Below are 57671 nucleotides of genomic sequence, written 5' to 3' on the forward strand. Positions count from 1 at the left end.
TTGCCCGTAAGCTTTAATTTTATTTTTTGTAATGAACTATTACGACTTTCCCAATATGTATCTTATTGCAAGTCTGGAGTCAGATCAATCGCTGAAATAGTGCTGACTCGAAAAGACGAAGATCATTCTAACATAGTAAAGATCTTATGGTGGTTATGCCGAGGGTGTTCACCTCTTCCCATTCCGAACAGAGAAGTTAAGCCCCTCATGGCCGATGGTACTGCACTATCATGCGGGAGAGTAGGTAGCTGCCATATTTATTTAAAAAAGCTCCGGACAAACGTCTCGGAGCTTTTTTATTTTATACACGTATTGACTTTGTTGACTGTTATCTTTTCTTTCTGAAATCATCATACCAGTGTGCAATATTGACAGACACCCCCATGTTCAATGCCACTGGCTGAAAGTAATCATCGATATCATATCCTCCATACGTCTCATCATTGATCAACAGGGAGAACAATAACTGCATCTGGAATTTTACATACTTATATCCCACACGGAACGTAAAGGCGGGTTCATATAAAGGCAGTACTTTATTGCCAATATTCATGTAATTCACTCTTCTTTGTGAATCAGCTTCAAAAGCTTTGGGCCCTGCATAAAGACTATAAAACTTTAAGAGGGAAACGCGGGATGTGAAAGCCGCTTCAATGACAGGATGCGAGAGGCCAATACCTGGCTGAATGAAGAACTTGTTGAAATGTGTTCTTAACAGATAGTCATTCACAACTCTGTCAGGGCTACTTCCATAGGCATCAGCGAGCGTTTTAAAGCTGCCATTCCCATAACCCGCATAGACGTCAAAGACCATTCTTTTCTTTGGATCCAGGGGCTTAAAAAAGCCAACAGCGCCCTCTATTACACCTCCTCTGGTATCGCTGTCTACAATAACGTCTGATCCTCCTTCGTCGCTGGCATCAAGGAAGTCATATACATACTGGCCATTGGCCATGATCGCAATGTTATTGGTCAGCGCAAAGGCAGTCTGAAAGTTGCTGGGAGAGATACTGCCCTTGAATTCATGTTTCTCCTTTAAAAGTGGTTCATTGACGGTGTTAGGGACATAGATATGCTGATTGCACGCGGAGAAGGTAACGACACCGCAGCAGACAAGCATCGTCAGGTTGAGATAATTTCGCATAAAATATAAGGTTTAGGCAATTTTGCTTTACTGGCTGGATTCCCGTTCTATCAATTCAACAGGAAATACAAAGTGTTTAGTGATTTTCATAGTATCGCCGTAGTTGATCAGCTTTACGATAGTATCTACAGCTTTTTGTCCCATCTCATACCCTGACTGTTCTATAGTCGTAAGTGCAGGCGTGATGATCCTTGATGACTGGTCATTGGAATATCCCACTACTTTAATGTCCCCCGGAATAGCTACGCGTTGCCGTTTTGCTTCCTGAATAAATGCTACAGCGGAAGTATCATTGGCGGCAAATAGGCCATCAGGATATTTGTCTTCAGACAGGAGTTCTTTAGATGCTGTAGTAGCCGCTTCGGATGTCAGGTTGTGCACATACAGTAAGCTTTCATCAAAGGGAATGTCATATTTCTCAAGTGCAGCTTTGTAACCACGCAGGCGTTGCTGATACAGGTTACAAGTCAGGGTACCTGAGAAATGTGCAATCCGTTTACATCCTTGTTTGATCAGATGCTCGGTAGCGAGAAAGCCCCCTTTGAAGTCATCTCCTGTGATGGTGTATCCTGGAAAGTCTGCAGGGACACGGTCATAGAAGACAAGCGGAATATTATTCTTGATAAAAGGGGTGAAGTGTTCATAGGCAGTGGTAAACATAGACGATACAGCCAATAGTCCATCCACACGTAAGGAAAAGAAGGTGTTTACCAGTTCCTTTTCCATTTCGAGCGTATCATCCGACTGGCCTATTACAATGCTGAAGCCATACCTGTGTGCTTCATGCTGGATGCCACTGATCGCTGTACTTTGAAAATACATGGAAGTACGCGGGACGATTAGTCCTATGATATTGGAACGGTTCCTTCGCAGACTGGATGCGATCCAGTTCGGAACATAGCCCATTTCAGTGGCGGTTTGCCGTACTTTATCCCTGGTTTCCTGGTTAATCAGTTTGTTGTTCTGCAATGCTCTCGACACCGTGGAAGCAGATAAATTAAGCACTCTGGCAATGTCGTAAATGGTGATTTTGGTACTTCGTTCTTTCACATTCTTGAGGTTCAGTATATAAATATAGCGATATATTGAGCAACTTTAATAGGGAGCAACATCATTATTTTCACCGAGTTAAATATTATTACATAAAAAGGAGGAAGGCCCGGTATTAGCGGGCCTTCCTCCTTTATGATTTAAGCAGCATTATTTAGGTTCAAGTGCCTGTGAGATTCTCTCGGCGAGGTCTGTAAGATGATAACGGCTTAATGGGTCCTGAACAGCAGCAGCGGCGGCACGGATATCGGTGCGGAGTGATACCAGGTGGGCACGTGCAATACTGCTGACATCAGACTTTGTAGGATCTGTTGGTTGTACACCATACATGATCATCATCGGATTACTCAGCTGGGAATCGCCGGGAGACAGTAATTGTATGATATGCTGAACATATGATTTCTGCAGGTTACGGCGGAAAACGTCAATATTCTTCCGTGTATATATTTCACTGAAGATACCTTTCTTCACATCATTGAGGAAGGCACTGGCCTGATAACTATCAGGACCATCATTGGCTTCGTTGTTGATTAACTTAGTCAATGTAGTAGCACTCAGGATTCTGTCCAATACCGGGGTTTGACGGGCACTGATGATAGCTGTGGCATTGTTTCCGGTGCGGGAGAGGATGTCTTTGTTCAGCAGCCATTTGGGCGTTGTAAATATCTGCTCGTTGAGGAACTGCACAGCATCCAGCTGAATACTCTTCGGAACGGCTTCATAAACGCCGCCTTCCTGTTCCACCGTCTTAGGTGTCTCGTAAATGCCTCCGATGTTTTTAGCAACATGTCCGAGGTATCGGCCGAACTGGGTATTCACCTCACGGTAGAGTTCTGTCAGATTTGTATATCCTTCATTCTCTTCTTTAGTCCAGGTAAGGAGATTAGGAATGATGCGCTGCAGGTTCTTAATGCCATAGCTGCCTGCTTTCATCGCATTATCGCCAAGGTCTTCGTTCTGTGATCTTGGATCATCCGGATTGATCTCAGTTCCGAACCAATATCTCTTATCCTTTAATTTTTCAATGGTCCATTTGTTAAGGGCTGCTTTCTCTTCTTCCGGAGTATTAACACCGGGGATGAGGCGATAACCCCATTCAATGGCCCATTTGTCGTAGAAATTGATGCGGGGATAGAGATCGCTTCCTGTAATACCATCTTCGGGTTGTGCAATATAGTTAAAGCGCGCATAGTCCATAATGGAGGGCGCGTGTCCATTTTCTTTCACCCATGCTTTATCCCTCAGTTTCTCAACAGGGTAGGCGGAGCTGGAGCCAAAGTTATGGCGCAGGCCCAATGTATGTCCTACCTCATGAGAAGAAACAAACCGGATCAGTTCTCCCATCAGCTGATCGTCAAACTGCATTTTGCGGGCCCGGGCATCAGTAGGCGCACATTGTACAAAGTACCAGTTGCGCAACAGGCGCATAACATTGTGATACCAGTTGATATGGCTTTCCATGATTTCTCCGGAACGGGGGTCATGAATATGGGGACCACTTGCATTAGGAATGTCTGAAGGCTTATATACGATGGCGGAAAAGCGGGCGTCTTCAAGGCTCCAGGTAGAATCCTGCTCACGGGTAGGAGCTACTTTTGCCATGATAGCATTCTTAAACCCGGCTTTTTCGAAGGCAGCCTGCCAGTCATTAACCCCTTGAATAAGGTAGGGAACCCATTTCTTTGGAGTAGCAGGATCGATATAGAAGATAATCGGTTTAACTGGCTCGACGAGTTCTCCGCGTTTATATTTCTCAATGTCTTCTGGTTTGGGTTCGAGACGCCAGCGGGTAACCATGGAAAGGCGTTTGACGCCTTGCGGATCCAGGTCAAAATTTGTTACGGAGGTGGTAAAGAAACCCACCCGAGGATCAAAATAGCGGGACTGCATGGGAACTGCCGGAAGCAGGATCATGGAGGAGTTGAGTTCCAGTGTGGCATTCCCTCCTGATACAGGCGCTCCGGGACCAGGCTGTCCGCCTGATTTTGAATAGGTTTTAACAGTTTTAATCTCGGTATTGATAGGATAAGATTTAACATCCACTATATAGGATTTATCCTGTTGAACAGCACCGAGTTTCAGACCAGTTTTGACGCGGGTGTCAAAAAAGAAGATCTCATTATCACCCTGTATGTAATCAGTCAAATCAATAACCGAGGTATTACCCTTATCAGATAATGCTTTAATGTCAAACGCTGCGGCAATCGGTTGTATGTTGGAATTCATTACAGCGTTAAACATTGGCTGACTGGAATCTTTTGAGATCTCAGTGTAGGAGATATTTTTCAGGAAGATCCTGTTGTTAGGGCCTTTTTCGAAGCGGATGACATTTTCTCCTATTTCGTCACCGCTATATCCCATCATTGACGACCGCAGGCCTGCAGCGGATTTGGAGATACGGTTCACGACCAGTACATCTCTACCCAGCAGGGAATCAGCAATTTCGAAGAATACCCTGTCGTCTTGTTTATAAATATTGAACAGGCCGGAATCTGCTATGGCGGCGGAAGTGATCACCTCTCCGAATTTTTTCGGTGCGGTTTTAGGACTGCTTTTGGCAGGCATAGGCGGACGGACGGTAGAATCTTTAGCTGCGATGGGTTGTTGCTCTGTCTTCTTTCTCTTTTGTGCGGAAAGAGGATTGATAGTCAGCATTAATAATAGCGTACCTGCACTTGTGATGGCCATGGTACGGATAAAGTGTTTGTTCATTTGCTTCTAATAACCAGATTTTAGGCAGGTAGGTGTTGAAAATACACATATTAAGCAGTAACTTATCGGGGAATTCCATGAGCGCTAAAAATGTTACAGGAATGGAGTTGGGGGAAATGAAGGATATATAGGGGTAGGGAGCAGTGTTTGCCGTCTATGAATAAATTTGTTGATATGGTATCTTTTATGCTTATATTACAGGGTGAATGAAATGCAGCAGTAGGGCCATTACAAACGGTTTTCACCAATTTACGACGTTTATGTTCCACGTTAGACCGGGTGAAACGGATATGTAAATAACTGTAATTGTGTGGCGTTATAATGACTATAAAGGGAGCCGAAAACGACTCAAAGTGCGGATGGTAGCGGGATAGGAGAAAAACAGACACCGGAAAATTTCTGTTGGAACATTTAAAAAATTTCTTAAATTGTGCGTCCAACTTTGAAAAAAATCAATAAATTTCAGGTTCTAAGGATAGTAATCATAAGGGGCGTAACCCAACATTTGACATCGGTTGTATTTGAAAATTAAAGTGTATGCTCAACAAAACAGGAGGTGGTAAGGCCGGCTGCTGGCGGCCTTCGGCGCGAGCGTTAAATTTTGTGAGATTTTGAGAGCTGCACTTGTTTTTTTGGGTCAACCGTATAACTTTGCGAATCACGTATTTATATTGCAGAAATAACAAAAAACAATAGTTTAATCTTTAACACTAAAATTCAATCAACATGGCTGAGACTAAAACAACTGTGACTGCAGGTTCTGCCAAAGCAACTTCTCATCAAGCTAAAAAGTCATCCAATGTATTTGCATTGCTGGCCGTACCTATCTGTATAGTTATAGGTGTTCTCTTTTATCTGTTCGTACTTGGTAATCCAAATAACTTCCAGGGTGGTATCGTAGGCGCGCATCCAGTTGAAGAAGGTATCGGAAAATGGTTCGCAACAATCTATCAGGGTGGTGCTATTGTACCTATTCTTATTTCTGTATTATTGATCTGTATTACTTTCGTAATTGAGCGTTTCCTTTATATCAACAAAGCTAAAGGTAAGTTCAGCGGTGCTGACCTGGTAAGAAGAGTTCAGTTCCACCTGGCTAACAAAAACGTAGATGCAGCGCTGGCTGAGTGCGACAAACAGAAAGGTTCTGTAGGTAACGTAATGAAAGCTGGTCTGAAGAAGTACAAAGAAATGATCACTAACACTGAACTGGATACTGAGCAGAAGATCCTGACTATCAAGAACGAGATCGAAGAAACAACTGCACTGGAACTGCCTATGATGGAAAAGAACCTGGTGTTCCTGTCCACTATCGCTTCAGTAGCAACCCTGTTAGGTCTGTTCGGTACAGTATTGGGTATGATCAAATCCTTCTCTGCGATGTCTGCTTCTGGTGCTCCGGATTCATCTAAACTGGCGTTGGGTATCTCTGAAGCGTTGATCAACACCGCTCTGGGTATCGGTACTTCCGCTATCGCAATCATCATGTATAACTTCTTTACTACCAATATCGATAGCATCACTTATGCAATCGACGAGTCTGGTTTTACTTTAACTCAGAGCTTCGCTGCAAACCACAAATAATTTTTTAATTATTTGTATGGAAAACTAGCAGTTTTGAATCTATATAAAGTAAACCAATAAAAGGAGTAAAGATGCCTAAAGTTAAAATGCCCAGGAAGAGCACGCTGGTTGATATGACCGCGATGTGTGACGTGGCTTTCTTGCTGCTCACCTTCTTCATGCTGGCAACTAAATTCAAACCGGACGAGCCGGTGACTGTGGTAACTCCGTCTTCTATCAATACTAAACTGCTGCCGGATTCTGACGTGATCATGCTGACAGTGGATAAAGACGGTAGGGTATTCTTCAGTATGGACGGTCAGCCTAAAAGGCAGAAACTGATTCAGGATCTGAATGAGCAGTACAAGCTTGGACTGAGCGACAAAGAGATGAACAACTTTATCATTGGCGCCAGCGTAGGAACCGAAATCAAAAACCTGAAGTCTTATCTCGCCATGAAACCGGAAGAGCGTAAGAAGGCAGGTCTGGAAGTAGGTATCCCAACCGACTCAGCCAATAACGAAGTTGCAGTATGGATCGAGTACGCAAGATCTGCACAGGGTGGAAACCCAAGATTGCAGTACTGCGTAAAGGCCGATAACCAAACTCCTTATCCTAAGATCAAGGATATTCTGGACACCTTCAAAGAAAAGAAGATCCAGAAGCTGAACCTGGTTACCAATCTGGAGGCACCTCCGGCAGGAACAGCGGCAGCTGAAGCTCGTGATGAGGAATAAGCAATTTAAAAGTAAACAGCAGGCAGCGCTGCGGCGCTGAGTTGCTATTGAAAACTTAAAAAAAGAGCTACTATGGCAGAAATGGATACCAGTAGTAGTGGTGGTAAAGGCAAACACCAGGGTACGAAATCAAAGAAGCAGTCTACACGCGTAGACATGACTCCGATGGTGGATCTTGGCTTTCTGCTGATTACTTTCTTCATGTTGACTACGACCATGAGCAAGCCCAAGACGATGGACCTGATCATGCCGAAGGATACTAAGGATGAAAAAGAGCAGAACAAAGTAAAAGAAAGTACTGCCCTCACTATACTGCTTGGAAAAAAAGACCGGGTATATTATTACGAAGGTTTGGCGCAAGACCCGAATGCATCAGCCAATCCTGATTTCTTCAAGGCGACCACCTTTGCTAATAAAGGGGGCATCAGAGACGTAATTATTAAAAAGCGGGATGAGGTTGCTAAAGCGAGAAATGCAAAAGGGGAACCTGAAGATGTGGTTGTGATCATTAAAGCTGATGATGACGCTACGTACAAGGATTTCGTTGACATTCTGGACGAAATGGCTATTAACCGTATCCAACGTTATGCAACAGTTGATATCAGTGATCAGGATAAAACCTGGATCCGTCAGACTGAAGCTGCTAACGCTGGAGGCTCCAAGTAATTGACACTTAACTTTTGCATCCATCCTTAAAATTTAAACAATGGATACCGCTAAAATCTTAAAGTCCGATTTTCTGGATATCCTGTTTGAGAACAGGAATAAAGAATATGGGGCTTATGATCTCAGACGACAGTACGACAAAAGGGTACGCAACGCCGTAATAGGTAGTGCTGCGCTGATGTTGGTTGTTATCGGAGGTTATGCAATTAATAACTACATACTCAAGATTGAAAGGGAGAACCCTAACAAGGCTCCCGTGATAGAGCAGATCAAGATGGAGGACGTGAAGTTGCCGGAAGATCCGAAAACTCCACCTCCGCCTCCACCTCCACCTGCTCCGCCACCTCCGGTAAAACCTTCCGTACAGTTCACTCCTCCTGTGATTAAGAAGGATGAAGAAGTACCAGAAGATGAAGTACCGCCAAAAATCAAGGAAATTGAAAATAAGGCGATCAGTACTAAAACTGTAGAAGGTGATCCTAACGGTATCGACCCAGGATTGCTGGAAGACAGTAAAGGTACCGGTGTGGTAGAGGCACCTCCTCCTCCTCCAAAAGAAGAGATCTTTACATTCGTAGAACAGCCGCCTACCTTCCCCGGTGGTGAAGAAGCGCTGGCTAAGTTCCTGAGCAAAAACATCCACTATCCTCGCGTTGCGCAGGAAAATGCGATCTCAGGTACTGTGTTCGTACAGTTCGTAGTAGATTCTGAAGGTAACATCAAAGATGTGAAAACTGTAGGCGCTGCAAAAGGCGGTGGTCTGGAAGAAGAAGCGATCCGTGTGGTAAAAATAATGCCTAAATGGAAAGCTGGTAAACAGAACGGCCGTCAGGTGTCTGTACAGTTCAACCTGCCAATCCGCTTTACTTTACAAGAGTAGCAGATCCAAGGATATTATCTTAAATCCCAGTACCGGTACAGCCGGGACTGGGATTTTTTATTTATTGGTATATTGCTGCCGAATTTGAATAATGTTATGCTAGGGAATAATCTTACAGGATACGATGATACTATTGTAGCACTCGCTACAGCACCCGGAATAGGAGCCATTGCTGTGATACGCCTGAATGGGACCAAGGCCATCGATATCTGTAATAAACTGTTCCCGGCAAAAGACCTGCATCAACAGCCGGGCCACACGCTTCATTTCGGATCTATCGTTGAAAACGGTCGCACCATCGATGAAGTAGTGGTGAGCCTTTATAAAGCTCCCCGTTCCTATACCGGGGAAGATATCGTCGAAATATCCTGCCATGGTTCTCCCTACATCCAGCAGCAGATCATTGATGCCTGTATTCACGCCGGCGCCAGAATGGCCAAACCCGGTGAATACACTATGCGTGCATTCCTCAATGGTAAACTGGACCTGACACAGGCAGAGTCTGTCGCCGATCTCATTGCGAGCAATTCCGCCGCCAGTCACCAGACTGCTATGCAGCAGATGAGAGGCGGCTTTTCGAAGGAACTATATGCCCTCAGAGAGCAGTTGATTAGTTTCTCCGCATTAATTGAACTGGAACTTGACTTCAGTCAGGAAGATGTCGAGTTTGCCGACCGTACCCAGTTGTATCGTTTGATCAACGAAGCGACAGAGGTAGTGAAACACCTGGTAGATTCTTTCCGTATGGGTAACGTGATCAAAAACGGGGTCAATACCGCCATCGTCGGCAAGCCTAATGCCGGCAAATCTACCTTGCTGAATACCCTCCTGAATGAAAACAGGGCCATCGTCAGTGACATTGCCGGTACCACGCGGGATACCATAGAAGAGGTACTGAATATACAGGGTGTGTTGTTCCGTCTTATTGATACCGCAGGTATCCGTGAAAGCGCTGATGTCATTGAAAGTATCGGCGTACAGAAAACAATGGAGAAGATCAGAGAGGCCGGAGTCGTACTGTATCTGTTTGACGTAAATGAAACATCATTAACGGAACTACAGGCACAAGTGGCCACATTCGAACAGGAAGGCGTCAATTATCTCCTGATAGGTAACAAGACGGACATTGCAGGGTTGCCGGCCATGGAGGCGAAATTTGCCGGCATAGAGGGCATTCTGTTCATTTCTGCCAGACAGCATGAACATATACAGGAATTGAAAGACCGACTGGTACACAAAGTAATGAGCGGTGATATCAATACAGAAGATACCATTGTAACAAATGCACGCCATTATGCGGCTTTGCAGGAAGTATTAAAAGCCCTGCAGGATGTAAGGTTCGGATTAGACAGCCAGCTACCCGGAGATCTGCTGGCGCTTGATATCAGGAGATGCCTGCACTATCTTGGAGAGATCACCGGACAGATCACGAATGAAGATCAGCTGGACTTTATATTCAGTAAGTTCTGTATCGGGAAGTAGAGATACATAACGTCACCCATTTACACTCAACGACGCTTAAGTAAACCCAGGTGTCTTAATAATTCCTACACGCGCGTCTCTATCTAAAAGATATACACCTAAGTGAGATAACTCGTCACCGTAGTCCAGATTGATAGCGCGGACGGATATTTTGTGCAAATAGTTCCCTCTTCGCAGACATATCAGGCGAAACCTCCTCACTGTTATCAGCTAAAGGAAAAGACCTCGGCCTATAAAACCCGGGGGCCATTTCCAGTGCTGCCAGGTATCGCACCTTGCCTGCATGAATCGAAGTGATAGCAAGAATGACAAGCCAGGCAGGGGCATAATTTTTGATTTTTATGTACGTTATCTAAACTGGTGGACAATGCCATTACTCCTGATTGCTTTTTTTATTGCTGATCTTTTGTCTTTTGCATATCCATTCATTGCTTACTACCTCTACCGTGAATGGGACCGGTACCGTGATACGATTAATGAGGATTACGCAGAGCGCTGTTTATACGGGGCTATAGCATTGTTGTTATTTATTCTTCTTGGTAAGATGCTTGTTAAAGTTTTGCTCAGCAAACGCAGAAAAGGAGAGGATGAACCACACCTGTTTCATGCCGGCAAACGAAGCACTATTAAACGTCCCGATGGGTCTGTTATTAATGTTGAGTATTACGGAAGAGAGGACGGACAGCCACTTATTTTCGTGCATGGCATGAATGCGAATATCAGGAACTGGTACTATCAAAGAAAGTATTTCGAAAATAGATACCGTATCATCATGATGGATCTGGCGGGTCTTGGTAAATCTACAAGGCCGGCAAACAAAGATTACTCTCTTTCAAAGATGGCAGCGGATCTTCATGCAGTGATAGAACATACTGGTGCAATAAATCCTATCCTATGGGGACACAGTATGGGAGGCATGACTATCCTTACCTATCTTGCGAAAAACAAAGCTGTAAGCCAGCCATCCATAAAGGGTGTCATTCTGCAGCATACTACCTATACAAATCCTGTGCGTACCATTATGTTCCGGCATGTTATGACTGCCATTCAGAAGCCTGTTCTAACACCTCTCTGTTATCTGATAATTTTTCTTTCACCACTGCTTTGGATCAGTCGTTGGATGAGTTATCTTAACGGCAACGCTCATATCATGACCCGGTTCCTCACCTTCAGTGGTACGCAAACACAACAACAGCTGAATTTTAGTACCCTGCTCTCAACTATGGCGCCGCCAGCCGTTATGGCAAGAGGATGTCTGGGGATGTTCAGGTATGATGTAACCAATGAGCTTCCTGCCATACAGGTGCCGGTATTGATTATCGGAGCTGACAAAGACCGGCTTACCAGACCCGATGCAAGTGAATATATGCGTAAACATTTACCAAATGCAGAGTTGATAGTAGTGGCGCCAGGTAACCATCAGGGCTTATTAGAGCGGCATCGTGAAGTGAATGCAGCAGCAGAAAAGTTTATAGAAAGACTGAGTAGCGCAAACGTATTAGCGTGACGACAAACCCTAATAATAGATTTAGCTTCAATAAACATAGAATTGGCGACAGCAGACTTCTGATTAACCAGGAAATTTGCCTTATCAAAAAAGGCAAAAATCTGAAAAATGAAGAATGTACTAATAACAGGCGCCAACCAGGGTATCGGTTTTGAGGTGGCAAAACAAATGGCTCAGCTGGGATATTATGTTTACCTCGGAAGCAGAGACGAACAGAAAGGGCTTACCGCCGCAAATGAATTATATAATGAAGGACTGACCAACATTGAAGTCTTAAAAATTGATGTCTCAGATCTGGAGTCAGTCAGGAATGCCGCTTCAACCCTTCAATCGAAAGTGGAAGCACTGGATATACTCATCAACAACGCCGCTATTGCAGGCCCGCAGCCACAAAAGATATCGGCTTGCGACATTACTACTATAAAAGAGATCTTCAACACCAACTATTTCGGGCCTATTCAAACCACGCAGCATTTCCTGCCCTTGTTAAAAAAGGCGCCCCTGCCAGTCATTGTAAATGTATCCAGTGAATTAGGATCTTTAACCATGCAAACCAGTGAAAGCAGAAGTCCAAACTGGGATAACTATCATGTGTATGGTGCTACCAAGACAGCACTAAATACTTTTACGATAAACCTTGCACACGAAATGCGTGGTACAAAATTCAGGATCAACAGTGTCACACCAGGCTATACAGCCACCAACCTCAATAACTTTGCAGGATTCAAAACGGTGGCTGAGGGTGCTAAGCCCATTGTACAACTGGCGACTATTGGCGAAGATGGCCCTACTGGCCGATTCTTTTGTCAGGAGGGGGAATTCCCCTGGTAGAAAAGGTGTATGGCAAACCCGGTTAACCACTGAGGTTAAAAACCGAAAAGAATAATTAATTTGCTGTCTCAATTGCGCACGACAAATGAAAAAATTGTGGAGACTAAAATCAATAACAGAGTTTCACCGTGTAAAAGAACTTCCTCCACCGGAGCATCCGTTGATCAGTGTCGTGAATTATGCTGATTTGAAATTTCATCCGGAGAATAATAATATCAATTGGGTGCTTGATTTTTATTCCATTTCTCTGAAACGGGATCTTGCCGTAAAATTTAAGTACGGACAGCAACAATATGATTTTGATGAAGGCATAATGTTCTTTATTGCACCAGGACAGGTCTTCAGCATAGAAATGCCACAGGGAGAGCAACCGGCAAAATCTGGATGGATGTTACTTATCCATCCGGATTTTTTCTGGAATACCTCTTTGGCAAAGAACATAAAGCAGTACGAGTTTTTCGGTTATGCTATCAATGAAGCTTTATTCTTGTCTGACAGGGAGGAAACAACGCTCATTAATATCATCGACAATATCCGGCAGGAATATTACACCAACATTGATCAATTCACTCAACAGATAATTATCTCGCATATTGAGGCGCTCCTCAATTATGCCGACAGGTTTTACCATCGACAATTCATCACAAGAAAGATCAGCAATCACCAGATCCTTGAAAAATTAGAGCAGTTACTTGATGCCTGTTTCAAAAGTGAAAACCTTTTGAACAATGGCATTCCAAGTGTTCAGTTGATATCTGAAAAACTAAACATTTCCCCCAACTATCTGAGTAGTCTGCTTAAGACGCTCACAGGACAAAGCACACAGCAGCATCTGCATAGTAAACTGATAAATGTAGCGAAAGAGAGACTTTCAACAACCAATTTATCAGTTAATGAAATTGCTTATGAACTGGGTTTTGAACATCCACAATCGTTTAGAAAGTTTTTTAAATCTAAAACGGAGATGTCACCACTGAAGTTCAGGGAATCTTTTAGCTGAGAAGAGGTAAGGTATTCTATTCGTATTCCGATAAAGCAGACTTATTTCCTGCAGATGGTCCTATAACTAATCCCCGTTCTCTCATGTTCATGTTACATACTCTTTTGTATTTTTATTTTGTTATTGACAGCACAAACTTGTTACGACGGACTGTGCAAGCTTTTAATTATGTATACTTCCAGGAGATATCTGCCCGCCTGGGATTCTTGAGAGGCTTTTAATGTAATAGCATCGGATAGACATATGGTTTATTCGATATAATGAACCAATTCCATTTTTCCTTGTTGAGGATAGTAATCAGTACTACATCTGGAAACCTATGTCTGATAGAGATGAAAGATTTGTAAGGAATCCCTTACCTACATCGGACTATCGCAATTCAAACCCATTGGAGTTACGTTCTTTACCAGAACTCATCCATGAAAAAGCGTTACAATACCCCGATAAGATAGCTGTACGCTTCAGGGAACATGTACTAACTTATCATAAATTAAATAATTCCATTAATCAATTTGCAAGACTGCTGGTCGATTACGGCATCAAACATGGATGCATCGTAGGCCTGGCCGTGGACCGCTCATTTGAAATGGTCATTATCATGCTGGCTATTATCAAGTCCGGCGCTGCCTATGTACCACTCGACCCCGAATATCCCCAGGCGCGAATTGAGTTCATGCTTGAAGACACCGGGGCCGGCTTTTTGATCACAGAAGAAAAATACGCGGACAGGTTTCAGTATAATGGCAGGATGATCCTGATGGTTAACCTAATCCGGCAGGTACTCCTGTACCCCGATACGCCGCTGCTGATAGATGTCAACATGGACAACCTCGTGTATGTGTTATACACTTCCGGATCAACAGGTAAACCAAAAGGCGCCCAGATCACACAGCGGGGATTGGTCAATTTCCTCGTGGAAATGCAGTATAAACCCGGGCTGAACGAAAATGACCGTGTACTGGCGCTTACCACTATTTCTTTTGATATTTCGGGCTTAGAGTTATATCTCCCGCTCATAGCCGGGGCAGAGATCATTCTGACCGATGCGCAGACCTCGAAGGACACACGCTTACTGATGGAGATTGTTAAGAAATCCGGTGTGACGGTTATGCAGGCCACACCGGCTACCTGGCGGATGATGCTGGAGTCATGGGACGAGAAATTGCCAATAAAAGTATTGATTGGCGGGGAGGCATTGTCCAAGAGACTGGCGGAGAGATTGCTGGAAAAATGCGACTCTTTATGGAATATGTATGGACCTACTGAAACCACCGTATGGGCTACGTACAAACGGATATATGCCGGCGATGAGATCATTACTGTCGGACGCCCGATTTGTAATGTGTACGTCTACATTCTGGATGCCTATTTAAGACCTGTGCCTGATGGTACAGTGGGTGAAATCTTTATGGGTGGCGTGGGAGTAGGAAAAGGCTATCTGAACAGACCTCAACTGACGGCAGAGCTCTTTATGGACGATCCTTTCTCTGATATACCGGGCGCCAGGATGTATAAAACCGGGGATCTGGGCCGCATCGTGAATGGCGGCGAGATCCAATGCCTGGGGAGGATAGACCATCAGGTAAAGATCCGGGGATACCGGATAGAATTGGGAGAGATCGAACATACACTCGGTAAACAAAAGGGGATAAAGGATGTTGTGGTCCTTCCCAAAGACGAGCGTCTGGTGGCCTACGTAGTGCTGGAAGAAGGCCAGCCTGCACGGTTTGCTCAATGGCAGCGGGCATTGAGAGCCACCTTGCCTGAATACATGATTCCCAGCAATTTTGTAACACTGCCCGGCTTTCCTTTGTCGCCCAATGGCAAAGTAGACAGGAATGCACTGGAGGCGATGAGACAGGAAATGGAAAAGGCTAACAGGGTATATATCGCACCTCGCACTGACCAGGAAATGTTGCTCGCTGATATCTGGAGCGAGCTATTACAAGTAGATCAGGTAGGTATCAGGGACGATTTCTTTGAACTGGGAGGTACATCTATTATCGCTATGCAGATTATGGCGCGGTTGGAAAGGGAAACCGGAAAACGCTTGCCGCTGGCGGGACTGTTTACCGCCAACACAGTGGAAAAGCTGGCAAAGCAGCTGGAGCTCGACGACCTGTCAATTTCCTGGGACCTGTTAGTTCCGGTAAAACCCACAGGTAATAAGCCTCCCATCTTTATTGTCAACGGCCTTGATATGAATGTGCTACTGTTCAATAATATTGCCCGCAATGTAGATCCCGACCAACCCGTATACGGCTTTCAGTCCAAAGGTCTGAATGGAGTAGATGAACCTTTTGAGACACTTGAAGATATGGCGGCTGAGTATATTGCCGCATTACTGGAAAGAGACTTCGGAGATACTTACGCCCTGGCGGGCTACTCATACGGAGGGATTGTGGCTTTTGAAATGGCCCGGCAATTACAGGCAATAGGCAAGCAGGTGAAAATGCTGGTGATGTTTGACACCTATGCATACAACAAGGGACATTTCGAGACCGGATTACCAAAGTATATCAGGAAGATAAAACGGCAGTTCCCCAAATTACTGTTTGTAACCAATTCCCTGATAAAACAGCCGATGGAAACTATCCGTTATCAGCAGTCTTTTTTCCTGCGGAAGTATAACGAGTTTGCAGTATATATGGGACTGCAAAGACCTGCGGCCATAGCGAGCGCAGAAGACAGGATCAATGAAAAATATGAAGCAGCCTATCGCAAGTATCATATGCGTCCTTCCGATGCCTGTGTAATTGACCTTTTCCGCGTAGATACCCGTCTGTATTTTCTCGATGACCCCATCTACCTGGGATGGAAACCGTATGCCCTGAAAGGCCTTGTTGTACACAAGGTGAAAGGGAATCACAAGACATTTCTGATGCCGCCCAATGATAAAGATTTCGCTATCTTGCTGCAGCAATTGCTTGACAAGCGTATGAAACCGGAAGCGGATATTTAAAGCTATAACCCAATGAAGAGACGTTTTTTATCCGGCAGTGTAATACTGCCTTTTTTATTGCTTACCCTTCAAAGCAATGCTCAGAAAAAAACTGACAGAAAAAAGATCCATGAGATAGCACAGACTGCCAAAGGCCATGTGGGAATGGCGATGATGTCGCTGGAAGATGGCGATACCATTACGCTGAATGGGAGCGACCACTTTCCGATGCAGAGCGTGTTCAAACTGCCGTTAGCAATAGCCGTACTCGATCAGGTGGATAAGGGAAAGTTTTCTCTCGACCAGGTTATTCACATTCGTAAGGAGGACCTGCTGCCTGGTACATGGAGTCCTATCCGTGTGAAATTTCCGGAAGGTACCGATATGAAACTGAGTGATATCCTGGCATACACAGTATCCCAGAGTGATAATAACGGGTGCGACCTGTTATTTCGCCTTGTTGGAGGTACCGCCTATGTGGAGCAGTATATTCATAGCCTTGGTGTAGACAGTATTGCTATCCGCGCAACGGAGGAACAGGCGTCAAAGGCATGGGAAGTGCAGTATAGCAACTGGTCATCACCGGTTGCCATGTTACAACTACTGAAAGGCGTGCACACTGGTAAGTATTTATCGAAGGCCAGCAATGACTTTCTCCTGAAAATAATGAAAGAAACTACCACAGGTCCTGCGAGAATGAGGGGGCTGCTCCCTAAAGATGCTGTTGTAGCACATAAGACAGGCACTTCCGATACCAATGCAGATGGTCTCACCGCAGCTACCAATGATGTGGGTATTGTAACTTTACCCAATGGCAGGCATTACGCTATCGCTGTTTTTGTCAGTGATACCAAAGCTGACACAGCCACCCGCGAAGGTGTCATTGCACAGCTGACCCGTTTATTCTGGGACGGTGCTAAATAAGCTGTTTCTTTTGCATCGCCAGTCTGGACTCGTAATACTTATTCAGGAAATGGTAAATGACCAGTTCCTGTTTTCTCTGGTTGGATAGCAGTATCCTGTTAAGGAACATGTGAACATAACTGCCCATCAGGTCATCCCATTTCCTTGCAGGCGCTTCCAGGATCGCCTGCCGGATGCGGGATGATCTGGTCGCTAACAACGAAATGGCGTCTTCTATTGCATTGTTCACATCCTGATCCGGATCCAGGAAACTGGCAATCTGACGCATATGCTTGCGGTAACTGCTGTTTAGTTGTGTCTGTAGTGTTTGTTCACCGCCAAACTCCTGGAAGAAATGATATTGCAGCCTTTTTAGAAAAGCAGATTTCTCCTGCAACGAATAGCCGAAATCATGTAATAACATCTCTACTCCACGTAAGGCTATCAGCCACCTGTAATTTTCACCTTCTTCCCCTTCCAGCAAATCAACGCATCCCACTACAGCCTCGCTGTCATAATAGAAAATACGCTCACTCAGCTCCATGGTGCCGGCGCCATACCGTTCTATTTCACGGATGTAAGTATCCGTCTGTATCTTATGGATAAGTCCGGGATCAATTTCCTGAGAGATCATGCGATAGAACTCCGATAGCACCGTCTTCCAGAAGTCCTTGTCTGTTGCATGATGGAAACGCACCCTGATATGATCATCAGGATCAGTATAGCGGATAAAGAACCATTGATCTATGACACGTTTCGCACTCAGCTCTTCTACCAGTGGTTTGATCACTGTTTTCAGGATCTTTTCTGTTGTATTAACTCCTGCATATATTTTTAAGTATAGCCATTCACTACCAGGAGGGAAGTGCCGCTGTGGATGTGTGGATGCTGCCGAATGAACTGCAGCTTTGGTCTGTTTACCTGCACTGCTTTTAAAAGGAATGATCAATTCGTTCGTGAATGTCCCTCCTTGTCCTGTGATCCAGCAATGCTCAGGAGTTTGCAATATTTCCTGTAAAGTGATTTCCTCTCTCTTCAGCAGCGTAGTGGCCAGCAGATGTACACACGATTCATTATCCAGGTCAATAAACAGCTCGTTATCTCCTTCGGTAATAGATACGTACCTGGGTAGACGCAATGCCTGTCTGATATCCTGGAATATCCTGAAATGTTCCTGCACACCGCCATGTTTTGCCAGTAATGGGTAGTCTTTCTTATGCAGGGTCCAGGTGCATTTCTGCAGAATAAACTTTTTATAACGTACTCTTGGCAGGAAAGGCGCTGCAACCGGAAGATTCCATTGCCAGCCGGTAGCGTGATGCAATTGCTGGAACTGCAGATCACACAGGAACTTATACATAGGCAGACTTCCCCTGCTGAAGTTGTGTGCGGTGCTCAGACGGGGCATCACCCTTTTATTGAACTTGCGTGATCGCAGCACGACGGCATTGTTTTCTACCCTCACCATCAGGTCTGTTACCGGTATCTGATGATCTGCCGCAACACTGCCATTGCCCAGGTAGACGATTTCGTAGTCCCTTAGCTGTGGCCGCATCAGAATATTCCCTGTTCTTGCTTCCGGCAGGTGGATGATCTCTGCGTAGATCACATCCGGGTTGTGTTGCGCTTCTTCCGCAAGACACTCCCGTACCTTCTCTTTCAGCAGCTCATCGCCATGACAGAACCTTCCCAGCAGATTGGCGGCAGAAGGTCCTCCACAGGAACTAAAGTCAAACAGGTAGTCGCCATTGTCTACTGCCTGCGCACTTTCACTGACAATACTTCCCATCACATAGAAGCTGTCCGGAATGGGTACTTCATTAGCAGTGGAAAGCTCCTCTATGTCAGCATCTGTCAGGGTTATTTCCATCTGCTGCTGCCGGAGGCATTCCATATATCGCTTCAGCTGGAATTGCCGCATATTATTCCATGAGATAGTATCCGGTCCGCTACTGTTCTTGATAACAATATCATCCAGTAAGGGTACATGGGCCGAGTAATGACTGGTATAAGCACCGTAACCGATGCCGGTTTCCGTATCCAGCGCAATGGCTAGTGGTATTTCCTGCTCTTCATACCGCTGTTGGAAACTCTTAATGAAGTTTTGCAGATCACCGGTCCTTTCCGGCGCGGGCAGCTTCCATAAGGCGGCCACCTGTTCCTGTATCTCTGTAATTACCTGCTGACTGATGGTATTCGTGGATGTGGAAAGAAAAAGATCCGTTTGCACGAGGTCTTTATTGTTGGTATCTGGCAGTAATTGTTTTACCAGCGCATGCGTTTGCAGGTATTTGTCAATGCCAGTGGCAGGCATGCCTAGTAGTTGTTGAATAGCAGTCAATGTATCATGAATGCCTTCCGTATGTTGTAGTTCTCTCAGTCTCCTGACCAGTATATGAAAAAATTCCTCACCTGTGATAGTCGGTTCCAGTTCACTGATAAGCAGCTGACTTTCTATCAGCTCCTGTATGAATTCCTGTGCTTCCTCAGCGGTGATCTCTTCACTGGTGAGATAGGAACAAAGTTCCTCAATGGTAGCACCTGTGGCAGCCCTTTCCAATACCTGTTCCAGGTAGGTAGAATAATTGACAGCAGTAAGATCATACTGCCGGAATTTGTTTTTAACAGTGAATGCCGCATACCGGTAATTATCTCCCGTTCTGTACACAGAGTTGTTTGGAAAATAACGCAACTGCGCCTGTACTGCGGGTATCATCGCTATCTTTTCCGCCAGTTCAGCTACATAGTTCATATCCAGCCGGCAGTATTTCCGGTGTTGTTGCACTTCGTTCAGGTGGATAGCTGTAGCCTCAGTGAAGGCACCTGTTGCACAACCGGCAAAGAGGCCATATGGCGTACAGCGGGTGCTCATGCGGAGCACATATCTGAATAGTGACAATACCAGTTTATTGACATCCTTTTCGCCTGTCAGCTGTCCCTGTTGCCATTTCCGCAACTCATTGCTCAGCTCCGGCGACGCGATATAAATGGCTTCTGCCAGGTAAGGGTCTGTAAATATGTGTTTGATCTCGTCGGCCAGTGCGGCGTAAGGAAGCTGTAAAAAGCGGGTTAAAAAATCTACCGGCATCAGTGGAGACCTGAGCAGGTAAAAGCCTTTATTGGTCATCATAGTCATGTGAATACAGATAAAAAGATAACCCTTATACGCACATTACAGGCCCCCCTTAAAAGGTGATATTTCATCTACTGGAAAAAAAGAACAGAAAATCCCCCTTTCCAGTGATGAGGTGAAGCAGCCTTTATCCTTATCTTTAAACATAATGAAAACCGTGCCCACATTCCTACTTTATAAACCTGACCGCTAAAGGACATCATTCATTTCTTAATATTTAAAAACCACTTGTTAACTATGAAAAAAGCGTCAAGCAGAAAGCTTACCCTTGGCAAGATCAAGATTGCCAGACTGAGCACCACAAAACAGGAAGTTGCAAACCAGCAGGCTAATGCTCCTACCTATACTGGTTGCAGTCTTTTCAAATGTCCTCCTCCACAGGATGGCAGAAACTAAGTACAGCAGTTTATTCAAAATCTAAAACCGCATTTCTTATGAAAAAGAAAACAGAAAAAAAACTCGACCTCGGAAAGATCAAGATCGCAAGTTTAAGCCGTTCAAAACAGGATATGAATAATGGTTTAGTAGCAATTCCTACTACCACTATTGCGTCTTTTAAAGTTTGTACGGACGACATCAGCCAGGGTGCGCCCATTTGCAGCGTGGACTCTTGCCGATTCTAAATTCATCATGGTGCGGCATAGCTGTGGTTGTTCGCCGCACCATGATTTTTGTACCAGATGAATATGAATGATAAAAGAACCGCCGGAAAAATATTACAGGACATCAGCCAATCCCTCGACCACTTTACAAAAGAAACAGCCATTTCCGGCTTATTGGGAGGTTACACGGGCGCTGCTTTATTTTTTGCTTACTACTATCAGTTCACAGGAAAACAGAAATACCTGAAGAAGGCGCACCAGCTGCTGGAAAGAGGTGTGCATGACATGGCCGCAACGGCCCTGCCATTCAATTACTGTAATGGCATAGCGGGCATAGTGTGGAACATTCAACATCTCATTAAAGCGGGGTTCGTGAATGAAGAGGGGATGGACGATATCTTTGAAGATGTAGATGAAATACTGGGACAGGCAATGTTAGACGCAGTGCAGCAGGGACAACACGATTTCCTGCACCAGGGACTGGGTATTGCACTGTATTTCCTGGAAAGAGACCAGCATCCGCAGGCAAAGCATTACCTGACAACCCTGGTATCCACCCTGGAATCGACAGCCATGGAAACGGAAGATGGTATTAGCTGGCAGGACCACCTGACCGGACTGGGAGGAAAACCTCCCGGGGAGGTTACCTTCAATATGGGCCTGGCCCACGGCGTTCCCGCTGTCATCTCCATTCTCGGGATGATCTATCAGAAAGGGATCGCAGTTGCACAAACTGATGACCTCATCCGAAAAGGAATATCCTGGTTACTGAAAGCTGAGAACAGCCCGGAAGAGGGACTGACTGCCTTATACCCTGTACTGACTGATGTCAGCCACCAGGCGCTGACAGGTAAACAGAGCCGTCTCGGTTGGTGTTATGGCGATCTGGGAATTGCCACCACACTGCTGAATGCCGGTATCTGGCTGGCCGATAACACATATCAGGAGAAAGCCTTACAAATTTTTCACCACACATTGGCGCATCGCAATATCAAAAACAGCAACGTACATGACGCCTGCCTTTGTCATGGAAGTGCCGGCATTGCACATATCTACAGGCGTGCCTGGCTGCAAACAAAAGATCCCGCTCTATTAACAGGTGCAACATATTGGTTACAAGAGGCTTTGCAGATGAATACTCATAAGGACAGCCCAGGCGGCTTCCGGTTTTATGCAAAAGACGGCTATGAAAACAGCTATGGTATCCTGGAAGGAGTAGCCGGCATTGGCCTGGCACTGATGGCAGCCATCGATGAGGATACAGATCCTTCATGGGACCGGTGTATGTTATTATGTTGATATTTTCGTTATATTACATATAATGCCGAAGACCTGCTGTAAGTAGCTTGTTGCCCGCTACTGCCTACATTGGCATCTTAAATTGGATACCCATGATCCGCCTGTATTTCGTAAACAACCACCCGTTGATCCAGGAAGGCCTGCGTTCACTTCTTGGTACTGAGCATGATATTTTATTAGCAGGACATGCCCGTAGTGGCTGCGCCTGCCTCAGATTCCTGTTGCATAATCCAGTTGACATCGTTATTATAGATACCTGCCTGCCCGACATAGACAGTATTGAGCTATGCGCCAATATCAGAATGGAATACCCGAAGGTATCCGTGCTGGTGTTGAGCTCCCTCCGGGATGAAAAGTACGTCGCCAATATGCTGCAATGCGGCGCCAGCGGTTATATTCTGAATACTGTTGATAAAGACGAACTGCTATACGCTGTTCACACTGTATACGCAGGCGATATCTATCTTTCTCCGGCCGTTAAACAGGCCATGAGCAGCGATAGGGTAGGTATACAAAAAAATTTCCCCTCTCTTACGAGAAGGGAAAAAGAAGTTTTATGTCTGATCTCAGAAGGGAATACGAATGTTGAAATTGCAGAGAAGTTATTTATCAGCGCAGATACTGTGAACAGTCACCGGAAAAAATTACTGGCCAAACTGGAAGTAAAGAATACCGCTATGCTGATCAAGTACGCTGTTGATAACAAGCTGCTGGTATGATCAATTGCTTTTGAATGCAATTTTATCCACCACAACGCCCAGTTTCTTCATCGCTGAAGCATCGGTTTTTACTTTCTTATCGCCGGTTACCTGGTCGTACAATTTAGGATCGCTGGAATTATTGGCTTTAAAGGCAATATTTACACCCTTACCTGCGAAGGCGCCACCTTCCCAGTCGGCCACTTCACCGCCCATGTCCCATTCAAACCCGTGAATGCGGAAGTCCCTGCCGTTTACTTTTACCACTTTATCCAGCGGATCGCCTACCTTGATTCCGAAAGGAGGCTTCCATTTGGAGTTCTCTTTGGTAAAGAAAACGCTGGTACCTTTCTCCCCGTCAAATTGTACGATCATTTCGTTGTCAGTATCCGGGAACACATAATAGGCCGTGCCGATATCATTTCCCTGGAAATCCTGCGCCTGGCGCGCAACTACATGCTCTTTACCATAAAGGGCATATAGCTGATCGGGCTGGCGCAGTTTGAATATCTGTCTTACGTCCCAGTTGAAGTTGTCTGCTGCAGGAGAAGCAGGTGCGGCTGGTGTAGTGCCTGGTTCTGCGGGAACATCTGCCGTAGTAGTAACTGTATTACTGGAATTGGATTCAGTTGTATTTGTTGTTTCGGCGCTGGCATCATTCTGCGCTACCGCCGGTGCTATCTGCAATGGCGGCAGGGTGGCAGGGATAGCGCCGGTAGTGTAGAGCGTAGATTTTTCCTCCAGCAGCTCTTTCGTCTCTCCCTTGTATTTATTTACCGTATAAGTCGCCAGTGGGAATACACTGTTGCTCTGAAGATTGATAGCACGCAGGTGAGCAATGAACTGCTGCCTGTTCCCGTTGGCGAACTGGTAGATGAATTTCAGCGCAGCATCCAGTGCGGCCGGATCTTTTTTCAGCTCGGTCATTGTTTTATCTATATCCAGTCCGGCGGCCCCGCTCCTTGACATTTGCTCGGTCACGAAAACAATAAGGGAATCGTTCCTTACTTCATAGCGCTTGGCCAACTTATCGGAAAAGTCTTCTGCGATCTTATCTTCCAGTTTTGTCTGCGCATGTACCGCAAGGGGTAAGATGAATGCTAATATGGCAATGATGCGTTTCATGCATGGTCGTTTTAGTATTGGGAATTGTCCTTCCTAACTATCAGGCAATTACCATGACTAAATTATGTAATATTCCTGATTGTTAGTGCGGATACAGCTTTTTTACCTTGTGGATCGGCTGAAGGGTAAAGAATATCGCCATCCCTCCGGCCAACACCCCTGAGAGAACCGACAGCATTGTACCATTAAAGCTGTAATTCTCCGGTAAACAGGCATGTATACCAAGCATAGCGGCTAACGTCAGAAACAGGGTGATTATTGCGTTCAACGACGCAGTTTTTAGCATGAAACGGATCTTGACCTTTTTAGGTGGCGGAGAAGTGACCAGCTGCTCCTTCTCCAGCAGCGTAGTGGTTTTGTTTAATATGTCAATAGTGATACATAAAGGCAGCAGCAGCGCCATGGGCAGGAAGAATCTTGCCACCGGATGCTCTCCCCGGAACAGGTAAACGGCACTCAGATCGTCAAACCCGAAATAGGGCACCAGTGCATTAATGATCACATTGGTAGTGAAATAAAAGAGCACCTGGCGCTGCGTGAACCTCTTTAAGGTACTATTGATGGGCTGGTTCATGGACGGAATTTATGGGCAGTAACTCCTGCATGGTTTGAACAATAGCCCTGGCCTTCGCTTCTTCCAGGAAGCTTTCACAGGAAATGAATGAAAAATCCGTCTGCCCCCTGAATGTGCTGATCACCAGTGTGTTGGCATTCCGCCAGGGAAAGGCGGCACTGGGGCTGTAGAGCGTCTCCAGTTCAAAGGTTTCGTATTGCTCCGGGATGTCCAGTTTACCCATGTTGGACAACGTTACATCGTGCGTGCCGTCTGTTTTTTTCAGAAAATCAATCATCCGCGTAGCGGCTGTATGAAAATATTCACTGGTTAGCAGCAGTTTCCGTACATCCATCTTTTCTATGGCGCTGGTCAGGTCTGTTTTCAGCTGACGGGCCCTCGTCCAGAAGGTCGCTTTTGTATGACTGATACTCAGTTCGGCAATAGGCGCAAACGCAAACAGGTGGTCCTGTTTTATCTCCGGGATGAACCGGCGGATGTCTACAGGACAGATCACCTTACCATGAGAGGCATCTCCCATTACCTGACGGTGGGCTTGCATAAAAGCGAGGGAGAACACTGCATGCAGCGACGTGTTCTCTATCCTGGAGGCGGTTATTAACGCCGCCGTAGCCGCTTTATCCAGCTTCCAGCGCACCATGTAATGCTTGCCTTGTACAGGCTGCGGCCCCCTTGTCTTTAAGGCTAATACAACACCCGCTACCTTTGACAGCAACCATAGCTTCAGCTGTAGTTTCCAGTTGGAGGATAACGCTGCCGGAATAAAGCTGTGAATGGATTCAAAAGAAGGGTAGGGGATTAATACAGTTTCCGGCTTGTCCAATACCTGCAGCAACTCGCGCATCAGCGTCAGGATGGATGTACCATCGCAGATACAATGTGGGAGTATCAACAGTAATTCAGATACTTCATCCGAACGTAACCATATCACTCTTGCCAGCGGCCCTTTGCGCACGTCGAAAGTACGCCCCCATTCAGCGGCAGATACCGCCTGCCAGTGATCGTCATCGCGGCGTTCTATGATCTGCACGGGAATAGGAGGGATTTTAGTATCAGATACAAAATAGGGCCTGCCGTTCTCGTCTTCCCTGATCACTACTCCCAGCAGGGGATGTTTTTGCTGTATCTTCTCCAGCGCATATATCAGGCCTTCCAGGGTAACGCGACCGCGGATCTTTGCTGTGAAAATACAGTTTACAGTTGCTGCGGCATCTACATACATGATCCGTTCGCCCAGTATTAATTTTCTATTCATAGATGGTTAAATAATTGATGATAATGCCGGCGCGGGTATAGCTACAGACAGGTCTTCCAATAACAATGTCATGGCCAGTTCTTTAATGGTCAGTGCATCCTGGTGATCCAGAACAGCATGGTTGGACACAAATGAAAAGTCGATCTGCCCCTTATAGGTAGAGGTGATGATCGTAGTCGGGTTGGCAAAGGGGCCTACAACGGTAGGACTGAAAATAGTATCCACTTCAAAAGAATGATATTTGTCCTTCACATCGAGTTTGCCCATATTAGAAAACATCAGGTCATAGACAGGCTTCCCGTAGGTCAGAAACTTCCGCATGTGTTTAAGGCCGCCATGTGCATGCTCAAAAGGTAGCATGAAATCGTAAGGATTCATCCGGGCGATCTTCTCTGATGCAATCGCCTGTAATAACCGCACCCTTTCCCAGAAAGGTGTATCTGGTGCGTTGTTGATGGATAGTTCCAGTGAAAGCCCGAAAGAGAAGATGACGTCTTTTTTTATCTCTGGAATGAACTTGCGGATATCTACCGGACAGGTGATCTTGTTCATGGCCTTTTCACCCCTCACCAGTTTAAAGGCGCGGAGAAAGGCTACGCAAAGTGCTGTATTCACAGTAACGGCATGCATCGTACAATGCTGGAACAGGGCAGTTGATGTCTGCTGGTCCAGCTTCCAGTGTACCAGGTAGTCGTCTTCCCGCCGGATGGTTTGCCTGTTACGGGTGGAGATGAATGTGGATAACAGCGTCAGTACACCCCGTATGAACGCTCCCTTTAGTTTTGCTTTCAACACCTGCCTGGTACCATATAAAATATCCTTCGGCACAATATCTTCCAGGGTGGTGAAAGTAGGGTGAATACCGATATCATAATCAGGATCATCCAGTACGGTCAATATCTCTCTGACCAGCATCAGCCCTCCTCCGCCGTCGCACATACAATGGTGGAATGCCAGCAGCAGTTCCGATTGCTGATGTCCCTTTAGCCATACCATTCTTATCAGCGGACCGTTGGGTATATCAAAAACGGCCGCCCAGGCAGCCTTTGTTTCCTCTTGCCAGTCGTCGGCTGTTATGCGGTTTTTAATGACTAACGGGATAGCATGGTAGACTTCAGGAATGGTGAAATAAGGCGTGCCTGCCTTATCCTGTACAATACCCGCCCTCAGCAGGGGATGTTTGGCCTGTATCTTGGATAGCGCATTATATAGGTTTTCCGGCGCCAGGGTACCATTTATCCTGATCACAAATACGCCGTTGAATGGCGTAGCGCCATCTCCCAGCATGATCCTTTCCGGTAGGAGTAGTTTACGTTTCATAATAGAGAATAATTTGTTAAACAGATAAAGTGCGCTGTCTTTCCTGTGCAAATGTTTCCAATAGCTCTACTGCTTTGTCATTACCTCCGGCCTGTATGAATGTGTCGCGAATATGCTGTGCTGCCTGCCTGTATTTCGGGTTGTCCAGTACTTCCCACATAGCCGCTTTCAGGTCTGGCACCCGCAGGCGTTTGTATCTTAACTTGATGCCACAGCCCGCATTTTCTATGAGGGATGCGGTGTGGAAATGGTCATAGGCGATCGGTGTGATCAGCATGGGCAGTCCGTTCACGAAGGCGTCATTCACGGTGTTGAAGCCGCCGTGACAGATCACCGCATCCACTTTCGGTATTAACTGCGATTGTGGTACGAAGCCCTGCACAATGAAGTTGTCAGGCCATTCCGGAAAGATAGCCGGATCTGTGGCTGCTACAATCGTGAGCGGTTCATCTGCAAAGGCTTCAATCAGTTTCTGGAAAAAGTCTTTGCGGATATCTACGAGTAAGGTGCCCAGTGAAACGAATACTTTCGGCGACATTGCGCGCGAAAGCCTATCCCAATCAAAAGGTGTGTTATTCGGACGGCCCTTCACCGGACCTACAAATTTTAAATGTGGCAGCGGGTCTTTACTGCCTGCAAACTCTTTTGAGGTAAAGACCAGGTTCATCTCCCGGGAGTGGATCACGTATTCATCCGTATAGATCCCCAGTTCGTACTGAAGGCTTTTGATGAGGGTCTGCTGCCATTCAAAGATCTTTGGCGACTGCATGGCATCGCCGGTAACGTCGGGAGGTACGGGTGTAGTAGTTACACAGGGAATATCTTTCAGATGGGCACAGAGAGCGCCTGCAAAAGTGATACAATCGCTCACGATAACGTCTGGCCTGAATTCATCTGCAATGCGGGATACACCTGGCAGCATAAAACGCGAAAAAGGGATATAGGTGCCTTCCAGCGCCAGCTTTAATGTTTCCACGCCTGACAGGTTCGGCCCCTCATCCTGCATTTTCAGGATGGCCTGTATGGCCGGTTGATGTTCCGCCAGTTCTGCATGGGGAACAATGAAGCGTCCGCCGGCAGGAATATGTTCTGCTGCCAGCTCTTTCAAACCAACCCAAATTACCTCATGACCTTTCGCCAGTAAACTGCCTCCTACACTCAGGGTGGGACTGATGTGCCCAAAGAAGGGAGGCACAACGAACATAAACTTAGACATGCGTTGACGTTGATTAGTGATAGAAACGGTTACGGTGAAATGCCAGACCACCGGGTGAAGGCGGTTCCGCCAGTTTTTCCAGGAGACCAATGGCAGTGGCTGCGCCTCCTGCCTGCTCGAACGACTCCCTGATGCGTTGTGCTGCCGCCTTGTAGGCCGGGTTAGACAACACATCCCACACAGCCTCCTTCAGGTGAGTAGCCTTAAATCTTTTGTAATTCAGCCTGACGCCGCTCTCTGCATGTATCACTCTGCCCGCTACGTGCGATTGGTCATAGGCTATAGGGATAACCACCAATGGCAGGCCGTGAGATAAGGTTTCACATACTGTATTGTGGCCGCCATGGCACACGACTGCATCCAGGTAAGGTAAGAGCTCCAGCTGAGGGACTTTCTCCTGCACCAGGAAATTGTCCGGCCACGCTTCAAACAGCGCTGTATCCGATACAACAATAACAGATACCGGTTCATTGCCCAGTGCTTCAATCACTTTTCCGAAGAATTCCTTTTTGTAACTGTGGTCAAAGGTGGTACCGATAGATACTAAGATCCGCGGATGTGTATGCATCTTATGAAAACGCTCCCAGTCAAAACTGTTCGTGACCTGCCTGTTCTGAATAACAGGCCCTACAAACTTGTAATGGTCCGGTAAGAGCATGTCTCCGAAAAAGTGTCTGGAGGTATACACGAGCGTGAGGGCACCGGAGGTGGCTACAGATCTGTCTCCGGCAATGCCCAGTTCCTGCTGCAGTCCGACGATCTGTCTGATCTCCCATTCATGTATGCCCGGCAGGTCTTCCATCATCTTGATGGCTGCCGGCGCCGTAACGGAAGTGGCATAGGGTATCTGTAAACGACAGGCTGCAATGGCGCCTGCAAATAACTGGTGATCATTGATGATCACGTCTGGTTTGAATGCCTGCAGCATAGTGATGATGCCGTCAAACATAAACCTGTTCAGGGGAATCAGCACTTCCTCATACAGGAACTTGATACTTTCTATGCCCGATACGTTCTTCTTTGTGATCTGATCAAGATATTCTTCACTGTTCTTTTTAGCCACATCATCCTGATCGTATTGTACAAGGAGCAATTCGCCTCCCTGTGGCAGTCTGGCTGCCAGTGAGGCATCGAGGCTGATCCAGGCTACGCGGTGCCCGCGCTCCAGCAGTGCGGCGCCCAGGCTTAGCGTTGGATTGATGTGCCCCATCAGTGGTGGTACGATAAACGCAAAGCTTGCCATAATTTGTGGTTGATCTGTTTGAACTTCACCTGCCAGCCCGAAAAGAAATCTTTCAGCTTGTTGGCAGTCTCCAGCGGTTGCTGGATAGGCAGATTGTGATCTCCTTCTATCAGTGCCAGTTTCGAGCGTGGCACGGTATGATACAGCTTACGGCCGGAGGGCAGACAGTTAGAACCTTTGCCATATATCAGCAGCGTATCGTGGGGAATATTGCCAATGCCATCATCAGCAAAGAAGAAACGCTCATTGTGCATATCTTCTTTAATACTCGTTTCGTAGAAGAGGTATTCATACATCCGGTGGTTCTTGTCCAGTTGCCTTTTACCCATCCGCATACGGGTCGTATCGGTGTAGTTATTGATATAATCTACCAGGAACTCTTTGCTGTAAATGTCAATAATGCTCAGCGTCTCATTGTCGCTGGGATCAGGCGCTTCTATGATGGCGAGTTTCTTCACCCTTGCCGGATAACGCATCGCCATTTTCATGGCCACCAATCCACCATAGCTATATCCCGCCAGATGTACTGACTTCAGGTGCAACGCATCCATCAGATCCCGGAGGTCGTCTGTCATCGCATGCAGGTCATATCCATATTCGCAGCGTTCACTCATGCCATGGCTCTTCATATCATACATCACTACGTGGTAGGACTGGGCTAGTACCGGCGCAATATTAAAATAATAAACGGAGAGATTGCTGAACATACCATGAACCAGCACAACGGTTTCCCTTGCGCCCTTGTTCAATTCCTGGATATGAACGCTTTTGTTTTTTACTTGGATGACTGGCATGTTGATATGTAGTTTATGATGTCATCGAGTTTGAGGTTGATAAGCTGATCGAGGTCCATGCCCGATAGCCAGCCGGTGAAGTCGATGTTCTCACCGAAATGTGACTTCACCTTTTCAGAGAAGGAAACAATTTCAATACTATCCATTTCAAGATCTCTGGTGAATGAGCTTTCACGGGAGATGTCCAGGTCTTCTACGAACTCTTCGCCTATTACTTCTGTGATGAATGATTTCAGAATAGTAAAGATCTCTTCATTGTTTAAGTTGTGTGTAGCAGTTATAGTGTCCATCCTATGATATAGTTATTGTGTTTAATAGTTTGAATAGTTACATCGCCGATGCTGATAGTAGTGCCGTCTATTGCTGTTATCTTATATTTCTTGGGGTTGCCCTGCAGACCTTTGCCCAGGTATTTGCCATAAGCTTCTTTTGCCACCCAGCAGCGAATGATCCATTCGGCTTTGTCAGCAGTAGTAATAAGCGTTAGTTCTTCGGGGTGGAAAACCAACTCATTAAAGCCTTCGTTTTTTTCACTGATCACTTCTATGTCTATACCCACAGGCCTTCCCTTACGGGCGATGGCTACCGCTTCTTTATCCTTGTGGGCAAGAGAGACGTGAATGTCTTTTGTCATTGTTCCTTCGGGGAATGGCTTCCCAACATCATCATTGCTGATCTCAAATTCAATCGGGTAATACGCTTCCTGCTTCTCTTTCTTCAGCAATGCCCTTACCGCATCTTTTACCGCCACCCTGCTGATGATCCTTTCCTTGCGTTTATTGGGTAACATGGCCCTGAGATCTGCTTTCTCCGCCTGGTTGAAATAGCGCTTCATGATGAAGTCCCACGATACCACACGCTGATAGGTATTACGGAACAGGAATACACCCGGCACTATCTCTTCCGAAAGACTGTTGTGCAATGGCGCCATAGACACCTTCCACAGGGGCTCATCTATTTCCAGTCGCGCGTTCTGCCAGCCGGTAATGATAGCCCATATTTTGTTGTCGCGCTTCAGTATGAAATCGGCCGTAGCGGTATCATCATTGATGTCTGTCAGCTCACAGGTGCATTCAAACACACCGCTCTGATCTTCCATATCGCCATAGAAAGCCACCTCCTGTATCTTCACAGGGAACGCGATCCTGTCTTTCTGTAAGGTCAGCTGCAGCCATAATCCGAATAACTGGCCGGCATTATCGAGCAGGGAACCTTTGCCCGAGCTGCTTTCGATGATGCCTGTAATACCTTTATCACCTACCGCTACTATCTTCCGGATGCCCTGGTAAGCGGGGCCATGGAACATGTGTTGTTCATATATTTCTGCGGATGATCGGGTAATACCTAAAGACTTCCCATGCTGTAACGAGCGCTGTGGAGCGATGGAGTATTCCTCCGACAAAGTGACCAGCGCATTGGCATATTTGTCGATGCTCATAGAAACAGTATATGGGTCCTGCCATTCTCCTTTTACAGTTGCCTTGAAAGGCGTAGCTACATTCATCCACTGGAACACCTGTATCTGGGAGATACTTTTCACTTTCGTACCCGGCGCATTTGCTGCTGCGATGTCGGCAAACAGTTCAAAGATCATCGTCATGGGAATAACCGGGTCCATATCATCGGCACAGTGCCATCCGGGTTTCTGCCGCAGTAAAGCATGATCGATGAGATAAGGTGTATTGTCGAGAGAGATATCCAGCTCCTTTGATACTGGTAGTCTTTTCGACGGTGCTGTAGTGGTCTGATTGAACAAGGCGATGATCTCTTCCTGTATAGCAGAGATCTCGTCGCAGTTATCCAGGAAGGCACGCATCACCGGCGTTTCTTCTGCCATTACACTAACCTTTGCAGGGGCAGGGCGTAATGATGTAAGTGCGGTTAAATCCCTTACAAGTGGAGAACCTAATTCCAGTTTCACCGGTATGCCCTTAGGCGCTTCTTTGCCTGGTGTAATACCCAGGAAGGAAAGGTTGATCTGCTTTCCTTCTACAAACAAGGCCGCCAGTACTCTTTGCAGCTGGTCCAGTCCTGACCTGGTGGGAATATTCGCAGAAACAGCACTATAAGACCTACTCTTCAATGTATCGTCTACAAACCCTGTCAATCCTCCGGATCCTGCCTGTATGAACACGCGCACGCCTTCCGCATACAGCTTTTCGATCAGCTGCCGGAATCGTACCGGCTTAATAAGATGGTCGATGCTCAACTGCCTGATAGCTTCAAACTCCCTCGGATAGGTATCCAGCGTAGTGGCAGACCATAAAGGGATCTTTGTATCCTGGAATTCCACCTTATTGATGCCATCCAGCAGGAGATCGAGCTTACTGGCTACAAAAGGAGAGTGGAAACCTGACTGGAAGGGCAGCACCTGGTGGAAGATCTGCTCTGTTCTGAGGATAGGTATCAGTTGGTCAACAGCTTCATTGGTACCGCAAAGAATAACCTGCTGTGGACAATTGTCCATAGAAAGGTGAATGTCAGGCACACCATTCAACAGGGGAGACAGGCGCTCATATCCGCAGCCTACCACCAGGAAGCGGGTGTTCTTCTGTTCAAAGGCAGCCGGGTTCAACTCCTGCAGTAACATCAGCACAGAACTTTCTGCTGCCAGGCCAGATGAACGGCCTGCCAGCCACTCGCCAAGACTATGTCCGGCATTCATATCAGGATAGACACCCAGTGTTTTGAGTGCGGTGTCAAGCACATGGCTTTTCTCCAGTAGTTGTATAGCCGAGTCCCATACGCCTTCTTTATCAACGGTTGACTGGCCGGACAACTGCAAGCCGAAATGCGCTGCCACAGAATCGATCTCTCCACCAGCCAGACCGTCCAGTCCGGGGAACAAGAACGCTACTTTGCCACCTTTGCTGACGAGGGGTTCGTTCGTGAACCAGATATCCTGCTTATTTCTCCAGGGCGTATTCCGCTCTACTATCTTAATGGCTTTACGGATGCGTTCAGGGCTCGGGTCGAAGAGTGCGATCCGGTAGTCTCCCTGTCCGGGATGGCTGTCTTTCTGTTCCAGCGCTTGTATCAATGCCTGCTGACTATCTCTTGCCAGCAGCAGCACCTGCGGTTTGCCTGGTGCAATGCCATTGAACACTTTCCGGGGAGCGAGATCGCTATCACTGAACCCTTCTACCACCACATGAGCATTAATACCACCAAAGCCGAATGCATTGACACCTGCACGTTTAGGCAGGTCCGACAGGTTCCAGTCCTGCGCTTCCCTGACAGGTGCAAAGCGTGTCTGCTGCATAATGTCTAATGGCGTGTCACAATGTAGGGTAGGAGGCAGTTGACTATAGTACAGCGCCAGGCTTGTTTTGATCAATCCTGCAATCCCTGCCGCAGGCATAGCATGTCCTATCATGGACTTTACTGAGCCGATACCTGCTTTGGGCAGTTTGCCCGGCTGACCGAAAATGGCGGCCAGTGTTTCGAGTTCCGTCTTATCGCCCAATGGGGTACCTGTACCATGTGCTTCAATATAACCCACCTGCTGCACATCAATACCTGCTGCGTCCCAGGCCTGCCTGATGGCTTTAGCCTGTCCTTTTACAGAGGGGCTCATTACGCTGGTACCTGCACCATCGCTGGATACGCCGGTGCCCTTGATAACGGCATATATCCTGTCCTGGTCCCTGACAGCGTCTTCCAGTCTTTTCAGTACCACAAAGCCGCAGCCTTCTCCTATCAGCAGGCCGTCCGCGTGTTGATCGAAGGGACGGATCTGCTGACGCCGGGAGAGTGCTCCCAGTTGAGTAAAGATGCTCCAGAAAGGAGCGTTCTGTGAAACATGTACACCTCCTGCAATGACCATGTCGGCCCTTCCGGTACTTAATTCCCCGATGGCATGATCTACTGCTATGAGAGAACTGGCACAGGCAGCATCTATAGTATAGGCGGCCCCGCCAAGATTAAGTCTGTTGGCTACTAATGAAGCGACCAGGTTAGGAATAAGTCCCATGGCCGTATCGGGGCCAAAGCGTCCCTTCTTTACCTGGAACTCCTTCTTCACTTTATTCAGTTCTTCTTCTGTTAACCCGGGTAGCGCTGATTGTAAGATCTGCACGATCTGTTCACCGGTGCGTACTATCTCAATGGCCCGGGTGGCGCCGGGACCTGTATAGTTACCTTTTCCAATGATAATGCCCGTCCTGTCCAGTGGCGCACTGTCTGGTACGCCGGCATCCTGTAATGCCTGTTGCGCAAGTGAAAGGGTGAGGAGTTGTTCCGGTTCCGTCCCTTCTACCGCCAACGGGAGAATGCCAAACTGGATAGGATCGAACCAGGCATAATCGTCTATGAATCCGCCCTTCCTGCAGTAGAAACGGTCTACTGCATTGGATCGCGTATCAAAAAAACTGGCGTCCAGCCTGTTACCGGGCACAGTTTGTATAGCGTCTCTTTTATTGATAATATTCTGCCATAACGCATGTATGTCGCCAGCTCCCGGGAATATCCCGGACATACCGATAATGGCAGCATCAGCCTGTTTTTTCATTGTCACGACTTTAATGATGATTATTCTGCCATGATGAGCACCTGGCTTTCATTACCGTATTTCAGCTCGTTTACGAAGGTTTCCATGCCTGCCTGTAACGGTATCAGCGCTATTCCCCGGCGTTCGTACTCCTTCTCCAGTGTGGGCGATACCATGCCGGTGCCTTTCCACGGCCCCCAGTTGATGGTGGTTACCTTCCCTTTGATCACATTCTTCAGTTCCCAGGCATAACGGTCCAGCACACTGTTGGCGGCGGCATAGTCGGTTTGTCCGCGGTTGCCATATACGGAAGCGACGCTGGAAAAGAGCACAACGAACTGTGTATCTGGCCTTAGTTTTTCTGCCAGTATCCTGAGCGGCGTTACTTTGGTAGAGAACACCCTTTCGAATGAGTCGGATGTTTTCTGCCGGAACAGTTTATCTTCCAGTAATCCCGCACCATGCACCACACCGTCTATCTTGCCATACTGGTCATACAGCTTGCTGATGAAGCCTTCCAGTTCCCGCTCATTCCGCAGGTCAAGCGCCTGGTAGGTAACGGTCGATCCATTGCTTTCCAGTGAGCGGATGGTTTGCAGTATCTGGTTGGATTTGTGAATATCTGCTGCATGTTTTTCGATGGCAGCCGGTGTTGTCAGTTTCCCTTCTATGATCAGCTGCTGACGTATCTCGTCTTTGGTTTTAAGGGCTGTATAATTGGGCAGGTCCTCCTCCCGTGGATCGGGCGATCTGCCTACCAGTACATAATGGCAGGGATATTCTTTCGAGAAGCGCACCATCAGTTCTGCCGTAATACCTTGTGCACCGCCCAGCACGAGTACAAGGGAATCCTTATTCAGTTTGATATCCGGTGTTTGTCCTGTGCTCAGTTGCGTAGGTATCAGGTCAAAGATGTGCCTCACGCCATCATGATAGATCACTTCTGCAGGGGTATCAGGATGCAGTAATTCACCGAGTATAATAGCAGGGATCTTCTCTGGTGAAACATGGCCGGTCAGGCTGATGCTCCTGCATTTCGCATGATCCCATTCTTTATCCAGGCTTTTCAGGAAACCGGGGTATCCCTGCAGTTCACGTAATTGGCTTGGATCGCTGCTGGTTGATCCTGAGATAGCATATACCCATTTCACATTGTCAGCATGCAGCTTCTTGATAGTGGCAAATGTGCTGAGAATGTCCGGCCGTTCAGGCGCAGATACCATGTCCAGGATGATCAGGCCCTGGTAGTTTTCCAGCAGGTCCTTTTCCGTCACGATGTCTACTGATGCACCTTGTTGTTCCAGCAGTTTTTTAATGGCCAGTGGCAGGTGGCTGCCATCGTCAGTTACCGCCAGGTTTTTGCCGGCAATGCTCACCGTTTCTTTTTCATTGAAGGCACAGGGTACCAGCGAGAACCGTATCCTTGAGAGGGATGCCGGCGCTGTTGTTGATACAGGTGCAGGTTCCTCAGAAGATGCTGGTGCAGGTGCGGTATTGGCAGGAATATTACCGGAGATCCAGCTGACCAGGCCATTCAATGTTTTGATGCCCGCCAGTGCTTCTGTTTTTTCTTCCGATTGTGATAATCCGCCGATTTTAATGCGCAGCTCACCCAGTATTTCCATCCGTTTGATGGAGTCGATGCTCAGATCTGCTTCCAGATCGAGGTCCATTCCCAGCATCTCCTGCGGATAACCTGTTTTTTCGCTGACAGTCAGCAGTATGGTGCTCCTGATGTCATTTTCCGTCCAGCTTTGACTGGCGGGCGTGGTATTAGTTGGTTTTTCAATGGCATGTTGTAATGAGATACCTCCCGTTTCGGCCTGTGCATCGCCTACATTGTTGGCGATCCACTCCAGCAGTCCGTTCAGGGTTTTGATACCGGCCAGCTGCTCTACAGCTGTTTCGTCGCTCTTGCCTCCGGCATTAAAGCCACCCATCTGTGTTCTCAGCTCACCGATGATCTCCATTCTCTTGATAGAATCTATGCTGAGATCTGCTTCCATATCCATCTCCATACCCAGCATCTCATGTGGATAACCTGTCTTGGCGCTGACCACTTCTATCAGGATCTTCTTCACATCCTGTTTCCCTCTTGTTGGCTGTGTGCTGACAGATATCTTCACCTGTGCTGGCGCTGGCTCCTGTTCTTTCTTTGCAGGAGTTGCAGCTCTGGCAACCGGGGTATCAGGTATTTCCAGGCGACTGACGTTAGCAGGGTTTTGTCCCAGGTAACCTAATATCACATCGCGTTGTGCCTGCACCAGGTATTTAACACTGTTCAGGTACTCCTGCACCATGTGCTCAGCATTCCCATTTACAATGACAGTTTGTGCCGCAACTGCTGTCTTCAGTTGTATGGGTTGCAATACCGGCAGCGCGCCATGTGCCGGCAGCTTACCTGTACTGGGCACTGCCAGCTGTCCATTTACGTGCCAGATGGTAGCGCTTTTCTTATATTTTTCGGGCGTATCTAACTGAATGATTTGTGCAGTGCGCCCTTCAAACAGTTTGTCTAACTGTACGTTCCTGCCGCTGGCAATATATCTTGCGATAGTATTGAGCAGATGTGCGATAGCATTTGGTTCGCTGTCTTCTGCGTGTAATACCAGTCCTTCTTTACCAATAACAGATCGGGTCAGGCCGGTTAATACTTTGCCAGGGCCTACCTCAATAAATACCCTTGCCCCTGCCGCATACATCTGTTCTACTTCTTCGGAGAACAGCACCGGGCTTACCAGGTGCTCTGCCAGCCTTTCCTTAATAGCTGTTGCAGTATCAGGATATAATGTGGCTGTGGTATTGGACCATACAGGAATAGCCGGTTTGCTGAAGGATGTTTTACCGATCGCTGTTTTATACAGGGCGGCCGATTTAGCGATCAGCGGACTATGAAACGCGCAGGCCACTTCCATTTGTTTGAAGGAGATCTTTTGTTCCTTCAGTTTAGACATGAGCTGCTCCATGTCTTTCGTTGCACCGGCCAGTACCCATTGCTGCGGCGAGTTATGGTTTACTGCATACACGCCGCTTCCTTTTCCGGTGAAGGGCGCCAGTGCCTCTTCCGTGATATTCACTGCCACCATCACTCCTTTATCTCCTTCCACCGCATCCAGGATGGCTTTTGCTCTTTTCTCACTGAGTGGTACCAGTTGTTCTTCGTCGAACACGCCGGCGAAGCAAAGTGCAGGCAGTTCCCCGTAACTGTGGCCCGCTATCATATCCGGCAGTATGCCCAGGTCTTTCAGGAAGGAGGCCATAGCCAGATCTACAATGCCGAGCAGGGGCTGTGTGATGCGGGTATCTTTGATCTTTTCCTTTTGCTGTTGCAGTGCGCTTTCGCTGAAGGCAGCAGGAGGGAAGAGTATTTTTTCATACTGCGGATATGCTTTCAGCAGTTTACGCATCTGGGGAAAAGCTACAAACAGTTCTCTTGCCATATTTACGCGCTGACTGCCCTGTCCCGGGAACATAAAGGCTACTTTCCCTTCCAGGGGGCTGGTAACATGGATGTCTTTGGATGTAGCTCCTGACAGCACCAGGTCTGTTTTCAGCATCAGGTCTTCACGGCTGGCGGCAACTATCGACAGACGGACAGGTGCATCACTATATTGGTAAAGGCTGTAGGCAATATCTCTCAACGGCAGCTGGTCATTATATTCCAGGATGGTGTGTACCGCCTGTACGAGCCGTTTTACATCCGCATCATTTTCTCCGCGGAACACAAATAGTTCTGCGGGCCAGGATGTAACAGCAACGGGTTGTTCCTTTCCTGCCGGATCGTTTTCGATCACTGCATGGAAGTTCGTACCACCAAAACCAAAGGCACTGATGCCCGCCAACCGGTGTTCATCCAGCCAGATACCAGCCTGTGTATTGAACAGGAAAGGACTGGTGGCTTCGTTATAGAAGGCGTTAGGCGCTTTGATGTGCAGGGTAGGAGGTTTTACCCCATGATATACAGAGAGAGCTGCTTTAATAAGCCCTGCCAATCCTGCGGCGCATTTGGTATGCCCGATCTGTGTTTTCACAGAGCCCAGGTAGGTTTGTCCGGCAATAGCGCCCGACTGTATCAGCATATCTGACAAAGCGCTCAGTTCTGTTTTGTCGCCCACTACTGTGCCGGTGCCATGTGCTTCTACAAGGCCCAGTGCAGCAGGAGATACGCCGCTTTGTTCATACGCTCTTTCCAGTGCTTTTATCTGCCCTGCCTTACGGGGAGCGGTCAGTCCGAGGCTCTTGCCATCGCTGGAGCCACCAACGCCCTTTATCACTGCATATACATGGTCGCCGTCGCGTTTCGCGTCGTCATATCTTTTTAACACCAGCATGGCAACGCCTTCACCCAGTGCAATACCGTCTGCACCAGCGTCGAAGGTCATACAGCGTCCTTTGCGGGACAGTGCATGTGTGCTGGCAAACATGAGGTAGTCATTAATACCGTTATGGAGGTCGGCAGCGCCGGCCAGTACCATCTCCGATTTACCCAGTATCAATTCCTGGCAGGCCAGGTCTATAGCTGCCAGCGAGGATGCGCAGGCTGCATCTACGGTATAGTTCCTGCCGCCCAGATTCAGACGGTTGGTGATGCGCCCTGAGATCACATTGGCCAGTACGCCGGGGAAGGAATCTTCCGTCAGCTTAGGCAATGCAGCATCCAGTTCTTCTGGCATCTCTCCCAGGAACTGACGGTAGAGTGAGCGGAAGCCATAGTTATTCGCCAGATCGTTGCCACCTTCAGCGCCAATGATCACAGAGATATCTTCCGTGTCATGATCAGAATTGCCATAACCGGCATTCTCCAATGCCTGTTTAGCCACCAGTAATGCCAGTAACTGCGTAGGGTCGATGGCTGCCAGTGACTGTGGTGGTATACCAAAGGCCACCGGATCAAAATCTATCTTAGGAATGAAGCCTCCCCATTTGGATGGCGATTTTTCACCATCCGGAGAGTTAGCATCATAGTACAATTCCTTATTCCAGCGCTCGTCCGGTACTTCAGTCACACAATCCTTACCGGCCAGTATATTACTCCAGAACTCTTCTATATTACGTGCACCGGGATAAATGCAGGCCATGCCGATAATGGCAATGTCCAGCGCCTTTTCAGAACGAGTAACAGGTGCAGGCAGCTCGGCATTTTGTATATGTGTGAAATTATTCTCCGCCACATCCTTATGCAGATCAGTCATGCTCACTACCTCATGTCGCAGTGCAGCCACCTGACCAATCATATACATGCCTTCCTGTAGCTGCTGTGTAGTATCAATGTTTATAAGACCATTCTCTGTTCTGTCTACACCTTTGGCGGCGATGCGTAACCTGCCTACATTCAGTGCTTCCAGCCTGCTCCAGATCTCTTTTTTATCCAGCTGCGCTGCATTGAGTTTATTTTTTTCTTCGCGGAAGAAATCAGCAAAGGGCGATTGCAGGCAGCGTGTTTCGTGGCCCGGCGCTGTTTCCAGCAGTACAGTACCGGTATGCTCAATCGCCTGGTCCTGGAATTGCCTGAGGATAGCGCCTGTTTCTACCGCTTCTTTGGTATATATGTAAGCGGTGCCCATCAGCACACCGATCTTCGCGCCTTTAGTAGCCAGGGGTGCTGCCATCACTGCAATGAAGGCGGTAGACAGTGCATCGTGTATACCTCCTGCGAAGAAGACGTTCAGTTGTGCTGCCTGTTCTTCCTGCAATAAGCGTTCTATTTGTTTTTCCCACAGTACAAGACTGGACAGCGGACCTACGTGTCCGCCGCATTCACGGCCTTCAAACACAAATCTCCGGGCGCCTTCTTTGATGAACATATCCAGCAGGGAGGCCGATGGTACATGCAGGAAAGATTTGATACCCATATCTTCCAGTGCTTTCGCCTGGGAAGGGCGGCCGCCTGCAATCAACACCAACGGTGGTTTGGCTTCCTTGATGATCTCGATCTGTTCATCTCGCAGCTCCTGTGGAGCGAATCCCAGTATACCGACGCCCCAGGTATTATCTTTCGCGAGTTCCTTCGTTTGTTTTACCAGGTCTTGTGCAGCGGTACCTTTCAGCAATGAAAGGGCTACAAATGGCAATGCCCCTGCATTAGCAACAGCGGCAGCAAATGCAGGTACGTCGCTTACGCGCGTCATAGGCCCTTGTGCAATAGGGTAGGTGATGTTCAGCTCTTTTGCCAGTGCATTGCCGGGACTGATCACATTCACAGTCTTTGCCTGTAAGAGGTGACCACGGATGGCTTCATGCATGCCATTGATCATCCTGCCCAGTTTTCTGTAGCGTTTTACAAGATCAATAGATATAGCAATATCCTGGCCGATAGGCAGGAGGCCTTTATCCAGGTCCAGGATGCCCAAAAGTGGTTTTATATCTTCACGTGTAGCGTTCTCCGGTAGTGCAGGTGAATTGGGGCGTACCAGTACGCGGTATCCGTCAATCACCCGGGCTTCATTGCCGTTTAGTTTCTCGCATACGTTCTTAATACCAGCGGGAGCTTTACATTCGGGGAATAATATCAGCTGACTGTCCAGTACCACACCACTGGCGCCGGTGGCCATCAGTGCAGCGGTGGTGTGGATACCGGCACCACCCTGTACCCATATCTTGGTATGGGGCAGCGCTTTAATGATCTGCTGGAAAAGAATGAACGACGATTCATCACCTACTTTACCTGCTCCTTCATTTCCTTTTATAATGATACCATCGGCATTTTCATGTACCGCTTGTTGTGCTTCGAATAAAGTATGAACCTGGTACAGAATACGTGTATGCTTGCGCGTACTTATTTTAATATGATAGGGAGCGATGATCAGTGTAACCTGTTCGGGTAACGGGATATCTGTCATTTCTTTTTCCGCATAACAGACACCAAAGGGATAACCATGTTGTGAAAGGTCTTCAAGGGCTTTAACTGCGGTGTCTCTGTTGCGTCCGAGATGCAATACAGGGAACGCATTTTCTTTGGCCAATGCGAGGGCTAAGGGCACGTCGGGGTGCTCCATCGGGGTAATCCCGATAATAGTAGATGTTTCCATTCTGGTCGTTTAGTAGGTAACAGGCATGACTAGTCCTGACCATGATTTACGAATCATAGATAAATGTTATACCGCACGTATTAAATTTTAAGATATCTGGCTGTAGGTCCCGGTCATGCCCTGAGGGACGTCATGGACAAGGCATAACCATCCTGTCATTCGAATAGGATGATGTTTTCATAGCGCAGAACTATATAAGGCTAAACGGCTCGAATCTCTCACATGCGCAACACAACGGTGTTGCAATCATTGTTCAGTGTTTACGACAAGATCAAACATTCTTCTTATTCTAATGGACATTCGGCTGAACCGGTGAATTGTACTAATGGTTTTCCCTTGCGGGTGGCATCTTTTCGTCGGGTTATAGTCTTCATAAAAAACAAATATGGTGTTATGGTTATTTGAGCAAAGCATGAAACTATGCTAAAACTAACGAAATAATTTTTATAAAAGAAGAGGTAAATTGAATTAGACAGGCGTTAACGTGAACTTAATATAGAGTATATATACTTATGTAAATAAAAAAACAAGTGGAACATGGTAGCATGAGCTACTATGTTCCACTTGTTCACGCACTTAGCGTGATACTTAGTTATCAGCCGAAGTCTTTCCGACTATTTTATAACCCCGTGAATTATCGGGATTGGTTACTTCCTGATAGTACATGCCATCCGGAGAAACATACAGTTGCTGTCCGTTGATTTCTACGCCGCGGCTTCCTTCAGGTAATGTTGCCATCACATCTCCGGTAACGGGAGCGGCATTCTGATCCTGTTGGTCCTGGCTTTCCTCACCGCTACCGGTATTGAGCTCACCATTTTTACCTACCACTACGTATTTTGTCTTATCGTCCTGCACTACTTCCTGGTAGAAGGTGCCATTCTTTTGATAATACGTGTTACCGTCTATTTTCACCTTCTTCGCTCCACTTGGCAGGTTGGGTACTACGACACCCATTGGCGGATCAACCACTTCATACTGTTCTGTCTGCGTTTCTGTGTTGGTATACGGACGGTAGAAGAAACCATCGTAGTAATAGTAAGGGCCCCATCCGGTGTTAAATGTCAGGAATCCGTAGGGCAGGAAGCTGACACGGAAACCGATCGGCGGACCATAGTAGCGGTATGGGTAGTAATAAGGGCGATAATAGTGTCCGCCATATCCGTGGTAATACCGGATAGGTGCGCGGTAGCGGTAATAACCTCCGCCATATCCGAACCCCAGGCCAATTCTTGCTGACACGTGTGGTGATGAAACGATCCTGCTCCCGCCTCCCCTGTACACGTGTCCTCCTCCAAAACGTCCCCGCTGTGCATACGCGCTGCTTACTGTGCTCACTCCGGCCAGGAGAATGAGTGAGAACAGTAAATATATCCTGTTTTTCATGTTGATAGATGATTTAAAAAAGAGAGATCGTCTCTCCCTGTAATTAGTAGTTAGACACGTACTTAACGGCAGGGTTTAACTTATATTCTATTTTAACAATTCTTATACCAAATAATTAACATTTGATAATCAGCTGGTTCGGGCTGGACGGTTGTCAAAACAGCTGGTTATGGCGCTGTAGGAATGCGATGCTGCGGCCTTTAAAGTTTGTTGTTGATAGGACCACCTCGCCGGACTTGCGCAGCAAAATATCTGTTGCCACCCTTTGAAGGCGGTTGTTCATAACTGGCATTTAATGGCTGTGGCTAATACAGCTGGTTACGGAGTATCCGCTTGATCATCTGGATGGTGGTACGGCTGATCTGGCCTTTATATCGCTCCAGGATGGCATTTTCGCTCAGACCTTCACCGAGGTCGTTCACGACCCGGAGCCATTTGCTGAGGAATTCAGAGTTGGGGGTACGGTATTTCAGCAGGCGTCTCACGGTTTCAATCACAGCTTTACTCACCTGGCCCTCATTCAGTTCGAAGATCTCGTCGGTGCTGAGGCCCAGTTCTATATCCTGTGCTACCCGGGAATAGTCCTGCAGGTACTTTTCATTGGCTTCCATTACCTGCAGCAGGGGATTATCGCTATAACGGATCACGGCATATTTCCGGGCCTGCTTATGCAGTTCTGTGAGGGCGTAATTGCGGGCGATATTGTCGCATATGACCAGGTCGTCTTTACTTAGTTCAAACCATTCTCCTTTTACGCGTTTATGCTGGAAAACGATGTGCAGGCATTCTTCCAGTTCGGTCATATTCGCGGAAGCATATTGCCTGATCACCCGGAACATAACGGGCAGATGGGTATGATAAGCGGCCAAACGCTTTTGAAGATCCTGCGTCTTGCCGATCTTATACAGGTTTTTCCCCGTGTTTATAATGTAAACACACTTACCGATCTGTACTTGCTCCATCGGGTGAATTAGTTCATGGGTGTAGTAATGACAAACTTTCTCCTTTTCGGACTACGCTGGTTACTATACGCAAATTGCCGATTTTTTTTGAGAAATACTCATTTTCTGAATGAACAGGAGAGTAACAAGGCCCATTGTTCAGCCTGGACTGACGCCCTGGCGGGATACCGGTAGGTATTTTCGGTTCAGATCCGGTATGGGTTCGGTTAAATCCCTATATCTCCATATCCTTATAAGTTCATCTGGATATCACTTCACCGTCATTTGTATATCGACCAGATATACAAATGACGGTGAAGTGATATGGAAATGCCGGTAAAGCGATATAGAAATGATGGTATAGTGATGATGAAGAACAGGGAATAGAACGAACTGTAGCCGATGTAAGATAATCACAAAGCCGAAACGGCGTATAGTGTTGGCTTTGGCGAGACGAAGGTTTTTGACTCCGGATATTGACAGAATCAATATAATAGTGCAATTGTTGTAATGATAAAATATTGATAATTAATTGTTTATATGATATTTTGATCTGATATTGAGAGGAAATAGCATTACATGAAACGTGCAAGGATATATGATGTCAGGAACGGAGATACTGACTATCAGAACCTGTTATCCCACCATAAGAGTTTCATTTTCTGGGATGATGCCATACTGAAAAATACCCGGCCGGGCGATGTGGTCTTTTTCGTGAACCGGGAGAAGCGGGAGGTATTGTATACGGTAGCTACGGACGCTGTGCGGATAGGGATCCGGAACCCTCGTTCATGGCTAAAGGAATTTGATTATCAGGGAAGTCTGTACGGCGCCCGGGAAGGGGATGATTTCCGGAAATACGAGGTGCGGCAGCTGGCCGCCATCCCGGAAGGCTGGAAATGGAGTAAGCCCCTGCGGCAGAACGGGATAGCCGACCTATGGATGTCCGGGGGGAAGGACAACGCCACGCGGCTGACCAGGATGCAGGACCTGAGGCAGTTATTCTCTCCCGGGCCGGCAGTGGATATGCTGGAAAAGTGTAACCTCCACGTAGAGGGGGTAAATATGACCGTTAACCAAACAAAAATAGAAATGAAGCTCGTTAGTTCATTTAGCCCTCAAAAGCGCGTAAAAGGGCCTGAAAATGAGAAAAACGGCATTACGTTCAGTCATCCCTACCGGCAACTGCTCATGGCTGTCAAAACAAAACCGTTCATCTTACTGAGTGGGGTGAGCGGAACGGGAAAGTCATGGTTGGTAAGAAAACTGGCTTACATCACCTGTGCGGATGCCGAGCTAAGGAATGCAAAACATCCCGGCAATTTTGAGATGGTCAGGGTGAGGCCGGACTGGCATGAACCCGATGACCTGCTGGGATATCTGGTGACCCGGGGCGGCACTTCCAGGTATTACTGCACAGACCTGCTCCGCTTTATGGTCAAAGCGTACCGGTATCCGCATATTCCTTTCTTTGTCTGTCTGGATGAAATGAACCTGGCGAGGATCGAACACTATTTTCCGGACTTCCTGAGTATACTCGAAACCGCCCGCCCGGAAAACGATGTCACGGTCTATGATGCTTTCATCAGCAGTCATAATGTGTCCGTATACAGCCGGGAGGACCCGGACTTCTGGGCTAAACTGGGCATAGCAGATGATACACGGCTGCAGGCCTGTTTTCTTGAAAGCGGGATCGCTTTGCCGGCCAACCTGATCGTGGTCGGGACCATCAATACAGATGAAACGACCCATGCTCTCAGTCAGCGGGTGCTGGACAGAACCATGGTGATCGAAATGCAGGGCATCGATATGGAGCATGGGTTGACCTCACCGGCCCAGGCATGGGAATACCCCGACACATATGAGGCCGCGACGGCGCTGGCAACAGGCAGATTGAGCGGGGCAGAAGCATATAATAGCAACCCTAAAACGGGTACCCAGATCATCCGCGAGCTGAAAAGATTGCACGACATACTCAAAGATTCTCCGTTTGCGCTTTCCTACCGTGTAAGGGAAGACGTACTGTTATACTGTGCTTACAATGAGGCATTGGCCGCCAACGGGCCTATTCCGTTAAACTGGCTATATACCTGCCTCGATGAAGTGATCTGTATGAAAATACTCACAAGGATTGCAGGAGACGATGCCGATTGCGGACATATCATTGAAGAACTACAGGTCGCCACCAGGCGCTATCCTGCCTGCCAGCGGAGATTGTCAAGGATACAACATCAATTGAGAAAAACCGGCCTTACATCATTCTGGTGATCATGACTATACTAACTATCGACCATAAAGACTTCTCCATAAACGTTGACCTGTCAAATGCCGGGGGAGTGGAGGACTTTGAAAACACCTTTGAGACCTCAAAGAAAAGACACACCCCTGAAAACTTTGAAACTGCCTATCTTTTTACAGGCCCGATCAGAAAATTCGAGATCTGGCAGCCAGCAAGGAAGGAAGTGAAAAGAGCAGATATCTCCACGGTGAAACACCCGGTGTTCTTCGAGAATATCGGATATTCTGTGAGCATTGATTTTCACCCCGATGTAGTGTCAGCTGCTATCTATTCGCGCGTGAAAAATGTGAAGAACATGTTCAAGGTGAAGACCACGAAAGGTGATACCCAGTTTGCTTCAGGTGAACTGAATTTTAACAAAGAACCGGGGGAGTTTGACCTGATCATCGATTATCAGCTGAAAACCGTTTCACTCAGTATCCTGTTTCAGTTCACTGTATTCTCGTCGAAACTTGACATTCAAAAAGACCATCCTGTAATGGTGAAGCAGATAGAGAAGGTATATCCCAGACTGGCGATTGACTATCTCAGGAAAACCTATCATTATTTTGGCGTACAGGACAGCGGCGAAAGTGACATTCTCTGGTGGGCCATCTTCGAAAACATTTTCAGAAGTATTCTACGGCACCTGCACATCATTGTGAAGGATCCCCATAAAGAAATTGCCAGGGGAAAAGGTTTCGTGCATGGAGACAAGATAAAAACGGCCACAGGTCCACTGGCGGATAAGCTGGAGCGATTTGACGGGCATCCGCACAAATACTTTGAAGTGGATACCAAGGTGTTGGTGGAAGATAACTATGAAAACAGGTATGTGAAACATGTCATGACAGACATACTCGAACACTATAAGCGCATTTATAAGTTAATTCAAAAAGACAGCAGTAATGCGCGGATGGACAAAGAATACAGGATGCAGCTGGAATTTGCGGCAGAAGCGATCGCTCACTTACTGAGCCACCCGGTTTTCAAAGGCGTGGGAAAGCTGAAGGAAAGAAAGCGTTTTTCGCCGGTACTGGCAAAACGGGCGGGGTATGCAGGACTCATGAAAGACTGGGAAACCCTCAGGATGGGATTTGAGTTACAGGAAGGGTTGTATGAAATAGAGCTGAAAGATGTTGCCTATCTCTACCAGCTCTGGTGTTTCTTTGCCATGACTGATATGATAGAACAGATCACAGGTGTACCGCCGGAGGTCAAAGAAATGCCGAAAATAAAGACCAACACATTCCGGCTGTCGCCCGATAAGAACATGCATTCCAAACTGGTTTTTGAGTGCCCTGATGACATCAATATTGAGCTTTATCAGGAACTGCGTTACACCAATAACTTCGATGCTGATAATGCCGGTACCTTCAACGGCAGCAGATGCCCGGATATTAGTCTGCGTATAGGGAAACGGGATCAACCTCGAAACCTGTACCTGACTTACCTCTTTGATGCCAAATACCGCCTGAAAGAAGCAAACAGGTATGATATGCTCGAAAAGATGGATGAGCCGCTGGAAGAAGATCTGAATAAGATGCATGTTTACAGGGATGCGATTGTCAGCAGGAGGAAAAAGGGTAGCAGGTATGAACATTCCAAAGAAGTGTTGGGTGCATATGTGCTGTTTCCCGGGATCGGCAGGGCGGAATACTACGGCCGTTATTACCGGCAGATCACGCTTGAAGAGAACGTCGGCGGCTTTCCGTTCCTGCCGGGTAATACAGTAGGATTGGATTTGCTGGAGAAACACCTGCGGCATATCATCACAGAAGATTCTGCAAGGCTGCTGGAGAAAGCATTGCCACAGAAAGGAAGGGTTTACAAGGTGGCGGATGCTTTCGTACTGGTGGAACCAGTAGCGGCGGCAGACGGTGCGCTGTATGATTATCTTGTAACTGGCAACGCAACTGATTATGCCAGCAGAAAGTTTGATCAGGCAGTGGGAACGGGGATGGTACGGTATTTCGCTCCCTATATAGAAGGGAAAGGTATTCCTTGCTTTTATGAGATCACCGGCGTCAATCTGCTACCCCGTAAAAAGGTGTTTCCGCCCGGGCATCCCTTGTTCTTTGATGATGGCCATAAATACACGGTACTAAAACTGGATGAGAAGGAAATGCTGGATGATTATGTACAGATCAAAGGTATGGTGGGTAACAGAAGATATACACAGATAAAACATCTTTATACTGCTAAGGATGGTTTTATTGCAACTATCCCGGAGAAAGATATACGATTCCCCCGCGGTAAGGGGGAACAGTCTGCGTCATGAGCAGAAATGCTTAAATTAGGACCATGAACTACAATATTCTTGGCAACTCTAATCTGGACATCTCCGAGATCGCATTTGGCTGTATGTCTTTAGGCAATAATGCTGCGGAAAATGAAAACCTGATCAACCAGGCATTAGACAAAGGGATCAACTTCTTTGATACGGCAGACCTGTACCAGCATGGTGAAAATGAAGTACAGCTGGGCAGGGCATTGAAAGGCCGCCGTAGTGAGGCCATCATTGCCACCAAGGTGGGAAACCAGTGGAGAAGTGATGGCAGCGGGTGGGACTGGAATCCGTCGCCGGACTATATAAGGAAAGCCGTAGATGATAGCCTGCGCCGGCTGGGAACGGACTATATTGATCTGTACCAGTTACACGGCGGTACCCTGGAAGACCCTATTGATGATATTGTTGCAACCTTTGAACAGCTGCAGAATCAGGGAAAGATCCGCTACTATGGCATCTCTTCCATCAGGCCGAATGTGATCAGGGAATATGTGAAAAGGTCTAACATCAGCAGTGTAATGATGCAATATAGCCTGCTGGACAGAAGGCCGGAAGAAGAAGTATTCCAGTTGCTGGAGAAGAACAACATTGGCGTACTGGCAAGAGGAAGCGTGGCCAAAGGATTACTGGCGGGAAAACCGGCAGAGGCCTATCTGAATTATAGCGCAGAAGATGTGAGCAAGATGGCGAAGGTAGTGGCTCAATTTTCCGAAGATAAACGTACACCGGCGCAAACTGCTATTTGTTATGTACTGGGAGAACCGGTAGTGAGAGCGGCCGTAGTAGGAATAAGAACGCTGACGCAATTGGAAGAGGCGGCAGGTATGCCTGCGACCACCCCGCTCACGTCAGCGGAAAGAGTGTTGTTAGGGTACGAGCTGGTCGCCAATTATTACGACCAGCATCGCTGATATTATTGAATTCGTTTACCTATGCGATAATCCACCATCCCGTTGAAGCGGGGAGAGGCGATAGATGACTGGATAGCGGCACGCTGATTAGCAGTAGTTTCTGTCAGCACACGTGCGTTGGCAGATGTTCTGGCAAAGCTGCCTGTAGTAATATAGTTGAAGATCCTGTCCAGGTTCTCGTCATCATTCCTGTATCCCCAGGGCACATTGATATAATCATTCGCCAGCTGGTCAGGCGCTATACCTGTGTAATATCCGCCTACATGGTTGGCATTCTCCGTAGCAAAGTTGATCGCATACAGGTCTGCCAGGTATTGCTTGGTATGGGTGCTGTCATATTTTGAGATGTTGAATGTGATAAAACCTACCGGCTTACCGTAAGTAGTATCGCCCACCAGTTTCACATTCATATATGGCAGCAGGTTGTTCAGCGTCAGTTCGCTGGCAGAGGCCGTGTGAGATCCTGTGATGAAGAACACATTGTTCAGCGCCAGACCGCCGGTAAGACCCGGAAATTTGACGCTGGCTTCCAGTCCCGTACCATCCAGATCGGCCGTCAGCTTATTATTGTACTGATAGTAATACATCGTCTTGCCGGCCGCAGCAGCCGGAGCGATAGCGCTGTCCAGGTACTCTGCCGTGGTAACAGAACCTCCCTGGTTGTAGCGGAGGTCCACTATCAGGTTGGTAATGCCTGCTGCTTTAAATTTGCTGAAAACGCCATCCAGCTTACTTTTTGTCAAAGTAGCAGCCCCCTGGGTATTGTAGGTGTTGGTAAAGGTGTAAAAGACAAAGTAGCCTACTTTCTGATTGTTCACTGTGTAAACAGTGTCAAACAATACAGGGTTGATGGTGAAAGTGCCGGACGTGAGACTATAGGTGGCCTCGGCGCCTGTTACTGCCTTTTTAACTTTGAGCGTTACAGCAGTGGAATAGTAAATAGCATTGGTCACTTTAGAGACGTTGGCACCATTGGCACCGTCGTAGCTGATATTGGTATCTCCGTTCACGGCAATGATCTCATCGCCGCGGTTCAGCCCCTTCTGGCCGGCAGGAGAGTTCTTATCTGCATACACGATATACAGGTAAGATTTGGTGCCGTCAGACGCATAGCTCACCTCCATGCCATAGTTCCCCGTAGCGCTTATTTTATTGAATGTCTCTGAAAGGCCGTTCTGCAGTGAACTGGATAAGGAGCCCGTACGGTCCAGGAAACTATAGCGGTCCAGTACGGCACCCCCACTGCTTTTGGAATATGTTTTTATGGTGTTCAGCAGATCATCAGCAGTAGCATAGGTGCTGCTGGAAGGATCAAGCTGCGGTACCTGGTTGTACCAGAAATATGTTGGGAGGTCGGTGGTTTTGTTGCGGCCCCCGTCTACATATGTCACCTGCATGATGCGGTACATGAGATATTTGAGGGAATCTTCATCTGACACTACTGAGGAGGAAGTTGGCGTAGTATTGTCTACTTTGTTACTGTCCTTACGGCAGGCGCTGATTACAGCACTGCAAAGAACACCAACCACGACCATTTTCATGGCTAGCGTAAAATGTCTATTCATATGTTCATGTTCATTTAGGTAATTGACTTGTAATGGGACTTGAGAACTCTAAAGTGATTTGACTCGAACTAATTTAAAACGGCAGTTTGGCATCTTCTCGTATAAAGAAACATCACATGGCCTCTTTTCGTCTGTCAAACAGCAAAATCTATCGTTTGACTGCAAAAATTGGGGCAAGTTTATTCTTGCGGTTACGAACATATTAGTTTTAAAATAAAGATGGCATTCTGAGGTGCAAAGCTAAATCAATTAAGCCTCTGTGTTGGTCACGGTTTCGCCATTTTAAAAATTAGACATTTACTTTTCGCCTGAAAAGCTATTTTTACAGACTTAACAGCTAAAATTCCATTCAGTCTCAACATGAAAAGAGTTATTCTATCCGCCCTTATGCTGGCTTCCTGCTGGGTAAAGGCGCAAACCGTTAACAGCGTAACCGATCCCGTAGAATGGGTCAACCCGCTGATGGGTACCGATTCCAAAGGATCCCTGTCTACAGGTAACACCTATCCCGCTATCGCCACTCCATGGGGTATGAACTTCTGGATGCCCCAGACCGGTAAAATGGGAGACGGTTGGGCTTATACCTATGATTCTGATAAACTGCGCGGTTTTAAACAAACCCACCAGCCTAGCCCATGGATTAACGACTATGGCCAGTTTGCTATCATGCCGGTAACCGGGAAGGTAAAGTTCAAGGAAGATGACAGGGCCAGCTGGTTCTCTCATAAAGCCGAAGTATCCAAGCCATATTATTATAGCGTATATCTGGCTGATCATAATGTGACCACCGAGATCACGCCTACGGAGAGGGCAGCGGCTATCCGTTTTACCTATCCTAAGACCGACAGCGCTTTCGTAGTGATCGACGCGCTGGATAAAGGATCTTACATCAAGGTATTGCAGGCGGAACGTAAAATTGTGGGTTATACCACCAAAAACAGCGGTGGCGTACCATCCAACTTCAAGAACTATTTCGTACTGACTTTCGATAAGCCATTCACTTATGTGGCTACCTTCAAAAACGGCGAACTGAAAGCCGGCGAAGCGGAAGCCCAGGACAAGCACGTAGGCGCTGTGATCGGTTTTGCTACGGTGAAAGGAGAGATGGTGAACGTAAAAGTAGCGTCTTCCTTTATCAGTCCTGAACAGGCCGAGCTGAACCTGCAGAAAGAGATCGGCAGCAGCAACTTCGACGCTGTTAAGGATAAGGCGAAAGCAGCGTGGAATAAAGAGCTGAGCCGTATCAAAGTGGAAGGCGGTACTTCTGACCAGACACGTACCTTCTATTCCTGCCTGTACCGTGCTATGCTGTTCCCACGCAAATTCTATGAATATGACGCGAAAGGCGCCGTAGTGCATTACAGCCCTTACAATGGTCAGGTACTGCCGGGTTATATGTTCACTGACAATGGTTTCTGGGACACTTTCCGCGCTGTATTCCCTTTCTTCAACCTGATGTACCCGACTATGAATGCGCACATCATGGAAGGTATGGTAAATGCATACAAGGAAAGCGGCTGGTTGCCTGAGTGGGCAAGCCCTGGTCACCGTGACTGTATGATCGGTTCCAACTCTGCTTCCCTGATCGCAGATGCTTACTTAAAAGGTGTGACAGGTTTCGACGTGAACACTGCTTATGAAGCACTCCTGAAAAATGCAGATAATGCTGGTCCGCTGACCTCTGTTGGCCGCGCTGGTGTGAAATATTACAACGAGTTGGGATATGTGCCTTACGATGTGAACGTGAACGAGAACACGGCACGTACACTCGAATATTCATATGACGACTTTACCATCTATAAACTGGCGAAGGCGCTGAAACGCCCGGCCGCTGAAGTAGAAAGATTTGCTAAACAAGCCCGTAACTACCGCAACGTATTCGATCCTGAAACAAAGCTGATGCGTGGTAAGAACAAAGATGGTAAGTTCCAGACACCTTTCAATCCTTTCAAATGGGGTGATGCGTTCACAGAAGGTAACAGCTGGCACTATACCTGGTCTGTATTCCACGACGTTCAGGGTCTGATTGACCTGATGGGTGGAAAGAAGATCTTTGCCGATATGCTGGACTCTGTATTTGCAATGCCGCCGGTATTTGACGACAGCTACTATGGTGGTACTATCCATGAGATCCGCGAAATGCAGATCATGAACATGGGGCAGTATGCACATGGTAACCAGCCTATCCAGCACATGATCTACCTGTATAACTATGCGGGTCAGCCGTGGAAGTCGCAGTATTGGCTGAGGGAAGTAATGAACCGCCTGTATTCTGCTACTCCTGAGGGGTATTGCGGTGACGAGGATAATGGTCAGACCTCTGCCTGGTATGTATTCACGGCTATGGGCTTCTATCCTGTTTGTCCGGGTACACAGCAGTATGTAGTAGGTGCGCCTTTATTTAAAAAGACCACTGTATCACTGGAAAACGGCAAACAGTTGATCATTAACGCTCCTAAGAACAGCGAAGCAAACCGTTATGTAAAAGGTATGACCTTCAACGGTAAGCCATATACCAACAACTGGCTGGATCACAATGCGATCATGAAAGGCGCTACCATCAATTTCGATATGGATGCAGTGCCTAACAAGACCAGAGGTACCGCCGACAAGGATGCACCTTATTCCCTGTCGCAGGAACTGAAATAATAAGTATATCGGTCCGCAGACTGATAGCAACATATACGAACAACAAAGCCCGGCTCGTTTTAAAGATGCCGGGCTTTGTTGTTAATTAACGGATAATCATTAAATTAAGATGCCAAAGATGAACGCAATGAAACCATATCCACGTTTAATGTTATGGGTAATGGCCGCAACCATATACAGTTGTGCGCCTAAACCTTATGCAACGACCAACAAGGTATACCGTCAGCAGGCAAAACAATATGCCAGTACGCTGAGAGTGGAACCTGCACCGGTACCTGCAAACGGCGCTCCCACAGCAGCGAACTGGATCGGCACGACGAATTTTAATATGCGGAAGCCTAACTATGTTATCATCCATCATACAGCACAGGGCTCCTGCGATTCTACTTTCCGCACCTTCACCCTGCCCCGTACACAGGTAAGCGCACATTATGTGATCTGTGGCGACGGGACGATCAATCATATGCTGAACGACTATCTGCGTGCCTGGCATGCCGGCTTGTCCAAATGGGGGAATGTAACCGATATGAACTCCTGCTCCATCGGAATTGAGCTGGATAATAACGGTCTCGTTCCATTTCAGCCGCAGCAGATCAATAGCCTGCTGGTGTTGCTGGATTCCCTGAAACACCGGTACAACATTCCGGCGGCCAATTTCATTGGCCATGGAGATATTGCGCCCAGCCGTAAGGTAGATCCCAGCGTTTATTTCCCCTGGCAGCAGCTGGCGGAAAAAGGCTTTGGCCTATGGTATGGAGATACTTCAAAGATCATCCTGCCGGTAGATTTCAGTAGTAAACAGGCGCTGCGTATTGTTGGATATGACACCCGGGATACGGCAGCTGCTATAAAGGCCTTCAAAAGGCATTTTATTCCTGCTGATTCCACCACCGGTGTTGATTTGAATGAAGGGGAGAAGAAGATACTCTTCAGTCTCATGGAACAAAGTGAATAACCGTTTTAATTAATGTTATGCGATCCTTGTCTCTTAGCCTCTGCTGTCTTTTATGTATACTCATCTCTCCTGTATTTGCCCAGAAAGGGGAGTGGTATACATTTACCAACGGGAACACACCGGTTTGTTATCTGAAGATCGATGATCATGAACTGATTGTAGGGAATACCGCCACTCCGTCCCGGCAGGTAAAGTTAGCAGGGGCACCCGGCAAGGGGAGCGGTGGGGAAGAACGGCTGGAAGTGAGGCGGGTCTTTGATAATGGCAGGATGTATACCATACACCTGTCGGATGATAACGTCTATTTCTGCACTACATTCCAGTATTTTAAGCACCAGGATTCCCTCGTGATGTTCTGTGCAGACGGTGTAGACAATGGATACAGGACGATGCAGGAAGCATTGGCTGCCATTAAAAAAGATACGGGTTCCCATTTCAGCATCACACTCTATAAAAAGGAGCAGCTGGATGCGCTGAAGAGAAAACCATCTATTACAAAGGCTACGGAAGAAGAGTTCAGCGCTGGTCTGGAACAGTTTACGCGAAAAATGGACCAGTTCTGGCAGTACCGGGGATACGGCAGGTATGAGCCTTATTATTCCTGGATGAACCTGATATATGGTAATGCCTTCGCGGACGCATTCCGTGATAAATTCAATCCCATAACCCTGGACGCGAAGAATCTGAAAGACCCCATATCGAAGTACAGCACGAATCCGGCTGTGAAAAAACAGCTTGAGGACGCAGGTTTATTGCCTGCGGGCGATCACTAGGTACTTATTTCTCCTCTTACTGATAGTATTTAAACAGAAAAGAATATTATTCAGCCTATTAAGTCTACTTGTTTTGTAGATTACTAAATGTATGTTAATTTTGGCGCTGTAATTAAACGCCAAACATTAAATGCTCATAGCCTATATGTTCAACAGGGGTACAGCAGCAGAAGTCTGTAGTAAATCAGCCGAAACCATGTCCTGGTGTTGTACCGGCATGCATTGTTCTTCTTACATGTGCATGTAAAGCCAGCTTTCAGATAATTAAATAAATACATCACCAACTAATCGTCGTTGCTGCAGGTCGTTGCCTGGCAGATGGAATTTTTTTGTCCCGACAGATCAGGAAACCATTCTTAAAACATTCTGTAAATCTGATACAATGATCAAACAATTAAAAACAACAGCTGGTATACTGCTGTTCGTGTTACTGGGCCTGCAATGGGCACAGGCGCAGGATAACAAGGTATCCGGTGTTGTGACTTCCCGCTCCGATGCGCAGCGTATTCCAGGCGCGGTCGTTTCTATCAAGGGAACGAACCGTGGTACAAACACAGATGCCGATGGTAAGTTCTCTATCACGGCCAAACCGACTGACACACTTCATTTCTCTTTCATAGGTTATAATCCGGTAGATCAGGTAGTAGGTACAAGTAAGGTGATCAACATTGCGCTGGAAAGTGCAGAGAGCCGCCTGAACGAAGTAGTGGTAACCGCGCTGGGCATCTCCAGGGAAAAACGTTCCCTCGGTTATGCCGTACAGGAGCTGAAGTCGAAAGACATTGCAGAAGCCAAAGAGACCAACATCGTAAACGCACTGGCAGGTAAACTGGCTGGCGTGACTGTTACTAACAGTCAGGGTAACCTGGGGTCTTCCCGTATCATTATCCGTGGTGAAACTTCCATCGCTGGTAATAACCAGCCACTGTTCGTCGTGGATGGCGTGCCGGTAGATAACAGCCAGCTGGGTATTGGTACCGGCCGAGACTTTGCTAATGCCATCTCCGATCTGAACCCGGACGATATCGAATCGCTGAACGTTCTGAAAGGTCCTAACGCGGCCGCATTGTACGGTTCACGTGCAGCAGCAGGTGTACTGGTTATTAAGACTAAAACAGGCAAGACCGCGAAGGGCATGGGTGTAACCCTGAATTCCGGTGCTACACTGGAAAGTGTACTGGTACTACCAACTTTCCAGAATGTATTTGGTCAGGGTACAGGTGGAAAGTTCTCTTATGTAGATGGTAAAGGTGGTGGATTGAATGATGGTGTAGATGAAAGCTGGGGACCAGAAATGGATGGCCGTCTCATTCCACAGTTCTTCTCTAATGGTCAGCCTGCGCCATTCGTACCGCATCCTAACAACGTAAGGGACTTTTATGAAACAGGTTATACGCTGAACAACGGTGTTTCTGTTGGTGGCAGTAATGAGAAACTGGATTACAGGTTTTCCTTTAATAATACCAAACAGACAGGTATCCTGCCTAATACAGGGATTAGCCGTAACTCATTTACGCTGAACAGCACTTACCGTCTTACGCCGAAATTAACGATCAGCACTTTTGCCAATTACACTAAAGGTGGTGCTGACAACCTGCCCGGTGTGGATGGGCGTCGTGGTAACAGTGTGACCTTACAGTTTATCTGGTTTGGTCGCCAGGTAGATACCCGTCTGCTACGCAACTACAAGAATGCGGATGGTACAGACTATAACTGGAACCATAGCTACTACAG

38 protein-coding genes and 1 rRNA gene (1 of these 39 running past the window's edge) are annotated in these 57671 nt (G+C 47.1%); 22 read left to right on the forward strand and 17 right to left on the reverse strand.

Annotated features, from left to right (window positions below; genetic code table 11):
• Positions 1-145 precede the first annotated feature (145 nt).
• Positions 146-257 (forward strand): 5S ribosomal RNA (gene rrf, locus L3C95_RS27250).
• A gap of 71 nt (positions 258-328) precedes the next feature.
• On the opposite strand, the gene L3C95_RS27255 is transcribed toward rrf, so the two are convergent.
• The 3 genes from L3C95_RS27255 to L3C95_RS27265 all read right to left on the reverse strand — a co-directional run bounded on the left by L3C95_RS27255 (position 329) and on the right by L3C95_RS27265 (position 4906).
• On the reverse strand, positions 329-1144 hold the full coding sequence (locus L3C95_RS27255; protein ID WP_236392764.1) for a hypothetical protein: 816 nt from the start codon (positions 1142-1144) through the stop codon (positions 329-331).
• A gap of 27 nt (positions 1145-1171) precedes the next feature.
• The gene (locus tag L3C95_RS27260) at positions 1172-2194 is read right to left on the reverse strand and encodes a LacI family DNA-binding transcriptional regulator (RefSeq protein WP_236392766.1); all 1023 of its coding nucleotides are present in this window, start codon (positions 2192-2194) and stop codon (positions 1172-1174) included.
• A gap of 150 nt (positions 2195-2344) precedes the next feature.
• Entirely contained in the window at positions 2345-4906 is a 2562-nt protein-coding gene (locus L3C95_RS27265) for a zinc-dependent metalloprotease (RefSeq protein ID WP_236392768.1), read from the reverse strand.
• A gap of 726 nt (positions 4907-5632) precedes the next feature.
• On the opposite strand from L3C95_RS27265, the gene L3C95_RS27270 reads away from it, so the two are divergent.
• The 10 genes from L3C95_RS27270 (at position 5633) to bla (ending at position 17434) form a co-directional block, all read left to right on the forward strand.
• Positions 5633-6487, forward strand: a complete 855-nt coding sequence (locus tag L3C95_RS27270) for a MotA/TolQ/ExbB proton channel family protein (RefSeq protein WP_236392770.1) — start codon at positions 5633-5635, stop codon at positions 6485-6487.
• Between the two features lie 71 nt (positions 6488-6558).
• Entirely contained in the window at positions 6559-7203 is a 645-nt protein-coding gene (locus L3C95_RS27275) for an ExbD/TolR family protein (RefSeq protein ID WP_236392772.1), read from the forward strand.
• A 72-nt stretch (positions 7204-7275) separates the two neighbouring features.
• Positions 7276-7869 carry an ExbD/TolR family protein gene (locus tag L3C95_RS27280; RefSeq protein WP_149695309.1) on the forward strand — a complete coding sequence of 198 codons (594 nt, stop codon included), beginning with the start codon at positions 7276-7278 and terminating at the stop codon, positions 7867-7869.
• 40 nt (positions 7870-7909) lie between these two features.
• Positions 7910-8749, forward strand: coding sequence for an energy transducer TonB (locus L3C95_RS27285; protein WP_236392774.1), 840 nt, complete (start codon positions 7910-7912; stop codon positions 8747-8749).
• Positions 8750-8845: 96 nt separating this feature from the next.
• Positions 8846-10231 carry a tRNA uridine-5-carboxymethylaminomethyl(34) synthesis GTPase MnmE gene (gene mnmE / locus L3C95_RS27290; RefSeq protein WP_236392776.1) on the forward strand — a complete coding sequence of 462 codons (1386 nt, stop codon included), beginning with the start codon at positions 8846-8848 and terminating at the stop codon, positions 10229-10231.
• A gap of 367 nt (positions 10232-10598) precedes the next feature.
• The gene (locus L3C95_RS27295) at positions 10599-11738 is read left to right on the forward strand and encodes an alpha/beta fold hydrolase (protein WP_236392778.1); all 1140 of its coding nucleotides are present in this window, start codon (positions 10599-10601) and stop codon (positions 11736-11738) included.
• Positions 11739-11846: 108 nt separating this feature from the next.
• Positions 11847-12569: an SDR family oxidoreductase gene (locus L3C95_RS27300; RefSeq protein ID WP_236392781.1), complete on the forward strand. Its 723-nt coding sequence runs from the start codon at positions 11847-11849 to the stop codon at positions 12567-12569.
• An 85-nt stretch (positions 12570-12654) separates the two neighbouring features.
• Positions 12655-13569 carry a helix-turn-helix domain-containing protein gene (locus L3C95_RS27305; RefSeq protein ID WP_236392782.1) on the forward strand — a complete coding sequence of 305 codons (915 nt, stop codon included), beginning with the start codon at positions 12655-12657 and terminating at the stop codon, positions 13567-13569.
• 319 nt (positions 13570-13888) lie between these two features.
• Complete coding sequence (locus tag L3C95_RS27310) at positions 13889-16531, forward strand: non-ribosomal peptide synthetase (protein WP_236392784.1); 2643 nt, start codon at positions 13889-13891, stop codon at positions 16529-16531.
• A 12-nt stretch (positions 16532-16543) separates the two neighbouring features.
• A complete protein-coding gene (gene bla / locus L3C95_RS27315) occupies positions 16544-17434 on the forward strand; it encodes a class A beta-lactamase, subclass A2 (protein WP_236392787.1) in 891 nt (296 codons plus the stop codon).
• Here bla and L3C95_RS27320 read toward each other — a convergent pair.
• Positions 17427-20543, reverse strand: a complete 3117-nt coding sequence (locus L3C95_RS27320; RefSeq protein WP_236392789.1) for a lantibiotic dehydratase — start codon at positions 20541-20543, stop codon at positions 17427-17429. The two genes, bla and L3C95_RS27320, sit on opposite strands and share 8 nt — an antisense overlap.
• Positions 20544-20783: 240 nt before the next feature.
• Between L3C95_RS27320 and L3C95_RS27325 the strand changes: the two genes are divergently transcribed.
• The 4 genes from L3C95_RS27325 to L3C95_RS27340 all read left to right on the forward strand — a co-directional run bounded on the left by L3C95_RS27325 (position 20784) and on the right by L3C95_RS27340 (position 23166).
• Positions 20784-20942 (forward strand): hypothetical protein, encoded by a 159-nt coding sequence (locus tag L3C95_RS27325; RefSeq protein WP_236392791.1) that lies wholly within the window; start codon positions 20784-20786, stop codon positions 20940-20942.
• A gap of 38 nt (positions 20943-20980) precedes the next feature.
• Positions 20981-21169 carry a hypothetical protein gene (locus L3C95_RS27330; protein WP_236392792.1) on the forward strand — a complete coding sequence of 63 codons (189 nt, stop codon included), beginning with the start codon at positions 20981-20983 and terminating at the stop codon, positions 21167-21169.
• Between the two features lie 63 nt (positions 21170-21232).
• Positions 21233-22447 carry a lanthionine synthetase C family protein gene (locus tag L3C95_RS27335; protein WP_236392794.1) on the forward strand — a complete coding sequence of 405 codons (1215 nt, stop codon included), beginning with the start codon at positions 21233-21235 and terminating at the stop codon, positions 22445-22447.
• A 92-nt stretch (positions 22448-22539) separates the two neighbouring features.
• The gene (locus tag L3C95_RS27340; protein ID WP_236392796.1) at positions 22540-23166 is read left to right on the forward strand and encodes a LuxR C-terminal-related transcriptional regulator; all 627 of its coding nucleotides are present in this window, start codon (positions 22540-22542) and stop codon (positions 23164-23166) included.
• Here the strand turns inward: L3C95_RS27340 and L3C95_RS27345 are convergent, their stop codons facing one another.
• From L3C95_RS27345 to L3C95_RS27400, 12 genes are all read right to left on the reverse strand, one after another.
• On the reverse strand, positions 23167-24270 hold the full coding sequence (locus L3C95_RS27345; protein ID WP_236392798.1) for a hypothetical protein: 1104 nt from the start codon (positions 24268-24270) through the stop codon (positions 23167-23169).
• An 82-nt stretch (positions 24271-24352) separates the two neighbouring features.
• Positions 24353-24844 (reverse strand): MHYT domain-containing protein, encoded by a 492-nt coding sequence (locus tag L3C95_RS27350; RefSeq protein WP_236392800.1) that lies wholly within the window; start codon positions 24842-24844, stop codon positions 24353-24355.
• Complete coding sequence (locus L3C95_RS27355; RefSeq protein ID WP_236392802.1) at positions 24825-26099, reverse strand: condensation domain-containing protein; 1275 nt, start codon at positions 26097-26099, stop codon at positions 24825-24827. Before L3C95_RS27355 ends, L3C95_RS27350 begins: the two co-directional genes overlap by 20 nt.
• A gap of 6 nt (positions 26100-26105) precedes the next feature.
• Positions 26106-27419: a condensation domain-containing protein gene (locus L3C95_RS27360; RefSeq protein ID WP_236392804.1), complete on the reverse strand. Its 1314-nt coding sequence runs from the start codon at positions 27417-27419 to the stop codon at positions 26106-26108.
• 16 nt (positions 27420-27435) lie between these two features.
• On the reverse strand, positions 27436-28635 hold the full coding sequence (locus L3C95_RS27365) for a glycosyltransferase (protein WP_236392806.1): 1200 nt from the start codon (positions 28633-28635) through the stop codon (positions 27436-27438).
• A gap of 13 nt (positions 28636-28648) precedes the next feature.
• On the reverse strand, positions 28649-29878 hold the full coding sequence (locus L3C95_RS27370; protein WP_236392808.1) for a glycosyltransferase: 1230 nt from the start codon (positions 29876-29878) through the stop codon (positions 28649-28651).
• Complete coding sequence (locus tag L3C95_RS27375) at positions 29845-30672, reverse strand: alpha/beta fold hydrolase (RefSeq protein WP_236392810.1); 828 nt, start codon at positions 30670-30672, stop codon at positions 29845-29847. The genes L3C95_RS27370 and L3C95_RS27375 overlap by 34 nt, the downstream gene beginning before the upstream one ends.
• Positions 30654-30962, reverse strand: coding sequence for an acyl carrier protein (locus L3C95_RS27380; RefSeq protein ID WP_236392812.1), 309 nt, complete (start codon positions 30960-30962; stop codon positions 30654-30656). The genes L3C95_RS27375 and L3C95_RS27380 overlap by 19 nt, the downstream gene beginning before the upstream one ends.
• The gene (locus L3C95_RS27385; protein ID WP_236392814.1) at positions 30950-35182 is read right to left on the reverse strand and encodes a type I polyketide synthase; all 4233 of its coding nucleotides are present in this window, start codon (positions 35180-35182) and stop codon (positions 30950-30952) included. Before L3C95_RS27385 ends, L3C95_RS27380 begins: the two co-directional genes overlap by 13 nt.
• Before the next feature lie 20 nt (positions 35183-35202).
• Positions 35203-42189: a type I polyketide synthase gene (locus tag L3C95_RS27390; protein WP_236392816.1), complete on the reverse strand. Its 6987-nt coding sequence runs from the start codon at positions 42187-42189 to the stop codon at positions 35203-35205.
• A gap of 588 nt (positions 42190-42777) precedes the next feature.
• Positions 42778-43575 (reverse strand): DUF6515 family protein, encoded by a 798-nt coding sequence (locus L3C95_RS27395; protein WP_236392818.1) that lies wholly within the window; start codon positions 43573-43575, stop codon positions 42778-42780.
• Positions 43576-43880: 305 nt separating this feature from the next.
• Positions 43881-44537 (reverse strand): GIY-YIG nuclease family protein, encoded by a 657-nt coding sequence (locus tag L3C95_RS27400; RefSeq protein ID WP_236392820.1) that lies wholly within the window; start codon positions 44535-44537, stop codon positions 43881-43883.
• 558 nt (positions 44538-45095) lie between these two features.
• On the opposite strand from L3C95_RS27400, the gene L3C95_RS27405 reads away from it, so the two are divergent.
• The 3 genes from L3C95_RS27405 to L3C95_RS27415 are packed head-to-tail and all read left to right on the forward strand — an operon-like array spanning position 45096 to position 49995.
• Positions 45096-46784 (forward strand): McrB family protein, encoded by a 1689-nt coding sequence (locus L3C95_RS27405; protein ID WP_236392822.1) that lies wholly within the window; start codon positions 45096-45098, stop codon positions 46782-46784.
• Between the two features lie 2 nt (positions 46785-46786).
• Positions 46787-49075: a DUF2357 domain-containing protein gene (locus L3C95_RS27410; protein ID WP_236392824.1), complete on the forward strand. Its 2289-nt coding sequence runs from the start codon at positions 46787-46789 to the stop codon at positions 49073-49075.
• Between the two features lie 23 nt (positions 49076-49098).
• Positions 49099-49995 (forward strand): aldo/keto reductase, encoded by an 897-nt coding sequence (locus L3C95_RS27415; RefSeq protein ID WP_236392826.1) that lies wholly within the window; start codon positions 49099-49101, stop codon positions 49993-49995.
• A gap of 2 nt (positions 49996-49997) precedes the next feature.
• On the opposite strand, the gene L3C95_RS27420 is transcribed toward L3C95_RS27415, so the two are convergent.
• Positions 49998-51560 carry a S41 family peptidase gene (locus L3C95_RS27420; protein WP_236392828.1) on the reverse strand — a complete coding sequence of 521 codons (1563 nt, stop codon included), beginning with the start codon at positions 51558-51560 and terminating at the stop codon, positions 49998-50000.
• 360 nt (positions 51561-51920) lie between these two features.
• Here L3C95_RS27420 and L3C95_RS27425 point away from each other — a divergent pair, with 360 nt between their 5' ends.
• The 4 genes from L3C95_RS27425 to L3C95_RS27440 form a co-directional block, all read left to right on the forward strand.
• Entirely contained in the window at positions 51921-54209 is a 2289-nt protein-coding gene (locus L3C95_RS27425) for a GH92 family glycosyl hydrolase (protein ID WP_236392830.1), read from the forward strand.
• Positions 54210-54336: 127 nt separating this feature from the next.
• Positions 54337-55164, forward strand: a complete 828-nt coding sequence (locus L3C95_RS27430; protein WP_236392833.1) for an N-acetylmuramoyl-L-alanine amidase — start codon at positions 54337-54339, stop codon at positions 55162-55164.
• Positions 55165-55181: 17 nt separating this feature from the next.
• Positions 55182-55937: a hypothetical protein gene (locus tag L3C95_RS27435; RefSeq protein ID WP_236392835.1), complete on the forward strand. Its 756-nt coding sequence runs from the start codon at positions 55182-55184 to the stop codon at positions 55935-55937.
• Positions 55938-56319: 382 nt separating this feature from the next.
• Positions 56320-57671: the 5' end (the start) of a SusC/RagA family TonB-linked outer membrane protein gene (locus L3C95_RS27440; RefSeq protein ID WP_236392836.1), read on the forward strand. The gene runs 1864 nt beyond the window's last position; only the first 1352 of its 3216 coding nucleotides appear in the window; its start codon is at positions 56320-56322; its stop codon lies off the right edge, out of view.

Source organism: Chitinophaga filiformis (genome assembly GCF_021646545.1).
In the GTDB taxonomy this organism is placed as follows: domain Bacteria; phylum Bacteroidota; class Bacteroidia; order Chitinophagales; family Chitinophagaceae; genus Chitinophaga; species Chitinophaga filiformis_A.

Coding starts and splice junctions, on each gene's coding strand:
- L3C95_RS27255 (WP_236392764.1), bottom strand. CDS start 1,144: ATGCGAAATTATCTCAACCTGACGATGCTTGTCTGCTGCGGTGTCGTT.
- L3C95_RS27265 (WP_236392768.1), bottom strand. CDS start 4,906: ATGAACAAACACTTTATCCGTACCATGGCCATCACAAGTGCAGGTACG.
- L3C95_RS27270 (WP_236392770.1), top strand. CDS start 5,633: ATGGCTGAGACTAAAACAACTGTGACTGCAGGTTCTGCCAAAGCAACT.
- L3C95_RS27275 (WP_236392772.1), top strand. CDS start 6,559: ATGCCTAAAGTTAAAATGCCCAGGAAGAGCACGCTGGTTGATATGACC.
- L3C95_RS27280 (WP_149695309.1), top strand. CDS start 7,276: ATGGCAGAAATGGATACCAGTAGTAGTGGTGGTAAAGGCAAACACCAG.
- L3C95_RS27285 (WP_236392774.1), top strand. CDS start 7,910: ATGGATACCGCTAAAATCTTAAAGTCCGATTTTCTGGATATCCTGTTT.
- mnmE (WP_236392776.1), top strand. CDS start 8,846: ATGCTAGGGAATAATCTTACAGGATACGATGATACTATTGTAGCACTC.
- L3C95_RS27295 (WP_236392778.1), top strand. CDS start 10,599: ATGCCATTACTCCTGATTGCTTTTTTTATTGCTGATCTTTTGTCTTTT.
- L3C95_RS27300 (WP_236392781.1), top strand. CDS start 11,847: ATGAAGAATGTACTAATAACAGGCGCCAACCAGGGTATCGGTTTTGAG.
- L3C95_RS27305 (WP_236392782.1), top strand. CDS start 12,655: ATGAAAAAATTGTGGAGACTAAAATCAATAACAGAGTTTCACCGTGTA.
- L3C95_RS27310 (WP_236392784.1), top strand. CDS start 13,889: ATGTCTGATAGAGATGAAAGATTTGTAAGGAATCCCTTACCTACATCG.
- bla (WP_236392787.1), top strand. CDS start 16,544: ATGAAGAGACGTTTTTTATCCGGCAGTGTAATACTGCCTTTTTTATTG.
- L3C95_RS27320 (WP_236392789.1), bottom strand. CDS start 20,543: ATGATGACCAATAAAGGCTTTTACCTGCTCAGGTCTCCACTGATGCCG.
- L3C95_RS27325 (WP_236392791.1), top strand. CDS start 20,784: ATGAAAAAAGCGTCAAGCAGAAAGCTTACCCTTGGCAAGATCAAGATT.
- L3C95_RS27330 (WP_236392792.1), top strand. CDS start 20,981: ATGAAAAAGAAAACAGAAAAAAAACTCGACCTCGGAAAGATCAAGATC.
- L3C95_RS27335 (WP_236392794.1), top strand. CDS start 21,233: ATGAATGATAAAAGAACCGCCGGAAAAATATTACAGGACATCAGCCAA.
- L3C95_RS27340 (WP_236392796.1), top strand. CDS start 22,540: ATGATCCGCCTGTATTTCGTAAACAACCACCCGTTGATCCAGGAAGGC.
- L3C95_RS27345 (WP_236392798.1), bottom strand. CDS start 24,270: ATGAAACGCATCATTGCCATATTAGCATTCATCTTACCCCTTGCGGTA.
- L3C95_RS27350 (WP_236392800.1), bottom strand. CDS start 24,844: ATGAACCAGCCCATCAATAGTACCTTAAAGAGGTTCACGCAGCGCCAG.
- L3C95_RS27355 (WP_236392802.1), bottom strand. CDS start 26,099: ATGAATAGAAAATTAATACTGGGCGAACGGATCATGTATGTAGATGCC.
- L3C95_RS27360 (WP_236392804.1), bottom strand. CDS start 27,419: ATGAAACGTAAACTACTCCTACCGGAAAGGATCATGCTGGGAGATGGC.
- L3C95_RS27365 (WP_236392806.1), bottom strand. CDS start 28,635: ATGTCTAAGTTTATGTTCGTTGTGCCTCCCTTCTTTGGGCACATCAGT.
- L3C95_RS27370 (WP_236392808.1), bottom strand. CDS start 29,878: ATGGCAAGCTTTGCGTTTATCGTACCACCACTGATGGGGCACATCAAT.
- L3C95_RS27375 (WP_236392810.1), bottom strand. CDS start 30,672: ATGCCAGTCATCCAAGTAAAAAACAAAAGCGTTCATATCCAGGAATTG.
- L3C95_RS27380 (WP_236392812.1), bottom strand. CDS start 30,962: ATGGACACTATAACTGCTACACACAACTTAAACAATGAAGAGATCTTT.
- L3C95_RS27385 (WP_236392814.1), bottom strand. CDS start 35,182: ATGAAAAAACAGGCTGATGCTGCCATTATCGGTATGTCCGGGATATTC.
- L3C95_RS27390 (WP_236392816.1), bottom strand. CDS start 42,189: ATGGAAACATCTACTATTATCGGGATTACCCCGATGGAGCACCCCGAC.
- L3C95_RS27395 (WP_236392818.1), bottom strand. CDS start 43,575: ATGAAAAACAGGATATATTTACTGTTCTCACTCATTCTCCTGGCCGGA.
- L3C95_RS27400 (WP_236392820.1), bottom strand. CDS start 44,537: ATGGAGCAAGTACAGATCGGTAAGTGTGTTTACATTATAAACACGGGG.
- L3C95_RS27405 (WP_236392822.1), top strand. CDS start 45,096: ATGAAACGTGCAAGGATATATGATGTCAGGAACGGAGATACTGACTAT.
- L3C95_RS27410 (WP_236392824.1), top strand. CDS start 46,787: ATGACTATACTAACTATCGACCATAAAGACTTCTCCATAAACGTTGAC.
- L3C95_RS27415 (WP_236392826.1), top strand. CDS start 49,099: ATGAACTACAATATTCTTGGCAACTCTAATCTGGACATCTCCGAGATC.
- L3C95_RS27420 (WP_236392828.1), bottom strand. CDS start 51,560: ATGAATAGACATTTTACGCTAGCCATGAAAATGGTCGTGGTTGGTGTT.
- L3C95_RS27425 (WP_236392830.1), top strand. CDS start 51,921: ATGAAAAGAGTTATTCTATCCGCCCTTATGCTGGCTTCCTGCTGGGTA.
- L3C95_RS27430 (WP_236392833.1), top strand. CDS start 54,337: ATGAAACCATATCCACGTTTAATGTTATGGGTAATGGCCGCAACCATA.
- L3C95_RS27435 (WP_236392835.1), top strand. CDS start 55,182: ATGCGATCCTTGTCTCTTAGCCTCTGCTGTCTTTTATGTATACTCATC.